This is a genomic window from Bacteroides zhangwenhongii (assembly GCF_009193325.2).
Lineage (GTDB): Bacteria > Bacteroidota > Bacteroidia > Bacteroidales > Bacteroidaceae > Bacteroides > Bacteroides zhangwenhongii.
In genome coordinates this window covers 4,782,371-4,840,041 of the sequence record NZ_CP059856.1, presented here as the reverse complement: position 1 = coordinate 4,840,041, position 57,671 = coordinate 4,782,371, and the positions used below count along the sequence as shown (strand labels likewise).

At 41.6% G+C, this 57,671-nt stretch carries 33 protein-coding genes and 1 pseudogene (2 of these 34 running past the window's edge); 26 read left to right on the top strand and 8 right to left on the bottom strand.

Translation table 11 applies throughout. From position 1 onward, the window contains the following. From GD630_RS19130 to GD630_RS19115, 4 genes are all read left to right on the top strand, one after another. Window positions 1-325, top strand: partial view of an MGMT family protein gene (locus GD630_RS19130; protein WP_143867969.1) — the 3' portion only. 14 nt of this gene lie to the left of the window's left edge; the window shows 325 of its 339 coding nt (coding positions 15-339); its start codon lies beyond the left edge, outside the window; it ends in the stop codon at window positions 323-325. A gap of 298 nt (window positions 326-623) precedes the next feature. Then, complete coding sequence (locus GD630_RS19125) at window positions 624-1,850, top strand: quaternary amine ABC transporter ATP-binding protein (protein ID WP_007758016.1); 1,227 nt, start codon at window positions 624-626, stop codon at window positions 1,848-1,850. Continuing rightward, window positions 1,847-2,674 (top strand): ABC transporter permease, encoded by an 828-nt coding sequence (locus GD630_RS19120; RefSeq protein WP_143867967.1) that lies wholly within the window; start codon window positions 1,847-1,849, stop codon window positions 2,672-2,674. The genes GD630_RS19125 and GD630_RS19120 overlap by 4 nt, the downstream gene beginning before the upstream one ends. A gap of 48 nt (window positions 2,675-2,722) precedes the next feature. Next, window positions 2,723-3,619: a glycine betaine ABC transporter substrate-binding protein gene (locus tag GD630_RS19115; RefSeq protein ID WP_143867965.1), complete on the top strand. Its 897-nt coding sequence runs from the start codon at window positions 2,723-2,725 to the stop codon at window positions 3,617-3,619. Window positions 3,620-3,813: 194 nt separating this feature from the next. Here the strand turns inward: GD630_RS19115 and nifJ are convergent, their stop codons facing one another. Together nifJ and GD630_RS19105 are read right to left on the bottom strand one after the other, a co-directional pair. Further along, window positions 3,814-7,362: a pyruvate:ferredoxin (flavodoxin) oxidoreductase gene (gene nifJ, locus GD630_RS19110; RefSeq protein WP_143867963.1), complete on the bottom strand. Its 3,549-nt coding sequence runs from the start codon at window positions 7,360-7,362 to the stop codon at window positions 3,814-3,816. Between the two features lie 32 nt (window positions 7,363-7,394). Next, window positions 7,395-8,573 carry an ATP-binding protein gene (locus GD630_RS19105; protein ID WP_143867961.1) on the bottom strand — a complete coding sequence of 393 codons (1,179 nt, stop codon included), beginning with the start codon at window positions 8,571-8,573 and terminating at the stop codon, window positions 7,395-7,397. 163 nt (window positions 8,574-8,736) lie between these two features. On the opposite strand from GD630_RS19105, the gene GD630_RS19100 reads away from it, so the two are divergent. The 11 genes and pseudogenes from GD630_RS19100 (at window position 8,737) to GD630_RS19050 (ending at window position 32,945) form a co-directional block, all read left to right on the top strand. After that, window positions 8,737-9,942: a hypothetical protein gene (locus GD630_RS19100; protein ID WP_143867959.1), complete on the top strand. Its 1,206-nt coding sequence runs from the start codon at window positions 8,737-8,739 to the stop codon at window positions 9,940-9,942. A 229-nt stretch (window positions 9,943-10,171) separates the two neighbouring features. After that, window positions 10,172-11,374, top strand: coding sequence for a glycoside hydrolase family protein (locus tag GD630_RS19095; protein ID WP_143867958.1), 1,203 nt, complete (start codon window positions 10,172-10,174; stop codon window positions 11,372-11,374). A gap of 123 nt (window positions 11,375-11,497) precedes the next feature. Next, window positions 11,498-15,583 carry a hybrid sensor histidine kinase/response regulator transcription factor gene (locus GD630_RS19090; protein ID WP_143867956.1) on the top strand — a complete coding sequence of 1,362 codons (4,086 nt, stop codon included), beginning with the start codon at window positions 11,498-11,500 and terminating at the stop codon, window positions 15,581-15,583. 159 nt (window positions 15,584-15,742) lie between these two features. Beyond that, window positions 15,743-17,164 carry an alpha-L-fucosidase gene (locus GD630_RS19085; protein ID WP_143867955.1) on the top strand — a complete coding sequence of 474 codons (1,422 nt, stop codon included), beginning with the start codon at window positions 15,743-15,745 and terminating at the stop codon, window positions 17,162-17,164. A gap of 34 nt (window positions 17,165-17,198) precedes the next feature. Continuing rightward, complete coding sequence (locus GD630_RS19080; RefSeq protein ID WP_143867953.1) at window positions 17,199-20,444, top strand: SusC/RagA family TonB-linked outer membrane protein; 3,246 nt, start codon at window positions 17,199-17,201, stop codon at window positions 20,442-20,444. A 10-nt stretch (window positions 20,445-20,454) separates the two neighbouring features. Further along, window positions 20,455-22,227 carry a RagB/SusD family nutrient uptake outer membrane protein gene (locus tag GD630_RS19075; protein ID WP_122137837.1) on the top strand — a complete coding sequence of 591 codons (1,773 nt, stop codon included), beginning with the start codon at window positions 20,455-20,457 and terminating at the stop codon, window positions 22,225-22,227. A gap of 24 nt (window positions 22,228-22,251) precedes the next feature. Next, window positions 22,252-25,233 (top strand): SusC/RagA family TonB-linked outer membrane protein, encoded by a 2,982-nt coding sequence (locus tag GD630_RS19070; protein ID WP_143867951.1) that lies wholly within the window; start codon window positions 22,252-22,254, stop codon window positions 25,231-25,233. 12 nt (window positions 25,234-25,245) lie between these two features. Continuing rightward, a complete protein-coding gene (locus GD630_RS19065; protein ID WP_143867949.1) occupies window positions 25,246-26,934 on the top strand; it encodes a RagB/SusD family nutrient uptake outer membrane protein in 1,689 nt (562 codons plus the stop codon). A gap of 16 nt (window positions 26,935-26,950) precedes the next feature. Beyond that, window positions 26,951-29,074 carry a heparin-sulfate lyase HepC gene (hepC, locus tag GD630_RS19060; protein ID WP_143867948.1) on the top strand — a complete coding sequence of 708 codons (2,124 nt, stop codon included), beginning with the start codon at window positions 26,951-26,953 and terminating at the stop codon, window positions 29,072-29,074. Between the two features lie 233 nt (window positions 29,075-29,307). Further along, a complete protein-coding gene (locus GD630_RS19055; protein WP_143867946.1) occupies window positions 29,308-31,644 on the top strand; it encodes a PDZ domain-containing protein in 2,337 nt (778 codons plus the stop codon). An 84-nt stretch (window positions 31,645-31,728) separates the two neighbouring features. After that, a pseudogene (locus GD630_RS19050) lies at window positions 31,729-32,945 on the top strand (IS256 family transposase). 124 nt (window positions 32,946-33,069) lie between these two features. Here GD630_RS19050 and GD630_RS19045 read toward each other — a convergent pair. Then, window positions 33,070-34,521: a glycoside hydrolase family 10 protein gene (locus GD630_RS19045; RefSeq protein WP_143866615.1), complete on the bottom strand. Its 1,452-nt coding sequence runs from the start codon at window positions 34,519-34,521 to the stop codon at window positions 33,070-33,072. Window positions 34,522-34,630: 109 nt separating this feature from the next. Between GD630_RS19045 and GD630_RS19040 the strand changes: the two genes are divergently transcribed. From GD630_RS19040 to GD630_RS19030, 3 genes are read left to right on the top strand one after another with little or no spacing between them, the layout of a single operon-like run. Further along, a complete protein-coding gene (locus GD630_RS19040; protein WP_143866617.1) occupies window positions 34,631-36,061 on the top strand; it encodes a carbon starvation CstA family protein in 1,431 nt (476 codons plus the stop codon). Continuing rightward, window positions 36,058-36,288, top strand: a complete 231-nt coding sequence (locus GD630_RS19035; protein ID WP_143866619.1) for a hypothetical protein — start codon at window positions 36,058-36,060, stop codon at window positions 36,286-36,288. Before GD630_RS19040 ends, GD630_RS19035 begins: the two co-directional genes overlap by 4 nt. 4 nt (window positions 36,289-36,292) lie before the next feature. Next, window positions 36,293-36,778 (top strand): outer membrane beta-barrel protein, encoded by a 486-nt coding sequence (locus GD630_RS19030; RefSeq protein ID WP_007758039.1) that lies wholly within the window; start codon window positions 36,293-36,295, stop codon window positions 36,776-36,778. A 416-nt stretch (window positions 36,779-37,194) separates the two neighbouring features. On the opposite strand, the gene uvrA is transcribed toward GD630_RS19030, so the two are convergent. Then, window positions 37,195-39,966: an excinuclease ABC subunit UvrA gene (gene uvrA / locus GD630_RS19025; protein ID WP_143866621.1), complete on the bottom strand. Its 2,772-nt coding sequence runs from the start codon at window positions 39,964-39,966 to the stop codon at window positions 37,195-37,197. Window positions 39,967-39,982: 16 nt separating this feature from the next. Between uvrA and GD630_RS19020 the strand changes: the two genes are divergently transcribed. Then, window positions 39,983-41,569: a glycoside hydrolase family 10 protein gene (locus tag GD630_RS19020; RefSeq protein WP_182505663.1), complete on the top strand. Its 1,587-nt coding sequence runs from the start codon at window positions 39,983-39,985 to the stop codon at window positions 41,567-41,569. Here GD630_RS19020 and GD630_RS19015 read toward each other — a convergent pair. The 4 genes from GD630_RS19015 to purL form a co-directional block, all read right to left on the bottom strand. Further along, a complete protein-coding gene (locus GD630_RS19015; RefSeq protein WP_007758052.1) occupies window positions 41,566-42,114 on the bottom strand; it encodes a chromate transporter in 549 nt (182 codons plus the stop codon). The two genes, GD630_RS19020 and GD630_RS19015, sit on opposite strands and share 4 nt — an antisense overlap. A 62-nt stretch (window positions 42,115-42,176) precedes the next feature. Beyond that, on the bottom strand, window positions 42,177-42,725 hold the full coding sequence (locus tag GD630_RS19010; protein WP_007758608.1) for a chromate transporter: 549 nt from the start codon (window positions 42,723-42,725) through the stop codon (window positions 42,177-42,179). Beyond that, window positions 42,722-46,744: a hybrid sensor histidine kinase/response regulator transcription factor gene (locus tag GD630_RS19005; RefSeq protein WP_143866623.1), complete on the bottom strand. Its 4,023-nt coding sequence runs from the start codon at window positions 46,742-46,744 to the stop codon at window positions 42,722-42,724. The genes GD630_RS19010 and GD630_RS19005 overlap by 4 nt, the downstream gene beginning before the upstream one ends. 288 nt (window positions 46,745-47,032) lie before the next feature. Continuing rightward, entirely contained in the window at window positions 47,033-50,737 is a 3,705-nt protein-coding gene (gene purL, locus GD630_RS19000; RefSeq protein WP_143866626.1) for a phosphoribosylformylglycinamidine synthase, read from the bottom strand. 363 nt (window positions 50,738-51,100) lie between these two features. Here purL and GD630_RS18995 point away from each other — a divergent pair, with 363 nt between their 5' ends. The 7 genes from GD630_RS18995 to GD630_RS18965 form a co-directional block, all read left to right on the top strand. Next, window positions 51,101-52,708 (top strand): IdeS/Mac family cysteine endopeptidase, encoded by a 1,608-nt coding sequence (locus GD630_RS18995; protein ID WP_143866627.1) that lies wholly within the window; start codon window positions 51,101-51,103, stop codon window positions 52,706-52,708. An 86-nt stretch (window positions 52,709-52,794) separates the two neighbouring features. After that, the gene (locus GD630_RS18990; protein WP_007758618.1) at window positions 52,795-53,448 is read left to right on the top strand and encodes a LysE family translocator; all 654 of its coding nucleotides are present in this window, start codon (window positions 52,795-52,797) and stop codon (window positions 53,446-53,448) included. A 10-nt stretch (window positions 53,449-53,458) separates the two neighbouring features. Then, the gene (locus GD630_RS18985; protein WP_055278960.1) at window positions 53,459-54,004 is read left to right on the top strand and encodes a DUF4924 family protein; all 546 of its coding nucleotides are present in this window, start codon (window positions 53,459-53,461) and stop codon (window positions 54,002-54,004) included. Beyond that, on the top strand, window positions 54,005-54,865 hold the full coding sequence (rfbD, locus tag GD630_RS18980; protein WP_143866630.1) for a dTDP-4-dehydrorhamnose reductase: 861 nt from the start codon (window positions 54,005-54,007) through the stop codon (window positions 54,863-54,865). Window positions 54,866-54,867: 2 nt separating this feature from the next. Continuing rightward, complete coding sequence (locus tag GD630_RS18975; protein ID WP_007758067.1) at window positions 54,868-56,442, top strand: peptide chain release factor 3; 1,575 nt, start codon at window positions 54,868-54,870, stop codon at window positions 56,440-56,442. A gap of 205 nt (window positions 56,443-56,647) precedes the next feature. Beyond that, window positions 56,648-56,908, top strand: a complete 261-nt coding sequence (locus GD630_RS18970; RefSeq protein WP_007758068.1) for an OadG family protein — start codon at window positions 56,648-56,650, stop codon at window positions 56,906-56,908. Between the two features lie 29 nt (window positions 56,909-56,937). After that, on the top strand, window positions 56,938-57,671 hold the 5' portion of the coding sequence (locus GD630_RS18965; protein WP_143866633.1) for a biotin/lipoyl-containing protein. It continues 1,099 nt past the right edge of the window; the window shows 734 of its 1,833 coding nt (coding positions 1-734); its start codon is at window positions 56,938-56,940; the stop codon falls past the right edge of the window.

Genomic DNA, 57,671 nt, shown 5'->3' with positions numbered 1-57,671 from the left:
AGTAGACAAGGCAAAGTTTTCTGCGTCTTTTTGTCAAGAGGTGCATCAGGTTGTTTGTGATATTCCGGTAGGAAAGGTTTCTACCTATGGAGAGATTGCCGCATTATTAGGAATGCCTCAATGTTCCCGTATGGTAGGGCGCGCTTTGAAACAAGTACCGGAGGGTATATCTGTTCCTTGCCATCGAGTAGTCAATGCATCGGGGCGCCTTGTACCCGGCTGGACAGAGCAAAAGCAACTCTTGCTGAAAGAAGGGATTTCTTTCAAACAAAATGGATGCGTAGACTTGAAAAAGCATCTTTGGAATTACTCTGCTTCTGAATAAAATTTGCATTTTTAATCTGTTTTCCTTATCTTTGTGCCAACAATATGCAAGAACAGACTGTTATTTATTTATGAAAATACTGTTTTTTACTGTTCATTGAGAGGATAATCTTATCAAATTCTATTCCTTTTAAACTACTCAGTCTGTTTTTTTAATCATTTAAAAAACTCATTGGATCGTCATGTTACCATGTAGCAGGACTGAACCATGCGGAGATTCAACTTGTTTATGTAAACAAGAATGAGAAACGCAGCAGTTGGAAACAAAACAAATATTATAATCTAAACCAATATATTATATGAGTAAAATAGAAATAAAGGATTTGTACCTTATCTTTGGTCATGAGAAGCAGAAAGCACTCAAGATGCTGAAAAAAGATAAGAGTAAAGCGGAAATTCTGAAAGATACCGGTTGTACGGTAGGAGTGAAGGATGCCAATCTTTCAATAAATGAAGGAGAGTTTTTTGTGATAATGGGCCTCTCGGGAAGTGGAAAATCGACATTACTGCGCTGTATCAATCGTTTGATACGTCCTACTGCCGGACAAGTCCTTGTAAATGGAGTCGATATATCTAAAATATCCGAAAAAGAACTATTACAGGTTCGCCGGAAAGAGCTGGCAATGGTTTTCCAAAATTTCGGTTTGTTGCCTCACCGCTCTGTATTGAGTAATATTGCGTTCGGCCTTGAACTTCAGGGAGTGAAGAAGGGAGAGCGTGAAAAGAAAGCGATGGAAAGTATGAAGCTTGTCGGACTGAAAGGATATGAGAATCAGATGGTAGGTGAACTTTCCGGTGGAATGCAACAGCGTGTCGGATTGGCACGTGCCTTGGCCAATAATCCCGAAGTTCTTTTAATGGATGAGGCTTTCTCAGCTCTCGATCCTCTGATTCGCGTACAGATGCAGGATGAGCTACTGGCCTTGCAATCAAAGATGAAAAAGACAATTGTCTTTATTACTCATGATTTAAGTGAAGCAATTAAACTAGGTGACCGTATCGCGATTATGAAAGACGGAGAAGTGGTGCAGGTAGGTACTTCGGAGGAAATTCTGACTGAACCGGCTAACGATTATGTAGCCCGTTTCGTTGAAAACGTGGACAGGAGCAAAATTATTACCGCCTCTTCTTTAATGATTGACAAACCGTTGGTGGCTCGTCTGAAGAAAGAAGGTCCCGAAGTTTTGATTCGTAAAATGCGTGCAAAGAATATAACTGTATTACCTGTAATAGATGCCGACGATAAACTGGTCGGGGAAGTGCGCCTGAACGATTTGCTTAAATTACGTAGCAGGCAGGAAAAATCCATTGAAACAGTTGTGCGTACAGAAGTACATTCTGTGTTGGAAGATACAGTGTTGGAGGATATGCTTCCTTTAATGACAAAGAGCAATTCACCGGTATGGGTGATAGATGAGACACGCGAGTTTTTAGGAACAATCCCACTTTCATCTTTAATCATCGAAGTGACCGGGAAAGATAAAGAAGAAATAAACGAAATAATTCAAAACGCAATAGATTTATGATAAATATAGGACAATATATAGAGGTGGCCATCAATTGGATGATGGTACATTTTTCCACTTTCTTTGATGCCGTGAATGCAGGCATCGGTAGTTTTATTATAGGATTCCAGCATATACTTTTCGGAATACCTTTTTATATAACCATCCTGGTGCTTGCTGCACTTGCATGGATGAAAGCAGGGCGTGGTACGGCAATTTTCACTGCATTAGGATTATTATTGATTTATGGAATGGGATTTTGGGAGGCTACAATGCAAACCCTGGCTCTCGTTTTGTCATCTACCTGTCTGGCTCTAATTGTTGGTGTACCTTTGGGAGTATGGACGGCAAACAGTCCGCGTGCAGAGAAAATACTCCGTCCTGTTCTCGACTTGATGCAGACGATGCCTGCTTTTGTTTATCTGATTCCTGCCGTTTTGTTTTTCGGATTGGGAGCAGTGCCTGGAGTGTTTGCCACTATTATCTTTGCTATGCCTCCTGTAGTCCGCCTTACCGGATTGGGAATCCGACAGGTTCCTAAAAATGTAGTGGAAGCTTCTCGTTCGTTCGGGGCTACCCGTTGGCAACTGCTATATAAAGTACAGCTTCCTTTGGCACTGCCTACCATCCTGACCGGTGTAAACCAGACAATAATGATGTCACTTTCTATGGTTGTAATCGCTGCAATGATTGCTGCCGGTGGTTTGGGGGAAATTGTATTGAAAGGTATCACCCAGATGAAGATCGGACTTGGGTTTGAAGGTGGTATAGCGGTAGTTATTTTAGCTATCATCTTAGACCGTATCACGCAAGGAATGGCAGGAAGAAAAAATAAGAAGGACTAAAAGAGAAAGAATTGAAACAAGAAAGAGTGAAAACTGAAAGGAATAAAAATGAGAATATATAAATTAGTAGGAATCGTACTGTCCGCTCTGCTTTTGCTGGCTTCCTGTGCAGATTCCGGCCCAAATAAGAAAAAAGTAAAAATAGCCTATGCCAATTGGTTGGAAGGAATAGCCATGAGCCATTTGGCAAAAGTGGTACTGGAAGAACAAGGATACGAGGTTGAACTACAGAATGCTGATCTTGCCCCTATCTTCGTATCCATATCCGGAAAGAATTCAGATGTCTTTCTAGATACCTGGTTACCGATAACGATGAAAGACTATATGGATCAGTATGGTGATAGCATCGAATTTTTAGGAGAAGTATATGGAGAAGCACGCGTTGGGTTAGTCGTACCTCAATATGTTGCCATTAATTCCATTGATGAATTGGCTGCCAATAAAGATCGTTTCTCTTCTGAAATAGTGGGAATTGATGCCGGAGCAGGAATTATGAAGACTACAGACAAGGCCATCTCTGCTTACGGCCTTGACGGCTATACCCTCATGACTTCAAGTAGCTCAACCATGTTGGCGTCTTTGAAAAAAGCGATGGATAAGGGAGAATGGATTGTCATTACAGGTTGGACACCACATTGGATGTTCGATCAGTTTGACCTGAAATTCTTGGATGATCCGAAGAAAGTATATGGAGATCTGGAAGAAATACATGCCATTGCCTGGAAAGGTTTCAGTAAAAAAGATCCATTTGCCGCTGAATTTTTCGGTAATATCAAATTAACGACAGAAGAACTTAGCTCTTTCATGACAGCTATGAAAGACGCTCGAATGGACGAAGAAGAGATTGCACGCAAATGGCGGGATGAACATCGGCAGTTGGTGGATAGCTGGATACCGAAGTCTGATAATTGTCAGACGAAAAAGAAACAATTGTCAGACGAATAAAACCATACATCATTAACCATAAGTCCATGAAGCATCAAAAATAAGTTTGCACAATCTCAAATTAGTTCATAACCGGCCTTATAAAAATCGGCCTTATATAAAACTGGCTTGGACATAAGAATTGGCTTAGACATAAAAAAGGGAGTCATGCGGTTGAGCAGACTCCCTTTTTATATTTATTTGAGTGTGATTAATTATTCAGCACCCCAGTTCTCTTTAGCCAGACGTTTGTAGCTGTTGTAACGCCATTTAGCGTTTGCTTCAGCAGCTTTAAACAGTTCTTCTGCTTCGTTAGGATATTGTTTCATTACAGAAGCGTAACGAACCTCACCCTTCAAGAAACCTTGGAAGTCTTCCCAATTCGGTTCTTTGCTATCCAATTGGAACGGATTCTTGCCTTCTTCTTCCAAAGCAGGGTTGTAACGCCACAAATGCCAGTAACCACACTTAACAGCCTTTTCTTCTTCTTCCTGGCTCTTACCCATACCGGCTTTCAGACCGTGGTTGATACACGGAGCATAAGCGATAATCAAAGATGGTCCCGGATATGCTTCTGCTTCGCGGATAGCTTTCAGAGTCTGAGCCTGGTCAGCACCCATAGCAATCTGAGCAACATATACATAACCGTAAGTAGTAGCCATCAGACCGAGGTCTTTCTTACGTACGCGCTTACCTGCAGCAGCGAACTTAGCGATAGCGCCTACCGGAGTAGCCTTAGAAGACTGACCACCAGTGTTGGAGTAAACTTCAGTATCCAGAACGAGGATGTTAACGTCCTTACCGGAAGCGATTACATGGTCAAGACCACCGTAACCGATATCGTAAGAAGCACCGTCACCACCGATAATCCACTGGCTGCGTTTTACAAGATATTGTTGCAGTTCAGCGATTTGCTTGCAGTGATTGCATTTATCCTTGTTAGCTTCAACCATCGGGATGATCTTAGCTGCCAATTCCTTAGTCTTGTCTGCATCCAACATATTGTTGATCCATTCAGCGAACAATTCTTTAGCCTCAGCAGGAGTACAGTCAGCAGCGATAGCTTCGTTCATCACTTTCACGATACGTGCACGCATCTTTTCGTTTGCCAATTCCATACCCAGACCGAATTCGCAGAAGTCTTCGAACAGTGAGTTAGCCCAAGCAGGACCGTGTCCGTTTTCGTTCTTTGTATAAGGTGTAGAAGGAACAGAACCAGAATAGATAGAAGAACATCCGGTAGCGTTAGCAACCATTTCACGGTCACCGAACAATTGAGAAATCAATTTCACGTACGGAGTTTCACCACAACCGGAGCAAGCACCTGAGAACTCAAACAGCGGAGTAGCGAACTGAGAGTTCTTCACGTTGGCTTTGATATCAACAAGATGTTGTTTAGTCTTCACGTTGTCAACGCAGTAAGTCCAGTTTTCAGCTTCAGCCAACTGACTTTCAAGGTGTTTCATTGTCAATGCCTTGCCACCCTTCTTCGGATTACCCGGACAGATGTCAGCACAGTTACCGCAACCCAGACAGTCGAGAACGTCAACTTGGATACGGAATGTCATACCGTCGAATACTTTACCTACGGCTTTCAGCTGTTCGAACTTAGCACCCTTCTGTTCTTCAGCGTCGAGTACGAACGGACGGATAGAAGCGTGAGGACAAACGTATGCACACTTATTACACTGTATACAGTTTTCAGGATTCCATTCAGGAACGAATGCGGCTACACCACGTTTTTCATATTTAGCAGTACCTTGATACCAAGTACCGTCTTCGATACCCTTGAATGCAGATACAGGCAACAAGTCACCGTCTTGAGCATTGATCGGACGAACTACTTCGTTGATGAATGCAGGATCGTTGTTTTCAGCTTTAGTGTCATCCGGCAGGTTAGCCCAAGCAGGATCAACAGTCAAAGTCTTGTATTCACCACCGCGGTCAACAGCAGCATAGTTCTTGTTAACAACATCTTCACCCTTCTTGCCGTAAGACTTAACGATGAATTTCTTCATCTGTTCAACAGCTTGTTCAACAGGAATAACGCCTGTGATACGGAAGAACGCAGATTGAAGGATAGTGTTGGTACGGTTACCCAAACCAATTTCCAATGCAATCTGAGTTGCGTTGATATAGTATACGGAAATATTGTTCTGTGCGAAATATTTCTTCACCTTGTTTGGCAGATTCTTAGCCAGTTCTTCACCTTCCCAGATAGTGTTCAGCAAGAAAGAACCATTCTTACGCAAACCGCGAGTTACGTCGTACATGTGCAGGTAAGCCTGAACGTGACAAGCAACGAAGTTCGGAGTGTTAACCAAATAAGTAGAACGGATCGGAGTATCACCGAAACGCAAGTGAGAACAAGTGAAACCACCTGACTTCTTAGAGTCGTATGAGAAGTAAGCCTGACAGTGTTTGTCAGTGTTATCACCGATAATTTTCACAGAGTTCTTGTTAGCACCTACCGTACCGTCAGCACCCAAACCGTAGAATTTAGCTTCGAACATACCTTCACCGCCCAATGCGATTTCTTCTTCTTGCGGAAGAGAAGTGAAAGTAACGTCATCTACGATACCGATAGTGAAGTGGTTCTTCGGCATTGGCATAGCCAAGTTTTTGAATACTGCGATGATCTGTGCAGGAGTAGTATCTTTTGAACCCAGACCGTAGCGACCACCAACGATAACAGGAGCGTTTTCAACACCATAGAAGCAGTCTTTAACGTCAAGATAAAGAGGTTCACCGTTAGCACCCGGTTCTTTAGTACGGTCAAGAACTGCGATAGTCTTGGCAGTCTTAGGTACAGCAGCCAGGAAGTGTTTAGCAGAGAACGGACGATACAAGTGTACGGCAACCAAACCTACTTTCTCACCGTTTGCTACCAAGTAGTCGATAGCTTCGCGGGCAGCTTCTGTTACAGAACCCATAGCGATAATTACGCGTTCTGCATCTTCAGCACCGTAGTAGTCGAACAAACCATATTTGCGGCCTGTAATCTTAGAAATTTCATTCATGTATTCTTCTACGATAGCAGGAACTGCTTCATAGTAGTTGTTGCATGATTCACGATGTTGGAAGAAGTGGTCAGGGTTTTCAGCCATACCACGAGCAACCGGATTCATCGGGTTCAGTGCGCGGGCACGGAACTCAGCCAAAGCTTCCTGGTCGATCAGCGGAGCAAGATCATCGTTTTCCAACATTTCAATCTTCTGGATTTCGTGAGAAGTACGGAAACCGTCGAAGAAGTTCATGAACGGAACGCGTGATTTGATAGTAGCCAAGTGAGCAACACCGGCCAAATCCATAACTTCCTGTACGGAACCTTCAGCCAACATAGCGAAGCCAGTCTGACGAGCTGACATTACGTCTTGGTGGTCACCGAAGATACACAATGCGTGAGAAGCCAATGTACGAGCAGATACATGGAATACGCAAGGCAAGAACTCACCGGCAATTTTGTACATATTAGGGATCATCAGGAGAAGACCCTGAGAAGCAGTGTAAGTAGTAGTTAACGCACCAGCCTGAAGAGAACCGTGAACTGCACCGGCAGCACCGCCTTCAGATTGCATTTCCTGTACCAATACTGTTTCGCCGAAGATATTTTTACGTCCTGCGGCAGCCCATTCGTCTACGTACTCAGCCATAGTCGAAGAAGGAGTGATGGGGTAGATAGCAGCTACTTCAGAGAACATATACGAGATATGTGCTGCAGCCTGGTTACCATCACAAGTGATGAATTTCTTCTGTTTAGTCATAACTAAATTAAATATTTAAGTAAATAAATCTTTTAATATAAAAAGCCGAACATCCAGAGAGGTATCTGATTGCCCCGACCTATTTCTGCCTTATGCAACGCATACGTCACATTCGGGTTATTCTTAATCTTTGCACCTTCCAGGCAAATCTTGAACGGCATCACTTCGTCTACGATAAAAGAGAAATTCTTGTCTCCTTTGTGTATCTTATGGTCCTTCCATAAAGAGTTTGCAAAGAAAGTGTCCAATACATCCTGTTCTTCTACTTTCACCGGGTAGATGGAATACATCAAGTTGGAGTTGTGCATCATTATCTTCGAAGGTTTTTTCGGAAATTCTTCCCCTTTCGGATAAACCAGATTAATGAGTCGTGCGTCCGCCAGATACTTGATGTAATTCATCACCGTAGCGCGGGATGTTTGTATGTCGCTTGCCAACTGGCTGACATTTGGAGCCTTCGGTCCGTCGACAGCGAGCAAATATAGTAATTTTTTTATCTTTGAAAGATATTTCAGTTCTATTTGTTTGAGAAGTAGGATATCCACTTCCACCATCATGTTCATTGTCTTTAGCAGATTCTCCGAAAAGTTGCGCTTTTCGAGGAAGAACGGATAGAATCCGTGATGTAGGTAATCCTGAAAATAATCCAACGGACGTACCTTGGAAAGCACTCCTTTGGCAATCTGTTCATGAGTACTTAGGATCTCTTCGAGACTGTAAGCCCGAAACTTCATACCGGTCTGCAAGTTCAAGAATTCACGGAAAGAAAATCCGCGCAGGTTATAGCTTTTTGCAATATCGCGCAATTCAAGGTTTTCTTCCTTCAGCCGCATCACGGACGAACCGGTAAAGACTATCTTCAGATTTGGAAAGCGGTCGTAACACATACGTAACTCCTTGCTCCATTCCGGGTGCTTGAACACTTGGTCGATGAGTAGTACTTTTCCACCGCGTTTTTGAAATTCGTTGGCAAAGTCCACAATGCTGTGTCCCGAGAAGTAGAAGTTGTTCATGTTGATGAACAGACAAGAGCGGTCGGTCCCGAATTTCTCTTTTGCGTATTGGAGCAGGAAAGTGGTTTTTCCTACGCCACGTGTCCCTTTGATACCAATCAAGCGGTCGCTCCAATCAATCTCATCCATAAGGTCACGGCGAACGGGGGCATTGGTGTGCTCAACAAGGTAGGCGTGTGTGCGATAGAATGCTTCCATTTCTGTTCTTTGTTTTACGGGTGGCAAATATAGTGCTTTTTTTAAGATTTGCAAAGTAGAGATGGCAAAATTGTGCTTTTAACTCTAACTTTCTTCTTATTATTAGGTATTGCTGACTATTTCCTGTATATATTTGCAGAATAAAGTTTTGAATTCGTTTGAGATGGCTAAAAAGACTCTTTATCTATTCAACCCGGAACATGACTTGGCGTTGGCTAGTGGTGAAATCAATTATATGCCACCGGCCTCCGCCCGGCAGATGGCGGCCGAGCTGGCCTTGCTGCCGGTGTGGTATGCTGAAGAGGGGAGTGCGGTATTGGCCCCTTCCGCTTATAATCTTGACTATATGAAAAGGATGCGGCAACTGTTGGGACTTTCAGTACATCTGATGACAGAACCGGAACTTGCTTCCGAACGAAACCTGGATATCCGTCCTTGGGGATGGGACATCGCCGTAAGAAAACGTCTCTTGGACTTAGGAATAGAGAAGCACGCATTACCCTCTATTGAACAATTAAATAAATTACGTTCTTGTTCACACCGTTCCTGTGCAGTAGAGTTGTTACCTCATCTGCAATTAGACAATTATTTTTGCGGTGAATCCTTCTACCTGACACTTCCCGAAGAATGGAAATCATTTGTTGAATCGCATGATACCTGTCTGCTGAAAGCACCTCTTTCGGGTAGCGGTAAGGGATTGAACTGGTGTAAAGGCATTTATACGCCTTCAATTTCCGGTTGGTGTTTGCGTATCGGAAGTCAGCAGGGTGGCGTAATCGGTGAACCTATATATAATAAGGTAGAAGATTTTGCTATGGAATTTCATTCTTTAGGTGACGGGCGGTTCAATTTCATCGGATACTCTCAATTTCGCACGGGTGGGAGTGGAGCGTATGAGGGCAATAGGTTGATTTCAAATGCTGCGATTGAACAGAATCTTTCGGAATATGTCCCTGTCGGGGAGCTTGATAAATTGCGTAATCGTCTTGAACGGGAATTATCTCTTCGCTTCGGAAGTGTTTACAATGGCTATTTGGGAGTCGATATGATGATCTGCCGCTTCCCGGAATCTCCGGCTTACCGTATTCATCCTTGTGTGGAAATAAACTTACGGATGAATATGGGAGTAGTAGCGCGTCACTTGTATGACCGTTATATATGCCCTTCCTCAACAGGAATTTTTCAGATAGACTATGCCCCTTCGGATGGAGCAGCATGGAACGCACACACAGCAATGGCAGAGACTTATCCATTGGAAATGGAGCAGGGAAGAATCCGCTCAGGTTATTTGCCATTAGTTCCGGTTTATAAAAAAAGTAAGTATCGGGCGTGGATTCTTGTATCAGAAAGTGTACATTGTGTAATATGAAACGGTAGTCGTTATTCCGAATTTTATTTTGTAATCAACAAAACCACTGCATCTATTTTTGTTTTCTTTCCGCAGGAGATAGTTGTCTGAAAACGGACAACTTTTGGACGAAATCAAACTTTACTGAAATAGAAACGGACATAAAAAGATAGTTTTGTAAAACCTATGTTTGGGAGTTAATCTAACTTTGTTGTTGATGAAATGTAATAAACAGAAATCGATTGAGACAATGAATAGCAAACTTTTTATGGTGGTAGCGGGAATTACTTTTCTGACTGCTTGTAATGTTCCGGGAGAAAATGAGATGAAGTGGTTTGACCGTGCGGTGAATACATCCGAACATCAATTGCTCTATATGGCAGAAAAATTGAAACACGAACCGGATACCCTCTGTTTTCCACGTTCTTTAAAAGATGGAGAATACCGGTTGGAAAAACCTTCCGATTGGACTTCCGGTTTTTTCCCGGGTTCTATGTGGCTGGCGTATGAACTTACAGCTAATGAGAAATTGGCGAAACAGGCACGTTTGTATACAGATCGTCTGGAAGCGATGCAATATTATACAAAAAACCATGATTTGGGTTTTATGATGTTTTGTAGTTACGGGCAGGGTATCCGTTTAAAGCCGGAACCTGCGGACAGTCTGATTCTCGTTCACTCTTCCGAAAGTCTTTGTACACGTTTTGAACCGAAAGTCGGATTGATTCGTTCCTGGGACTTTGGGAATTGGAGTTATCCTGTCATTATTGATAATATGATGAATTTGGAAATGCTTTTCTGGGCATCGGAACAGACAGGTAATTCGAAGTATAGGGAGATTGCCATAGCACATGCTGACAAAACATTGAAAAACCATTTTCGGAAAGATATGACATCTTATCATGTAGTCAGTTATTTGCCGGAAGATGGTACGGTCGAATCGAAAGGTACTTATCAGGGATATGATGATGAATCGTCTTGGGCACGTGGTCAGGCTTGGGGTGTATATGGATATACCATGTGTTATCGTTTCACGAAACAACATGTTTATTTGAAAGCGGCATATAAAATCGCAGAATTTATAATGAGTCATTGTCCGTCCGAAAAAGATTTTATTCCTTATTGGGATTATAATGCTCCAAACATACCCAACGAACCTCGAGACGCTTCGGCTGCTGCCATCACAGCTTCCGCATTGTTGGAGTTAAGCGGGTATGGAGACGAAAAACGAGGGCAGAAATACTTCCGTTATGCAGAGCAAATCTTGAAACAGCTTTCTTCAGAAACATATCTGGCAAGGGAAGGAGAGAACCATGGATTTATTCTTATGCATTCGGTCGGTAGTTTTCCACATAATAGTGAAGTCGATACTCCGCTGAATTATGCCGATTATTACTACTTGGAAGCTTTGAAACGATATAAAGAAGTCAAGTCTAACGGGTATATGCGATAAAATGAGGCGTTTATGGCAATTGTAGTTTGGTAATAGCTGGATTTTAACAAATGAGTTATTCTGGATTCTATTGGAAATACATATCTTTGCTTTAGTTAAAGTGTTATTGAATTGTGATTACTTATGAAAAACCGATATATACGCATTTGTTATTTGATTGTTTTATTCCTCTATTTCCAAATTGTTCCGATTGCTATTTTATGGGCAGATGAAACTTCGATTCATTTTAAACGTTTGTCCGTAGACGATGGGCTGTCGTATAATACGGTGCTTGCTTTAACCCAGGATCATAATAATAAGATATGGGTAGGTACTACTGAGGGATTGAATTGGCATGATGGCTTCCGGTTTGCATCCTTTTATAAATCTTTGGGTGATACAGCCAGTTTGGGGAATAACTATATCTATTCTCTTTATACTGACCGCAAGGGAACCGTATGGGCAGGGACGATGGTTGGACTTTCCCGGTATAATATTATAGGTAATGATTTTACAAATTACTCATTGCCGGGCAATCAGTCGGTTCAGGTGTTTGCAATAGAAGAGCCGTTAGACAGAGAGCAACTGTTGTTAGGTACTAATCGAGGATTGGTTCTTTTTGAGAAAGCAGATGGCAAGATGAATATTCTTCCCCAGTTGGAAGGAAAGAGCGTTTATGCCGTTCGTGCGATAGGGGACGGGGCATTACTTGGTACCTCAAAAGGTATTTATTTCTATTATTTCCGTAATGGTAATATTGTTCAATTACTTCCTGAACTGAAAAATGAAGTAATATCTGATATCATTTATGATGATAAAACCCGGAATTGTTGGTTAGCTTCTTTGACGAACGGGGTATATTTGATAGATGATAAATTTCAGGTTCGAGAACATTATAACCGGAAAAGTCATCCGAAACAGTTTATTTCTGATGCTGTCCGGGCCTTGCAGTTGGATGACCGGGGACGGTTATGGATTGGAACAGTAGAAGGGTTGCTGATTCTTCAACCGGATACGGAAAGTATTTCACCATATCGATTTTCTTATGATGATCCCTCTTCTTTGGGACATAATTCAGTACGTTCTCTTATGAGGGATCACCAGGGAGGAATGTGGGTAGGCACTTACCACGGAGGACTTAATTATTATCATGTATTGGCTCCCGACTTTCGTATCCTACAACATTCTGTCTGCCGCAATTCCTTGAGCGATAATACTATTAGTTGCATTGCGGAAGATCCTTTTAATAATAATCTTTGGATTGGTACAAATGACGGCGGGTTGAATCATTATGATAGGAGAACCGGGCATTTTACTTGTTATTCCGGTAAGGAAAACAAAACTAACTCCTTACGGTCGAATAACATTAAATGTGTGTTTCCTGAAAAAAGCGGTTCTGTTTATATAGGTACGCATAACGGAGGGATGAGCCATTTGGATGTGACGACCGGGCGTATAAGTAATTATGATATTCCCGGTGCCGCGTCGTTGGGAAATAGCTGCTATTCACTGTTGGATGGAGAAGACGGCACCCTTTGGGTGGGTTCGATGGCTGGTTTGTATCGTTTTAATTATCAAACAAAAGAAATGTCTTTGCATCCTTTGGCTTTAAGATATTCTCAATTGAAAGGAGTGCTGGTCTCTACTTTGTTTCGTGATTCAAAACAGCGTATCTGGATTGGAACGGAAGAAAGTTTGTATATGTGTGCTGATGGAGAACTACATGTGATGACTGATTCGGCAGAGGCTTATTCTCTTGGGCTGATACAAGCATTGTGCGTATATGAAGACAGCAGCCATGCCATTTGGGTAGGTACTTCTTCCGGGTTGTATCGTTATAAAGAGGGAACTTCTTTCTCGTGGGAGCGTTATTCTATGAGCGACGGTTTGCCTAATGATTGCATTAGTGGTATTTTGGAAGATAAAAAGGGGCGGTTGTGGCTTACAACGAGCAGAGGGCTTTCTTGTTTTGATTTGCAAAAAAGGAATTTCTGCAACTATATCAAACAAGATGGTCTGCCGCATAATCAGTTTATGCAATCGGCAGTATGCAGTTCAAGAGACGGCACTTTCTTTTTAGGTACTTTGAATGGAGTCGTTTTTTTCAATCCCGATCATTTCTCCGACAGTCCTTTTACCCCCAATGCGGTAATAACGGGATTGTCCATACAGAATCACCCCATAAGACAAGCAAAAGACGGAGATATTGATTTTTACCAAGCGGACAACGGAAAATTGCTGGGTGTCTCTTTTCCTTCAGAACTTAAAATGTTCAGAATCACTTTTTCTGTAATTAATTACCTGTCAAACAGCCGTAACAAATTTGCGTATAAGCTGGAAGGTTACGATTCGGACTGGATTTATGATGTATGGGCGGGGAGCCGTGGGGTGAACTATTGGAATTTGTCTCCGGGTAGATATATTTTTAAAGTGAAGGCTTGTAGTGACAGTGGACAGTGGTCTGAAACACCAGCAGAGTTTTTTATTGATATTCTTCCGATGTGGTATCAGACGTGGTGGGCTAAAACTCTGTTCTTTTTCTTCATTCTTAGTGTTTTAGTTTTTATATTTTATTTCTTTATTGTTCGTGCCAAGATGAGAATGCAGGTACAGATTGAGCATATCGAACGGAATAAAATTGAAGAAATCAGCCAAGAGAAAGTTCGTTTTTATATTAATATGTCTCATGAATTGCGGACACCTTTAAGCCTGATATTGGCTCCGTTGGAAGAATTGCTGGGAGAGAAGAACTCTTTTGAGCCTGGCATACAACAAAAACTATCTTATGTTTATAAGAATGGGCAGAGGTTACTACATATTGTCAACCAGTTACTTGACTTTAGGAAGGCGGAGTCGGGAACATTACCTATTAATATAGTTTCAGGACCCGTTGAGAGTATGTCAATGAATGTATTCAATTTGTTTAAAGAAAATGCAAGGAAACGAGACATTAATTTTCATTTCAGTTCGGATTTGAAAGATGAATTACTTCCTGTCGACAGGATGTATTTGGAAACGATATTGATGAATTTACTTTCCAATGCGTTTAAGTTTACTCCTGATGGTGGAGAAATTTCATTATCCTTGTGGAAAAAGGAAACTGCTTACGGATTTACGATACGTGATAATGGCATAGGGATTCCTATAGAGAAACTTTCCCGTATTTTTGAACGCTTTTATCAGGTGGATGATAATCAGAAAGGTTCTGGCATTGGTTTGTCTTTGGTAAAATTGTTGGTAGATAAGCATCGGGGTACAATAGAAGTGGTGAGTGAAACCGGGAAATTTACAGAATTCAAAGTGGCTTTGCCGGCGGATATTCAGGTGTTTCCGGCTGAAGAACAAAGACAAGATAAAGAAGCATCACTCTCTTTATCTGAACCGATACCATCTTTGGACGTTTCATATATGGAAGAGATTATGCTCCCTTCTGCTGATCTGGAGAAACAAGAAAGTGGGGAAGAGGAAGGGAGAGCGACTATCCTGCTGGTGGATGATAATAAGGAAATGGTTGATTATTTGAAGAATAATTTCAAATCGGAATACATCACATTGATAGCTGGAAGCGGGGAGGAAGCTTTGGAAATGATGAAGGAACAGAAAGTGGATTTAATTCTTTCTGATGTCATGATGCCGGGAATAGACGGTATTAAGTTATGTGAGATTGTGAAAAAGAACATGCAAACTTGCCATATTCCGGTTATTCTGTTGTCAGCGAAAGGTAGTCTTGAGGCGCAGACTGCCGGTATTCAGGCAGGTGCAGACGATTATATTCCCAAACCTTTCTCTATGTACCTCCTGAAAGGGAAGATTAATAATATCCTGAAGGCCAGGCAGCGTTTGAGATATTATTATTCCAGTACGATTGATATTGATGCGGCAAAAATGACTTCAAATAAACTGGACGAAGAATTTATTACCAAAGCTATTCAGACTGTGGAAGAAAACATCTCTGATGAGGACTTTACGGCTGATGATCTTGCGGAGAAACTCTTTATGAGCCGTTCGTCACTATACTACAAAATGAATTCTATATCGGGTGAACCACCGGCAAATTTTATTCGGCGAATACGTTTCAATATGGCTTGCAAATTATTGTTGGATGGTCATTACTCCATATCAGAAGTAAGCGCCATGGTCGGCTTTGCATCCCGGTCTTATTTCTCTACCAGTTTTAAAAAGTATATGGGATGCCTGCCTTCGGATTATGTGAAAAAGCAGAGAAAATAGTGTTCAGAAAGCTCTTCTGAATAAAATCTAAAAAACTTTGATAGTTTTTAGCACTCTTCTGGCAGTTATCGGACAAACAAAAAATGATACAAAACACTCTTTCATTCTAATCCTCATATCTTAGCGGAGGAATTTAAAACCTCTAAAACAACGATAAGTATGAGACAAATGAAAAACATGAAAGTAGTATTGGCTACCTTGTTCGGACTCTCTTTTTCCTGGAATGTATATGCACAGCAAAGTGATATTAAAGATCAAGGATATGTGCATAAATCATCAACTTCTTATGAATATCCGACAGACCCGGCAGTACAGCAGAAATTAGACCAATGGAGAGATTTGAAATTCGGTGTACTGTTCCATTGGGGGCTTTATTCCGTGCCCGGTACTTTCGAGTCATGGCTGTTGTGCTCGGAAGAGAAATTTATTCCTCGCCGTACCAAAATCTTCGGTGATATGCCTTATGACGATTTCAAAAAGTGGTATTGGGGATTAAGTGAGTCTTTCAACCCAACAAAGTTTGATCCGGAAGTATGGGCGGATATTATGAAAGATGCCGGCATGAAGTATATGGTTTTCACCACCAAGCATCACGACGGTTTTTGTATGTTTGATACGAAAGAGACTGATTTTTCAATAGCTAAAGGGCCTTTTAGAAACAATCCTTTAAAAGATGTGACTTATCATGTCTTTGATGCCTTCCGCCAGAAAGGATTTATGATAGGTGCTTACTTCTCCAAACCTGACTGGCACTGCAATGATTACTGGAGTAGAGACAGGGCAACACCAACCCGGAATGTGAATTATGACATCAAACTGAATCCGGACAAATGGAAACGGTTTCAGGAATATACGGCTAATCAAATTAATGAACTGATGACACGTTATGGTCGGGTAGATCTTCTTTGGTTAGACGGAGGCTGGGTAAGAGCTCCCAAAGAAGATATAAAAATGGACCAAATCATAGATAAGGCACGTGAAAGCCAGCCAGGGTTGATAGCAGTAGACCGGACTGTACCCGGGCGGAATGAAAATTATCAAACGCCGGAATTGACCATTCCTAAACAGCAATTGGATCATCCTTGGGAAAGTTGCATCACACTGACCAATCATTGGGGGTGGTGGAAAGACGCTCCATATAAATCTGCTGCCCAAGTAATCAACATTCTCGCGGAGATTGTAGCCAAAGGAGGTTCTTTGGTTTTGGGTGTAGGACCTACAGCAGAGGGTACTATCGAAGAAGAGGGGATACAGCGCTTGAAAGAGATAGGGCAATGGTTAAAAGTAAATGGTGAAGCCATCTATAATACACGTACTACTCCTGTCTATCAAAGTGGGAATATTTGGTTCACGGCCAATAAAGATGGAAAAACACTATATGCTATCTGTGCGCTGCCGGAGAATATGGAATTACCGCAAAAAATTGGTTGGGAGGGAAATGAACCTGCCGACAAAATGGTATTGCTTCAAACCGGTCGTAGCGTAAAATATCAGACCAAAGACGGCAAAGTGACAGTGACCCTGCCGAAAGGATTGAAGAAAGAATCGCTGGTTTTCAAATTTAAGCAGAAATCGTATTAGCACTTTTTGTTTAACTATTTAATATTATCAAAGTATGAAAAACATCTTAACAGGTTGTCGCATGCGGAAATTTTTATTTATTGCCGTATGTATCAGGTCGTCTTTGTGGGGGGAGGTTTGTTATTCCGCAGAGACGGGTCGGGTTTGGTCGGACAGTGACACCGGCAAAGAGTGGGTAAATTCCGCTTTGCAACAGAACAATAGTATAAAGGTAACAGGGATCATTACGAGTGAGAGTGGCGAACCTATTATTGGTGCTACTGTACAAGTGAAAGGAACTTCCACAGGAGTTATCACAGATATTGACGGTCGTTATACAATTACGGTACCTGATGGAAATTCTATTTTATCAGTTTCATTTATCGGTTATCAATCACAAGAAATAAAAGTAAACTCCCGAAGGGGAATTAATGTACGTTTGCAGGAAAATGTCCAAAGTCTGGATGAAGTAATGGTTGTTGCTTATGGTGTGCAGAAGAAGGCCACATTGACCGGTGCTATATCGAGTGTCGGTACAGAGGCTTTACTGAAATCGCCTAGTGCCAGTGTTACCAACTCTTTGGCAGGGCAGTTGCCCGGAGTTTCTTCTATGCAGGCAAGTGGACAACCGGGAGCTGACAATGCGAAAATATTTGTACGTGGTGTGGGGTCATTGACAGAAGGAGGAGCTTCTCCGCTTATTCTTGTGGATGGTGTAGAGCGTTCTTTCTATCAGATGGACCCTAATGAGATAGAATCTATTAATGTTTTAAAAGATGCTTCGGCTACAGCCGTATTCGGTGTACGTGGTGCAAACGGAGTTATATTGGTTACTACTCGCCGAGGGGAAGAAGGAAAAACTAAAATCTCGGTTAGTTCGAATGTCGGCATCCAGATGCCTACACGCATACTGGATGTGGCAGACAGTTATACAACCGCTTCTCTATTCAGAGAGGCTCAACGTAATGACGGAGTTGCCGATGACCAACTGGCTTTCTCGGAGTATGATATGGAACGTTTTCGTTTGGGAGATGAGCCTATTCTATATCCTAATGTGAACTGGTATGATTATTTGATGAATAAGGCTTCTGTTCAAACTCAACATAACGTCAGTATTTCGGGGGGAACAAAAGACATCCGTTATTTTGTATCGTTAGGCTTTTTGTATCAGAATGGTTTATTTAAACAATTGGACGGGCTTGATTATAACAACAATTACAGCTATACCCGTTATAATTATCGTGCCAATCTCGATGTAAACCTTACACGTACCACTACATTAAAATTTGGTATGGGCGGAATTGTTGGTAACCAGCGTGACCCGGGAGGTAGTGGCAATGTATGGAAACAACTTACATGGTCGTTGCCATTCTCGTCTCCAGGAGTTGTTGATGGAAAAAAAGTGGTGACACAGAGTACACGTTTTCCCGGAGTGACAATGGCAAATCAGGTTTTTGATAAGTTTTATGGGTATGGTTATGACCGCAAAGTCTCGAATAATATGACATTCGATTTGAATCTGTCTCAAAATCTGGATTTTATAACAAAGGGGCTTTCTATTGAAGTGAAAGGGGCGTATAATACAGATTATTCTTACATTAAAACCGTAAGGGGACATGTGGAAACGTATACTCCTTTTTATAAATCCGAAATAGACGGTTCAGGTCTTGATGTGAAAGATCCTGATTTTGATAAGAGTCTTGTGTATCGGATCACAGGAGAGAATATGATGAAAACGTATGGAACGGGAAATACGAGTCGTGCCCGTGACTGGTATGTGGAAGGAAGTATCCGTTATAATCATAAATTCGGGGAACATAATGTTGGAGCTCTCTTGCTATATAATCAAAGTAAAAAGTACTATCCTAATTATCCTAATAAGTTTTGGGATATTCCGACTGCTTATGTTGGTTTAGTAGGTCGTTTGACTTATGATTATAAATCAAAATATATAGCGGAATTTAATATTGGTTATAATGGTTCCGAGAATTTTGCGCCGGATAAACGTTTTGGTACATTTCCTGCAGGTTCTATCGGCTATGTAATAACGGAAGAGAAATTTATTCCCAAAAACGATTTCTTGACCTATCTGAAAGTACGTGCTTCTGTAGGGTTAGTTGGTAATGACAATATGTCTAGTAATCGTTTTCTTTATTTGCCGGACTCTTATTCTATAAATAATTCTGATTGGCTTCAGAAAAACTATCAGGATAAGAACGGGTATATCTTCGGCTTGACAAATATGGCCTATCAGACAGCAGCGAAAGAACTCATGCTGGGAAATTCGAATGTAACTTGGGAAACAGCTTTAAAACAGAATTATGGTATAGATGCTTATTTCTTCAGTGACCGTTTGAAGCTGACAGTAGATTATTTCCGGGAAAATCGTCGTGATATTCTGATACAGCGTAGTACTGTCCCTTCTTTGATTGCAATGAATGGTATATTGCCTGTGGTTAACTTGGGTGAAGTCAATAATCACGGCTACGAGGTGGATTTAAAATGGAATGACCATATTAGGGATTTTTCATATTATATAAATACAAATATCTCTTATTCCAAGAATAAAATTATTTATCAGGATGAAGTAGAACCGAACGAACCTTATATGTGGCGCACCGGGCATGAAGTGGGAGCCCGTTTCGGATATCTGGCACAGGGGTTCTATAATGAGGATGACTTTGATGCGGATGGTAATGTTCGTGCGGATTTGCCGCAACCGCAAGGGAAAAAATACCCCGGTGATATTAAGTTTGCAGATTTGAATGGTGATAATATAATTGATAATGACGACCAGACCAAAATAGGAAATCCCAAACGTCCGGCTTACACTTTCGGTTTAAATTTGGGTGGAGAATATAAAGGCTTTTTTGCTTCTATGAATTGGACTGGAGTGGCACAGTGTGATATCGAGATGGCGAATGCTTATAAGCGTCCTTTCTATGAGGGACAGGTACTCTATCAATATATGGCTGACGGGCGTTGGACACCCGAAACTGCAGCAACGGCTGTGTATCCACGTTTGTCCGTTACGAGTTCGGCCAATCAGGAGACATCAAGTGTATGGCTAAAAGATGCCTCATACATAAAGCTCAAAAATCTGACGATTGGATATAATATCACTCAGCAGAAAATTTTAAAAGCAATCGGTGCCTCTAAGTTGACCGTTCAATTTACCGGCTATAATCTTTTGACATTTGACAAATTAAAAGTTTTTGATCCCGAAGGAGAATTGACACGTGATACGAATACATATCCTATTATGAAAATCTTCAGTTTGGGAGTGAATGTAACTTTTTAAAATGATTATTATGAAAAACAAAAGTTTAATTATTTTAGGCGGGCTTCTGGCTAGTTTATTCATCGGATGTGAAGACCTGAAGTTCGGTGATAATTTTTTGGAGAAGCCTAATAGTGACGATGTATCTATTGATACCGTGTTTTCTTCCAAGAAATATGCGGATCAGGCCATGAACCAGTTTTATAAAAGTTTGTGGGATTTTATGCCTACTTTGAGGGGCTGTCATCCGGAGGGACTTATTTTGGACGGATATACCGATATAGGATATGCACAACCAATCTCATGGACACGGGGAGACTTTAATTCTTCTTCCAGTTGTATCAACTTTCCTTATTTCCCTTTTCACTCTCAGATTACTGAAGTAACAGGAAATCCTTCCTTTGGTATACGAAAAGCTTATATCTATATCGAAAATGTAGATAAAGTACCCGACATGACTGATGATGAAAAGCGTATCCGAAAAGCGGAAGCTAAAGTAGTCATTGCTTTTCACTACACTCAAATGATTCGTTTTTATGGTGGCATGCCTTGGATAGACCATGCGTATAAAGCAGATGAAATACTTCAATTTCCTCGTTTGACGTTGGAAGAAACAGTCAATAAAACAGTGGCGTTGCTGGATGAGGCGGCAACCGATTTACCTTGGTATACAACAGCAGAGGAATATGGACATATGACGGCGGCTGCCGCTAAAGCGTTGAAATTTCGTTTACTCTTGTTTGTTGCTAGTCCATTATTTAACAATAAGGCACCTTACTATGACGGACAAGCGGCTACTGAACTTTTAAGTTGGTATGGAAATCAGCAGGATAGTCGTTGGGAAGCTGCTTTGGAAGCAGGAAGGGAGTTTTTGCGTCTGAACAAAAAGAATAATGATTATTATCGGATTGAAAATACAGGGAATCCCAGAGAAGACTATGTAAACGGTTATTTTACCAAGGGCAATCAGGAAGTTGTGATGGCTTCTTTCCGTTGGGGAACCTATGATGGTGTAGATAAGCCGTTCCGTATGTATGAATCCGGCTATGGTATCCCGCGTGGAAATTATGCGGATATGTTTCAATGGAAAGATGGTTCTACGTTTGACTGGAATAATCAGACCCATCGTGCACATCCGTTTTTTGATGAAAAAGGGCAACCGAACCGTGATGTGCGTTTATATGAAAACTTGCTTGTAAATGGTGATAAATGGCAGGGACGGACAGCAGAAGTTTATAAAGGTGGACGTGAAGGATATGGTTCGGGAAGTTCTGTGCAGAAGAAAACTCAATTTGGTTATGGATTTCGTAAGTTTATTCGAGATAAGAAGAATGAGATGAAAGGTAAACCCTACTCATGTCCCTTAATTCGTATGCCTGAAATTTATTTGAGTATAGCCGAAGCTATGAATCAATTGGGAAAGGCTAATGTACCCGATGAATTTGAAAAGACCGCTTATGATTATCTGAATCTGGTATGTGAACGGGCAGGGTTACCGTCAGTAACTTCTGCTAAAGTGCCGCAAGGTGATGCGTTGCTGAACTACTTATTGGATGAACGTGCCCGTGAATTCGGACAGGAAGATATTCGCTACTTTGATATGATACGTCATAAGAAAGGAGCTGAATGGGCTACACGTCCTATGGAAATGTTGGAAACGACGAAGGTGGGAAGTGGCTTCGAGTATACAGTGAGTACGCGTGACGATATTAAATATTATTGGAATGAATATTGGTATTTATTGCCATTTCCTGTGACTGAAATCAATAAGAAATATGGATTGATTCAAAATCCCGGCTGGTAATAAGGTTAATTAAACGATTTGATTATGAATAAATTATTATTTACGATAGGCTTGTTATTCATCTCTTCGGTAAGCCTGATGGCGCAGGAGATGATGAATGGCATTGTGAAAGATGTCTCCGGTAAACCTCTTTCGGGTGTAAAGGTGTCAAAGGTAGGAGCATTCAGAAATAGCAATGTTACTAATGAAGACGGTTTGTTTTCACTCCTGTTGGAGGAAGGCGATTATATTGAACTAAATTATGCGGATATAGCTATCAAACGGATTAAGGTCACAGGAAATGCTTTGGATTTGGTGTTTGATATCAAGAAAGATGCCGTTGTTGACTTGGGATTCCTAAAACGGACAGAAGATACCCAAACCCAATCTGTGACTGCTATTTATGCAGACTTGTTAGAAAAGAATGCGACTTCTCCCGATCGGATGAATAATGCACTTTTCGGATTGATATCAGGGCTTCATCTGACTCAAACAGTTGGCTGGGGTGCTAATGCTGTCATGAATATACGTGGCCGTGGTGGTTTGGGTAACGGAGAACCCTTGGTATTGGTGGATGGATTTGAACGGGGATTGACTAATATGACAATAGAAGAAATAGAGTCCGTCCAAGTTTTGAAAGATGGTGCCGCTACGGCTTTGATGGGTGCCAGAGGAGCTAATGGGGTAATTTTGGTGAATACCAAAAGAGGTATGTATAATTCGTTTGATGTGGACGTGAACTATCGTCATGGTTTTGATTTCCCGATCAACCGGCCGGAAATGGCAGATGCTTATACCTATGCCATGGCACAGAACGAAGCACTGTATTATGATGGCTTGCCGTTGCAATATACGAAAAGAGATTTGGAACGATTTAAGGATGGAACAAGTCCGAATTATCATCCGAACGTCAACTGGTATGAAGAAGGTACGAGGAATTTCAGCGAAAATAACCAGTTTAATGTAATGATGCGGGGTGGTGGAAAAAGAGTACGCTATATGGCATTGTTGGATTATAAGAATAAGTTTGGTTTGTTGAATGAAGATTATACTCACTATTCAGACCGTTATAATTCTCAAATACGGACTTATGAGCTAGGGCTGCGTATGAATTTGGATGTGGATATTACTTCCAGTACCAAAATGAAGTTTGGTTTATATGGCATTATCGGAGAAGATAAGCGCCCGAATACGGATATTAATACAATCTTCCAGAATTTTTATAAAGTACCTGCCGCTGCGTTTCCGGTGAAGACTTTGAATAATAATTGGGGTAGTAATACTCTTTTTAAGATGAATCCGATTGCGGCTATTGCAGATGTGGGATATGTACAGGAAAATCGTCGTATGTTGGAAACTGATATGCGGATTACTCAAGATTTCTCTATGTTCCTGAAAGGGTTGAGTGCAGAAGTGGCTGTCGCCTATGATAATACTGCCACTTTTCAGGATATAGGAAGTAAGACTTATAAGTATGAAGTCGGTTATTTGTCGGAAGAGGGACTCCCTGTAAGTGAAATTTATGGTGCGGATAGTAAGGTACAAGTAAGTAAGTCGGCATTGTCTGCCCAATTGATACGTGCCAGCGTTGAGGCTAAATTAAATTATGATTATACATCAGGTAAGCATCAATTGTCGGCTTCGGCTGTCTATCGGCAGGATATGAAAGAACCGTTAGAAAATAACGCATCTTACTATCGGCAGAATGTGATGGGTTTTGTCGGTTATAATTATAACAACCGCTATATGGTAGATGTGGTCGGCAACTATTATGGTACAAGTGTTTTGTTGAAAGGAGATAAGTTCCGTTTTTATCCGGCTGTTTCTGCCGGTTGGAATCTGGCTAATGAAGATTTCCTGAAAGGGGCTTCCAATTTGGACTTGCTAAAGCTTCGGGCTTCCTGGGGACGTTCTGCGGTAGATGAACTAAGCTATGGATTGGGTAATTATTTCTGGACAGGAGGTACGGGATATCCTTTTGGGGATGGTATGACAACTGTTAATGGTCTGAAAGAACAAAGATTGCCTGTATATGGCTTGAATCTGGAGACTGCTGATAAATATAATGTGGGAGTAGACGTACGTTTGTGGAAGAATTTCACAGCAACGGCAGAGGTGTACTATGATCACCGTACTAATATTCTGGTCGCTAATAATAATGTGTCTGGTATTTTAGGCATCGAACCGTCGAAAGCTTGCATTGGTGAGGTAAAGAGCCGTGGTGTAGAATTAAGTTTAGGATGGAGTGGGCAACATAAAGACTTCAATTATTTTGTAAATGCAAATTGGGCATTGAATGATAGTGAGATTGTTGAAAACGGACAGGCCTATCAGCCTTACGACTATTTATATACACGCGGACATAAAGTCGGGCAACTGTTTGGATTGGAAGCTATTGGTTATTTCCGTGATGAAGAGGATATTGCCAAGAGTCCGGAACAAACATTTTCGGTGGTTCGCCCGGGAGATGTGAAATATAAAGACCAAAATGGAGATGGAAGAATAGATAGTGAAGACCGGGTAGCAATTGGTAAATCTACGACTGTGCCTGAAATGGTTTTCGGATTGAATCTTGGCTTTGAATACAAAGGGTTTGGGATAGATATGGTTTTCAATGGAGTAAGTGGGTTGACCAAACAATTAAATGTAGCCAATGTGCATCAACCATTGCGTAATGGCAATACTAATATTGCAACTTGGTATTTAAAAGATAAGATTCGTTGGACAGAAGCGATGAAAGATGTCGCCAACGTGCCCCGTCTTTCTACATTGTCAAATGAGAATAATTATCAGACTAGCACACAGTGGATTGAAGATGGTTCATTCTTGAAACTACGTAATCTGAATGTCTATTATAACCTGCCGCAGAAATGGGTGAAAAAGATAAAACTAGATAAACTTCAGATTTATGCTAAGGCGCAGAATGTATTTTCTATAGATAAGATTGATTATTTCAATTGTGAAGATCTGACATTGGGGTATCCGGATTTGTTCTCTGTATGTCTGGGTCTGAATATTAATTTTTAAATAAAGATAGTTATGCGAAATATAAAGAACTATGTAGTAGCGGCTTTCGCTCTGTTTTTATTGGACGGATGTGATTTTCTAGATTACGATGAAACTAGCGGAAAAACTAAGGAAGAAGCCTACAGCTATTTTAATAATATGAACTCATCAGTAGCTTATGTATATAGTTTCTTGCCGACTGATTTTGGCAGGGTGAATGATGCGATGATGGAATCTGCTACGGATAATGCTGTCTATACTTGGGAGAATAATAGTATTTATTATATAGCCAATGGGATATGGAGTCCGCTAAAGCGTGTTGATGATGGTTGGAGCTTTTGGAACGGAGTTCGTAGCGCCAATTTATTCCTTGAAAATTTTGATCCGAAAGTGCTTGAACGTTTTCAGTATAATGAAGATTATGATGAAATGATAGAAAAAGCTTCCAAATTCTCTTTGGAGGTACGTTTCTTACGTGCGTTTTATTTATTTGAATTGGCTAAGCGCTATGGAGATATTCCTTTGATAACACGTACTTATACGCAGGAAGATATTAATTCTGTACGCAAGACTTCGTTTGCGGAGGTAGTAGATTTCATAGCAAAAGAATGTACGGAGATTACCCGGGAAGGCGGGCTGCCGGAAGATGCTGTCAGGGGAGAGACAGGTCGGGTGACCAAAGGTGCGGCATTGGCTTTAAAATCAAGAGCTTTGCTGTATGCAGCGAGTGAATTACATAATCCCGGTCATGAATTGAAAAAGTGGGAAGCGGCAGCTAAAGCAGCTTATGAGGTTATTAACATGAATAAATATCAATTGCCTAAAATTGCAGCTGACCCTTTGTATTCGGATTTAGGTGGCAATGAGATTTTGAAATCTAAGCAGTTAATTTTTGAACGCCGTGCCACTGCGACTACCAGTGATTTTGAATCGAGAAATGAACCGATGGGATATGAAGGTGCAGAAGGTGGAAATACTCCTACGCAGAATTTAGTAGATGCTTATGAAATGAAGGATGGAACTCCATTCGATTGGAATAATTCGACCCATGTGGCGAATATGTATTATGATGCTGCCAATAAGCAGACCCGTGATCCCCGTTTGTATTTAAGTGTACTAACTAATGGTTCTATGTGGCAGAAACAAAAGGTGGAAACCTTTGAAGGTGGTAAAAACAAGGTATTGGACGGTTCCACGAAAACTGGTTATTATCTGCGTAAGTATATGAATCCGTCTGTATCACTTGATCCGGACAAACCGAATAAATTGCATCATCATTATGTTTTGTTCCGTTATGCTGAAATATTATTGAATTATGCAGAAGCTATGAATGAGTGGAAAGGTCCGGATGAAACAGCAGAAGGATGTCCATTGACGGCACGTCAAGTTTTGAATATGGTTCGTGATTGCGCTGATATGAAACACATAGATGCGAACGGAGCGGATTTTACAGCCAAGGTTCGCAATGAACGTCGCATTGAATTGGCTTTTGAGGGACATCGTTTTTATGATATTCGCCGTTGGAAGATAGCGGGTTTGGATGAAGTAAGAAATATTTATGGAGTAAAGATAACAAAGAACAGTACTTCTCTGTCTTATCAAAAGGTGCTGTTACAGCAAATGTACTGGGACGATAAGATGTATTTGTTCCCTTATCCTCAAAATGAAATTTATATGAATCCGGATTTGGGGCAAAACCCAGGATGGAATAATGGTAATTAATTCAAATAGAGATCGTATGAATTCAAAAATATTTAGTTTGTTTGTTTTGCTGGGGCTGTTAATGACCGCATGCAATGATGATAAGATTATTTTCTTTGAGAATCATGTAAAGGAAGAAAATAATGCTGGAGGTGATGCATTGGTTCCGAGACTTTTTGAAGTAATCAATCTTGATTATCCAGGTTTGGAAAAAGTGAAAGCATATTGTGAAAAGAAAGATTATAATTCGGCTACTTCTGAATTGTTGGAATACTATCGGAATAGGGAGGATGTTATCAATCCTAATATAAATCTGAATCAGACCTCTATTGGTGATTTCAATAAAAATATAGCTGATCAGGCTTTGGAATATCGTTTCTATATAAAAGATAAATATGAGTCTAAAGATGCAGCAGGGAAAGAAACGTATGTACTATTTAAACAGGATGATGAAATAAACTGGAATTATGTTCCTGACAAGTATAAGGGAGATGCTGAATTTGTTTATCAGTTGCATCGTCACCAGTGGATGATACATCAGGCTAATGCGTACGTGGTTACTCATGATGAGAAATATGTCAAATCATGGATAGAAGTGTATGGTGACTGGCTGAAAACGTTTCCTTGTCCTGAAGGGAAAGTGGATAAAAACAAAAATGTGGAGTGGTATGGGCTTCAACCTGCTCATAGAATACAAGCGCAGCTTGATATAATGTCTTATTTTATTCAATCGGAGAATTTTACTCCTGAATGGCTTTCTACATTTTTAGTTGCACTGTCGGATGGAGTGGAATGTATCCGTAAGAATTATTATAAAGAGACTAATATTCTTATTACCCAAGTGGAAAGTGTCGTTTCTGCCGGAATATTAATGCCGGAATTTAAGAAAGCAGGAGAATGGTTGAATGAAGGTACAGCGAAAATCACTGAACAGGTGGAATCACAATTCCTGGATGATGGAGTACATGTAGAATTAACTCCGGGCTATCATATAGAGGCTGTTTATGCTTGCAATAAGCTTTATAATATGGCACAAGTTAATAATAAAGTTGGGTATTTCCCGACCAATTATGTCAGCTTATTGAAGAAAGCCGCCCGTTTCGTAATGGATATTACGTATCCCGATTATTCCTTTGATAATTTTAATGATACTGGAGCCAGTTCGTGGACTAAAAGTGTATTGTTGGGTAATTTCCGTAGATATATGGCTATGTTCCCTGATGATAAAGAAATCGAATGGATGGCAACCGAAGGGAAACAGGGAGAGCAACCTAAGGAATTAATTCAGCTCTATAAAGATGGAGGTTATTATATGTTGCGCAGCAAGTGGGCACCAGATGCAATAATGATGGTTTTGAAAAATAACAATAATCCCAAGAACTATGTGCACTGTCAGCCGGATAACGGGACTTTCAGTCTATATCGTGACGGACGTAATTTCTTACCGGACGCAGGCTTCTTTACTTATGGAGGAGATGCTGCAAGTGATGCTTTGCGTAAATCATATCGGGCAACAACCATGCATAATACGATGACAAAAAACTCTGCTACTATAGCAGATGGTTATATGAACGGAAAATTTCTGATACAAGATAGCAAGGATGATATTGATGTGCTTGTTACGGAGAATAAGTCTTATGGTGACTTGACACATCGTCGTGCCGTATTCTTTGTGAACAAGACATTTTTTGTTTTGGTAGACGAGGGATATGATGCCGGCAAAACTACTCCTACGGTTGATTTGACTTTCAATTTGGGTGATGCGGGTAAAGTTGTTATTGACGACAACAGTGCAAACTTTCAGTATGGTGCTTATACAAAATTTGGAGATAATAACAATATGCAGTTTAAGACGTTTGTTGAAACAAATGTCGGATATACTCCTAAATGGAATACTAATTGGTCATCCAGTAAACAGAATGAAAAAACACTTCAACGCAAATGGTATCGGGTGAGTATAACTAAACCGATGGGAGGTGCGGCACGTTTTATTACTGTAATTCACCCGTTTACGAATGAGACTGATCGTGCAAGCTTGAATATTAGTGCCAAATTCACAGATAACACTAACGCAACTCCCGGCACATTTCATGCAGATGGTGCTTCTGTAGAAGTTTCCGTAGGTGGTAGGAAGTACGATTTATCTTATAAATTAAAGTAGATTTTCTTTATTTTGATAGTTGTATCATAGGTGAAAAGCTTGATATAGAGGTAAATTTATGAATTGACTCTTTTTTCAGGTAACTGGAATGGTATGGGATTGATTATTTTTGATATAAAACCCATACCATTTCTTTTATGATACGTAAAGTTATTAAAATTTCATTTTTTGTTAATTAAGTATTTCATTTAAGCTATCTTTGCTTATGCATATAGCCAAAATTATCATATCATATGAAAACACAAAGGGTAAAAACAGTGCTTCTTTTGCTATCAACAATACCATTTTTGAGTATTTATGCTCAATCAATATACTACGTTTCTCCTCACGCATCATCGGGTGGAGATGGCAGTAAGACCGCTCCTTTCCATTTAATTCATGAAGCTGTCGAAAAAGCTCGAACAGATAAGAATTGTACTACAATTTATTTAAGGGAAGGGAAATACATTTTAGATAAGCCTTTGGTGCTGACCTCTGATGATGGTAATGATGCGAAAGAATTAATAATAAAAAATTATCCCGGAGAGAAAGCTGTCATATCGAGTGGAGTTGGCTTGAATCTGAAATGGGAAAAATACAAAAATGGTATCATGCGGGCTGCTGTGAAAGGGAATCCGGCTATGGATATGCTTATCGTAAACGGAGATTTGAGGTCTATGGCACGTTACCCTAATTACGATGAAAATGCAGTTCGCTTTAATGGCACATCTGCTTTGGCAACAGATCCGGAACGAGTGAAGAAGTGGAAGCATCCGGAAGGAGGTTACCTTCATGCTATGCATAGTCATGATTGGGGTGATTTTCATTATCGTATTACAGGTAAGAATGAAAAGGGAGAGTTGCAATTGGAAGGTGGTTGGCAGAATAACAGACCAATGGGAATCCATCATGAAAACAGGATGGTAGAAAATATCTTTGAAGAACTAGATGCTCCGGGAGAGTGGTACTATGATAGAAAGGAAGGTTGGTTGTATTATTATCCTTTACCTGATGAAAAGATAACCGAATTGGCGTTTGAAACTCCGCAACTTAAAAACTTGATTGAATTTGCGGGAACTTCATCCAAGCCTGTGAAGAATATAACCATTGAAGGGATTGAACTAACGCAAACGGTACGGACATTTATGGAACATTACGAGCCTCTGCTTCGTTCGGACTGGACAATATACCGGGGAGGAGCCGTCGTTTTCAGGGGAACGGAGAAATGCAACCTGCATGATTGCTATATCCATAACGTAGGAGGAAATGGTGTGTTTTTTGATAAATATAATCGCTATTCGTCAGTGACAGGCTCTTACCTGACTTTTATTGGAGCCAGTGCAATTTGTTTTGTAGGGGATGTGGAAGGAGTTCGTTCACCGAGTTTTACGTACGGTGAGTTTGTTCCTTTGGATAAAATGGATTATGCAAAAGGTCCTCGGAATGACAATCATCCTGCTTATTGTGAGGTTTATGATAATCTGATATGCACTATTGGTTTGTTTGAAAAGCAGATAACTGGCGTGGAGCTTTCCATGTGTCGTAATATAACGATAAGCCATAACACTATTTATGATACTCCTCGTGCCGGAATTAATATCAGTGAAGGCACATGGGGAGGACATATTATCGAGCATAATGATATTTTTGATACTGTAAAAGAAACAGGTGATCATGGAACTATCAACTCTTGGGGACGTGACCGTTTTTGGCATCCGAAGTATAATGTAATGACGCAGATAACAGATGAAAACCCGGTATTGATTTTGGCAGATGTAGTCGAACCTATCATTATCCGCCATAATCGATTACGTTGTGATAGGGGATGGGATATAGATTTGGATGATGGCTCCAGTAATTACCAAATCTACAATAATCTTTGTTTGAATGGTGGTATTAAATTGCGTGAAGGTTTTTATCGGACTGTTGAAAATAATATTATCGTCAATAATACTCTACACCCACATTTGTGGTTTAAAAATAGCGGAGATGTCTTTTCACGTAATATTGTAATGACCAAGTATAAACCTATAAGAGTGTATGGCTGGGGGAGAGAGGTAGATTATAATATCTTTACAGACAGCTTGGCATATCTTGCGGCTCGCCAACTTGGTGGGGATGTTCATTCTATAGTAACTACAATCAGGTTTATGGATGCTATGAAAGGTAATTTTAATGTAGCAGATGATTCTGAAGTCATAATCAAAGGAGGATTCCGTAATTTCCCTATGAATAAATTCGGAGTGTTGTCTTCCCATCTGAAACAGTTAGCTGAAAGTCCTGTAATGCCTGTTCCGCTTGTGACGGATAATGATGCGGATACCAAAACTATGCTTTGGAAAGGGGTAACGCTTAAGAATCTGAATACATTGGAGGAACGTTCTGCTACGGGTATGGATACAGAACGTGGAGTTTATGTCATTTCCGTAGATGCCTTAGATAGTCCGGTCAGAGATTTTATAGCTCCGAATGATGTCATTCTTAGCATAAATGGAAAGTCGGTCAATAATTTATGTGACATGAAAGAGGCGCTGAGATATATAGATACACTTAAAAGGGTAGAGCTGGTTATTTTTAGAAAGGCACTATAAAATATTTTGTGTAAATGTAAAATACGGGATTCAGTACGAGTTTCGTATTTTTTTATTTAATAGATTTGCAAAATGAAAAAGATTATGAAAGAGAATCATGTAGTGCCTGATGAGGTTTTAACCAAGGAGTTCCTCAGCCATTTCAAAACTGAGGCAGACGTAAGCAAGTTCCTAAAGCAGCTCCACGCCCAAGTGCTGGAGAAGATGCTTGAAGGTGAGATGGATGCTCATTTGGGTTATGAGAAACATTCTGTTTCCGGCAATAACAGTGGTAATTCCCGTAACGGCAGTTACCCCAAGAAAATCCAGACCGAGCACGGCGAGGCTGTCATACCCATCCCTCGTGACCGCAACGGTCAGTTTGAACCCATAGTAGTCCCCAAGCATGAAAGCCGCGGGCTTTCCATAGAAAAGCTTGTTATCTCCTTATATGCCAAAGGAATGAGTGTGTCCGATATAGAAGAAGAGATGCGCGAGATCTATGAGATAGAACTCTCCACCTCTGCCATCTCCATCATCACAAACAAAGTAAACCAGGCTGCTCAAGAATGGCAGAACCGTCCTTTGGACCCGGTCTATCTCATCGTTTGGATGGACGGTATTGTCTTCAAGGTCCGTGACAACGGGAAGATTATCAACAAGACTGTCTATCTCTGTGTCGGCCTGAAACAAAACGGCTTGAAGGAAGTTCTTGGCATGTGGGTGGGTAAATCAGAGAGTTCCGCCTTCTGGATGGTGTTCTCACTCAAAGGAAGGCCCGTGGGGTACAAGATATACTGATAACCTGTACCGATAACCTGAACGGATTTACGGACACTATACGTACCGTATTCCCTCAGTCATCAACTCAGATTTGTGTTGTACATCAGATAAGAAACTCATGTAAATATGTCGTTTACAAGGACAAAAAAGAGTTCACGGCAGATATGAAGAATATCTATAATGCGCCAAACAAGGAAGTTGCTGCCGCGGAGCTTGATAATCTGGAAAAGAAATGGGGAGGGAAGTACCCTTATGCCATTCTTTCATGGAGGAACAACTGGGATGATCTGACTGTTTTCTTTCAGTTCCCATTGGAAATCAGAAAAATAATCTATACCACAAATCTCATTGAAAATCTGAATGGAAAAATCAGAAAGTACACTAAATCAAAGCTTTCATTCCCGTCGGATGACGCAGTGAAGAAGATGGTATACCTTTCCTTGATGGAGATTGAGAAGAAATGGACAATGCCGATTACTAACTGGGGATTGATTATGAACCAGTTTATGCTTATTTTTGAAAACAGAATCCAGATATAAGAGAACTTATAACTGAATCCCGTTTACATTTACACAATATTATGGACACTGCCTTTAGAAATCAGAAAGAAGATAAAATTGTTATTCCTCTTTGATTTCAGTACATATCTCAATCCTGTTAGTTTTACTTTTGCACCGCTTCACTTTCATTTCCGTAACGGTCAATGGCCGTAACAGCAAAATGTTTCTTTGTATTCCAGGGTAGGATAGGAGCATAGATATAACTTGTCTCCCGGATACCTTGTGCAACAATGTTTTCCGGCCGATTAATGTCTACCGGAAAATCATTCGATGCATAAATGACATACATTGGCTTATTGCGTGCATCATTGTCAGTAGCAGCCTGCCACTTTAATTCCGTATAGCATTTGTCAATATCGATTACTGTAAATTCGGACGGGGCCGTAGGCGGAACATTATCTAGCCAAGGCATGGGAGGTTGTAAAGCAGGATAAGCATAAAAGTTTTCGACCAACTCATCATAGATACCCTGTGTATTCTCCATAAGATATTTTACCCGGTAATGTCCCTCGCCTGCCATCTTATGATTGCGGATGAAGTTTATCTGGCGGTCTATCTCGTCACGCGTCCATTTCCCTTCATCGGGATGGAGGAAGTAAATGCCCAAGCCCGGAATCACCTGCCGTCCGTTACTCTGTTCCTGCCAATCGAGGGCAAAAGGATAAAAATTATTTCCCTGGAAATACATCATCGGATAAATCTGATCCATAATACCTTCTCCCATCCATCCTTGCGGATCTTGGTAAACGGTAAAGAAAGCATTCCAACCACGCGAAGGATAACGAGAAGTATCCCGATATTTGCCTACGGGGCTGGTACTTACTTTTACCCAAGGTTTTATTGCTTTTACACCTTTATATATATAACGTACAATCTCGGAAATATTATCCCGGCGCCATTGGTCGAGCGTACGTCCTTTGCCATATTTGCGGAAATCATATTTATCCGGGAAAAAAGGTGCATTCTCTGGATAACGTAAATAGTCGAAATGTACGCCGTCCACATCATAACCGCTTACGACTTCGCGTACCAGTTTCATCAAATACTCTTTCGTTGCCGGATGTCCCGGATTGAGGAAATATTCACTTTTGTAAGGGACGCAGATTTCTTTCATCCGCTTGGTGACGGACTTACTTCCGAGCGAAGCAACATGTTTCTTATTCCCCAGCGGAACGGTTACCATCCACGCATGACATTCCATTCCCCGCTTATGACATTCCTCAATGGCGAAAGCCAGTGGATCATAGCCGGGATTTCCTCCTGTCTTTCCGGTCAGGATTGAATTGAACGGTTCGATTGCTGAGGTATATAGTACGTCTCCTCGTGTACGGGTTTGGAATAAAACAGTATTGAAATTAGCCGCTTTCAATTTATCAAGGATATCTGTCAATTCTTCTTTCTGTTTGCGGATTGTCTGCGGAGTCGTTGCACGTGTGCGAGGCCAGTCCAAACCGTATACAGCCGTTACCCATGCTGCACGAACTTCGTGCTTGGGCTGCGCACTTGTCGGGAGGAAAGGAAACAAAAGTGAAAGAATGAAAATAAATAGGCGCATATCCTTTGTTTTTTGTTTTAAATCTCTGCAAAGTTAGTAAAAGTGTCGGTATTGTTGGGCTGTTTCATGAGATTATGTTACATTTGCCAAGTTAAAAAAACGACACACTATGATTACATTTACTCTATGCCTGCTTGCGTTGATAGTAGGCTATTTTACGTACGGACGCCTCATGGAACGCGTCTTTGGTCCTGATGACCGTAAAACACCGGCACTTACTAAGGCTGATGGAGTGGACTATATTCCATTGCCCACTTGGAAGATTTTCATGATTCAATTTCTTAATATTGCAGGACTAGGTCCAATTTTCGGTGCAATCATGGGAGCGAAGTTCGGAACTTCTTCTTATTTGTGGATTGTGCTGGGGAGTATTTTTGCGGGTGCTGTCCATGATTATTTTGCCGGAATGCTTTCTTTGCGCAATGGTGGTGAAAGTTTGCCCGAAATCATAGGCCGTTATTTAGGGATTACTACGAAGCAGGTAATGAGAGGATTCACCGTTATTTTGATGATTCTTGTCGGTGCGGTTTTTGTGGCCGGTCCTGCCGGACTGCTGGCGAAACTTACACCGGAACATTTGGATACTACGTTTTGGATTGTCGTTGTGTTTGCTTACTATATTCTGGCGACTTTGCTTCCGGTAGATAAGATTATCGGTAAAATTTATCCTCTGTTCGCAGTCGCACTGCTGTTTATGGCGGTAGGAATTTTAGTAATGCTTTATATCAATCATCCTGTTTTGCCGGAGTTGTGGGATGGTTTGCAAAATACAAATCCCGAAGCAAGCAAACTCCCTATTTTCCCGATTATGTTTGTGAGTATTGCTTGTGGCGCGATTTCCGGTTTTCATGCTACTCAAAGTCCTTTGATGGCGCGTTGTATGACTTCGGAACGTCATGGACGTCCGGTGTTCTATGGTGCGATGATTACTGAAGGTATTGTTGCTCTTATCTGGGCTGCTGCGGCTACTTACTTTTTCCATAAGAATGGGATGGAAGAAAGTAATGCTTCCGTTATTGTAGACGCCATCACGAAGGAGTGGCTGGGAGCAATCGGAGGGATACTTGCCATTCTGGGAGTGATTGCAGCTCCGATTACGTCGGGAGATACGGCTTTCCGTTCGGCACGTCTGATTGTGGCGGATTTCTTGGGAATGGAACAAAAAAGTATGCGTCACCGTTTATACATTTGTATCCCGATGTTTGTGGTAGCTATCGGTCTGCTCCTGTACAGTTTGCGTGATGCCAACGGGTTTAATATGATATGGCGTTATTTTGCTTGGGCTAACCAGACATTGGCTGTGTTCACTTTGTGGGCTATAACGGTATTTCTGGCTGTGTCCAAAAAACCTTACATCATCACTTTGATACCGGCGCTGTTTATGACAAGTGTATGCTCTACTTATATATGTATTGCTCCCGAAGGGTTAGGACTTTCACCTGTGGTTTCTTACAGCGTCGGCATAGCGTGTGTAGTGATTGCGGCTGTATGGTTCTATGTTTGGCTGGGTAAACAGAAAACAAGAAAATTATCAGAATGAAGAAAATAAAGAGATCAACAGGAGTTGCGTTAGCATTCCTTATTTATGTATCAGTAACTGCGGCTTATTTGTTGCCACGTAATACGGAAGTCAGCCAGACTGAGAAAATCCTGACAGTGGCAGGTTCTTATGTCATTGTCTTTCTCCTTTGGCTGGTGCTTCGTAAAAAGGAGCAAATGCGTGAACGCCGCAAAAAAGACGAACAATCTATTCACTTTAAAAAGTAAGTTTATGAAGAAATTAGCTTTAGCTTTTTGCCTATTGGCAGTCTCGTTCACTGCACAGGCTCAATTTGAAAAAGGTACTATGATTCTTAATCCTTCCGTCACAGGATTGGACTTTTCGTATAGCAAGAATGACGATGCGAAGTTTGGCTTGGGAGCACAGGTCGGTACATTCTTGGCGGATGGTTTTGCGCTGATGGTCAATGCGGGAGCAGACTGGTCGCAGCCTAAAGATACGTATACTCTTGGTACCGGAGTTCGTTGTTATTTCAATACTACAGGCATTTATATCGGTGGTGGTCTTGACTGGGAACGTATCCGTCTGAAAGGTGGTGAGCATAATAACGATTGGGGGGTAGGTATTGAAGCCGGATATGCTTATTTCCTTTCCCGGACAGTGACTATCGAACCTGCCGTTTATTACAAATGGCGTTTTGATGACTCCGACAACTCACGTTTCGGCATTAAGGTAGGATTCGGATTCTACTTTTAAAGATAATCTTCGTCACCTATCATCGTATGTGTGAATCCAATTGCCCATCGGTGTTTCTGAACGGTGATAGGTTGACCGTTGATATCTGACTACTTAACTATCTGCACTATTGGTTTCAAACTGGGATACAATTAGTTTCAGGCAGTAGAAACTTTAGTTTCAAGCCGAAGAAACTCTGGTTTCAAGCCGTTGAAACTAAAGTTCCAACGGTCGAAACACTAGTTCCCGCTGTTGGAAACTGTAAAGCATAAAGTGTGTGGGTATTGTATCTCTGCGTGACGGTATGATTGCCGTCACAGTCTTGTCACTTGCTGCCGTCACGTCATTATCATTTAATAATCAGATTATTAAGTGATAATCTGTGACAGGTGACAGCAAATCTTTCTTTTAATTTATTGTAGAGGAGACCGAATTCGTTAACTGAGCTTTTCTTTCAAGAACTGTCCCGTATAGCTGGCTCCACAAGCGGCTACCTCTTCGGGAGTCCCTACTGCTACGATATTTCCTCCCTTATCACCGCCCTCAGGGCCGAGATCAATTACATAATCAGCACATTTGATGACATCCATGTTATGCTCGATGATTACGATACTATGTCCGCGACGAATCAGTGCATCAAAGGCGTCCAATAGTTTCCGGATATCATGGAAATGTAGGCCTGTGGTCGGCTCGTCAAAGATAAACAGGGTAGGGTCCGCTTTTTCCTGGCTCAGATAGAAAGCCAGTTTCACGCGTTGGTTCTCACCGCCGGAAAGAGTGGATGAGGACTGTCCCAATTTGATATATCCCAATCCGACATCCTGTAATGGAAGCAACTTCTTTACTATTTTCTTCTGTCCGTGTTCGTTGAAAAACTCAATAGCTTGGTTTACGGTCATCTCCAATACATCATAGATACTTTTATCGTGGAACTTCACTTCCAGTGTGTCGGACTTGAAACGTTTTCCGTGACAGGATTCGCATTCCAACACTAAGTCTGCCATAAATTGCATTTCCACAGTGATGGTTCCATCCCCCTTGCACTCTTCGCAACGGCCACCCTCACTATTGAAACTGAAGAATCCGGCTGTGTAGCCCATTTGTTTGGCTAGCGGCTGCTCGGCCCAGAGCTTGCGGATTTCATCGTAAGCCTTGATATAAGTCACGGGGTTGGAACGGGAGGATTTGCCGATCGGATTCTGATCTACAAACTCTACATTCCGCAGGTCGCGCAAACTGCCCCCGATAGATGAGAACTCTCCCGGACGGTCACTGCATTCGTCTAATTCACGTTTCAGTGCCCGATAGAAAATATCCCGGACGAGCGTACTCTTACCGGAACCGGAAACTCCGGTGACTACCGTCATCACATTGAGCGGGAAACGTACGTTTACCCCTTTCAGGTTATTCTCGCGTGCTCCTTTCAATTCGATGTAGTTATTCCACGGACGGCGATGTGCAGGGACTGGGATTTCTTCTTCTCCCAAAAGGTAGCGTACCGTGTGGCTGTTGCTTCCTTTCTTTAGGTCTTTCATATCCCCTTGATAAACGACTTCGCCCCCCAAACGCCCGGCATTAGGACCGATGTCGATAATGTAGTCTGCGGCACGGATGATTTCTTCATCATGTTCGACGACCACTACCGTGTTGCCTAACTGTTGCAGCTGGCGCAGTACATAAATCAAACGGTCGGTGTCACGACTGTGTAATCCTATACTTGGCTCGTCGAGGATATAAAGGCTGCCTACCAGACTGCTGCCCAATGAAGTTGCCAGATTGATGCGCTGGCTTTCTCCTCCCGATAAAGAGTTGCTGAGACGATTCAAGGTAAGATATCCCAACCCTACGTCAATAAGAAAACGGATGCGGCTGTTGATTTCGACAAGGATTCGTCGTGCTACATTGCTGTCGTGCTCGCTAAGCTTTAAGTTATCAAAGAATTGCTTGAGTTCAGTGATGGGCAAATCCACCAATTCAGAAATGTTCTTTCCGCCTACCCGTACATAACCGGCTTCGGGCTTCAGGCGTGTGCCGTGACATTGCGGACAGAGCGTCTTGCCGCGATAACGTGCAAGCATTACCCGATATTGTATTTTGTACTGGTTTTCTTCCAGCATTTTGAAGAAATCATTAATGCCATGAAAGTATTGGTTACCTTCCCAAAGTATCCGGCGTTGCTCGTCCGTCAACTCATAATAAGGTGTGAAAATCGGAAAATCAAACTTATCCGCATTATGAATCAGTTCTTCTTTCCATTCGCCCATTTTCTCACCGCGCCAGCATACGATAGCTCCTTCATAAACTGATAAAGAGCGATCAGGCACGACCAAATGCTCGTCAATGCCGATGACTTTTCCGAATCCTTCGCAGGTGGGGCAAGCGCCGATAGGAGAGTTGAACGAGAACATTTGGTCGTTCGGCTCTTCAAAAGTGATGCCGTCTGCTTCGAATTTAGTACTGAAAGTATGTAGTTTCGTAGTTCCGTCTGCCGGATAAAAACGTAGCAGACAAGTTCCGTCGCCTTCGTACATTGCTGTTTCGGCGGAGTCTGTCAGTCGGCTGATGGAGTCTTTACTATTGCCTACTGTCATGCGGTCTACCAGCAGATAAACTTCGTCACCTGCCACAGGGGTATATTCATCTATACGTTTCATCTCACCGTTCACTTCGATACGGTTGAATCCCTGTTTCAGGTCTATTTCCAATTGTTGTTGCAAGGTACGGTCTTCACGCAGACGGATGGGTGTCAATACGGTGTATCTCGTCCCTTCCGGATACGTAAGCATACAGTTGACGATATCTTCTGTCGAATGTTTCTTCACCTCTTGTCCGCTAATGGGACTGAATGTCTTTCCTACGCGTGAATAGAGCAAGCGAAGATATTCGTAAATTTCGGTCGAAGTACCTACCGTAGAGCGTGGGTTGCGGCTGTTCACTTTCTGTTCGATGGCAATGGCGGGTGGAATGCCTTTGATAAAGTCGCATTCCGGTTTACTCATTCGTCCCAAGAACTGACGGGCATAGCTGCTCAGGCTTTCCACATAGCGGCGTTGTCCCTCTGCATAGAGAGTGTCAAAAGCGAGGGAAGATTTACCGGAACCCGATAATCCGGTGATTACAACAAGTTTGTTGCGGGGTATATCTACATCGATGTTTTTAAGGTTGTTGACTCGTGCACCTTTGATCGAAATATAGTTGTTTTCTGACATAAAATACTCCTTTTTTATGGTAGTCGGCAAAGTTAGCGAATTTATCGGGAGTTTGTATTATCTTTGCGTCACATTATTACGATTTAAGAATATTATGAAGCTGAAAAACTATCTTTTACTTTTCGCTCTTCTTCTGGTGGTAGGAGTGAGGGCACAAGTGCCATCCGGCAATAAATATCCCAAACGTGAATTTCGTGGAGCGTGGATACAAGCTGTCAACGGGCAGTTCAAAGGTATTCCTACCGGGAAGCTGAAACAAACGTTGATTGATCAATTGAATTCTCTTCAAGGGGCAGGTATCAATGCCATTATTTTCCAGGTGCGTCCCGAAGCGGATGCGTTGTATGCTTCGCAGCATGAACCGTGGAGCCGTTTCCTGACAGGGACGCAGGGGCAGATACCTTCTCCTATGTGGGACCCGATGCAATTTATGATTGAAGAGTGCCGGAAACGGAATATGGAGTTTCATGCCTGGATCAATCCTTACCGGGTGAAGACTTCGCTGAAAAATCAGTTGGCGCCGGAACATATTTATCATCAACATCCGGAATGGTTTGTTACGTATGGCGATCAGCTGTATTTCGATCCGGCACTTCCTGAAAGTCGGGACTATATTTGTAAAATCGTGACCGATATCGTGTCCCGTTATGATGTGGATGCTATCCACATGGACGATTATTTCTATCCTTATCCCGTGAAGGGAATGGACTTTCCGGATGACGCGAGCTTTGCCTGTTATGGCGGTGGTTTTACGAATAAGGCCGATTGGCGTCGTAGTAATGTCAATGTGCTGATTAAAAAGCTTCATGAGACAATCCGTGCCGTAAAGCCGTGGGTAAAGTTCGGTATCAGTCCTTTCGGCATTTACCGTAATCAGAAGAGTGATCCGTTGGGCAGTGATACCAATGGTTTGCAGAATTATGATGACCTGTATGCCGATGTGTTGCTTTGGGCGCGTGAAGGATGGATTGATTATAATATCCCACAGATTTATTGGGAAATAGGTCATAAGGCTGCCGACTATGAGACTTTAGTGAAATGGTGGGCTACGCATTCGGAGAACCGTCCGTTATTTATCGGTCAGTCGGTACCGAATACGATCCAACATGCTGATCCGAAGAATCCTTCCATCAATCAGCTCCCGCGAAAAATGGCCTTACAACGTGCTTATCAGACGATTGGCGGCAGTTGTCAATGGTATGCTTCAGCCGTTGTTGAAAATCAAGGCCGATACCGTGATGCTTTAGTGAGCGAGTATCATAAATATCCTGCTTTGATTCCCGTCTTCGATTTTATGGACGACAAGGCTCCGGGCAAAGTACGCAAAATGAAGAAAGTGTGGACAGAAGACGGCTATGTTCTTTTCTGGACTGCTCCGAAAGCGGAAACGGAAATGGATAAAGCGGTGCGGTATGTGGTTTACCGCTTCAGCGGAAAAGAGAAGGTGAACCTTGACGATCCTTCGCATATTGTAGCCATCACCAGTAATCCTTTCTACAAACTTCCATACGAGACAGGGAAAACAAAACATCGCTATGTGGTAACGGCTTTGGACCGTCTACATAATGAATCGAAGTCCGTAAGTAAAAAGGTAAAGCTTTAATAGAGCAGCAATCCTGCAATACCGCAAGCGATAATCATCAGAATCGGATTGGCCTTGTATTTTCTCGTTCCGATAAAAGCAATCAGGAAGATGATGATACTGATAACAAATGTATAGGTATCTTTTGTAGGTGAGCCAAAGTTTTCTACATTCATTAATACCAATGCGGCAGAGGCCAGTAGTCCTACGACTGCTGGTCGTAGTCCGTTGAAGATTGATTCCACTACCGGGTGTTTCTGATATTTCAGAAAAAATCTGCTGATAGTCAGCATTAAGATAAAGGAGGGAAGGACTACGGCGAAGGTTGCAATGATAGAACCCCAGATACTGCCTGTGGAAGTGAATCCCACATAAGTAGCAGCGTTAATTCCGATAGGTCCCGGTGTCATTTGGCTGATCGCGACAATATCTGTGAATTCTTGCGAACTTACCCATCCATAACGGGTAACGACTTCCCCTTGAATCATGGAAAGCATTGCATATCCTCCTCCGAAACCGAAGAGTCCAATCTTGAAAAACGTATAAAACAACTGAATATATATCATCTCTTTTTATTTAGAACAAATAATAAATAGTACATAGTACATGCCTCCCTCACTCTCACTTCTCAACTCTCACCTCTCAACTTCTTTAACTTTCCCCAAAGGAAGCCTCCTACACCTGCAGCTATGATAATCCAGATAGGCGAGAAGCCTAATAGCCAGATAAGTAGTGCCGATACAACCGGAATCCACAGATTGTAACGATTGATTTTTGCAGACCGTCCCATAGTAAACGTAGGTGCGGCGATAAGCGCCACTACTGCTGGGCGGATTCCTTTGAATATCCGTTCCACTATCGGATTATCTTTGAAGTTGTGGAAAAATAGGGCGATGGCCAATATGATAATGAAAGATGGCAGAATCGTTCCCAGTGCCGTAACAATACTTCCCCGTATACCGCGCAATTTGTATCCTATAAAGATGGATATGTTGACTGCCAAAATGCCGGGAGCGGATTGAGAGATGGCTAGCAGGTCGATGAAGTCGTCCTGTGCAATCCATTTCCGTTTGGTTACGATTTCATTTTCAATCAATGGCACCATTGCGTATCCTCCTCCGATGGTGAAGGCGCCTATTTTAAAAAAGATTCCAAATGATTCGAGATATATGTTCATTCTTCGTTTTCTCCTCCTTCCTTGTTGTCTTCTTTTTTCTCCTTAAAGTATTGGCTGGGACTCACGTTATAGTGTTTCTTGAATACTTCACGGAAATACTTGACATCATTGAATCCTGTCATTTCGGATATTTCAGTTATATTATGTACATTTTCTTTTAATAACTTTATGGCATGTTTCAGGCGAATCAGCCGGATGTAGTCACCCGGTGACTGGTCGGTAAGCGCTTTCAGCTTGTTATAAAAACTAGTACGGCTCATGCCCATCAGGCTGGCGAGTACATCTACTGTGAGCGCAGAGTTGTCAATGTTGTCTTTTATATTCTTTCTGACATCTGCTATGAACTGCCAGTCGATGTCCTGAGAGTAGTTGATGTATTCTTCTTCATCATCATTCTCTTCATCTTCCGGATTCAGGCTGGCATATTTGTTGCGTAGAAGTGCGCGATTAGCCAACAAGTTTGAGATGGTTGCTTTCAATATGCCGATATTGAATGGCTTTAACACATATTCATCTGCCCCGATCCGCAATCCGGAAAGAATATCTTTCTCATTATTCAGTGCGGTCAATAAGATAACGGGGATATGCGAGGTTTCGATATTGCTTTTGATAGCCTGACATAGCTCGTCACCTCGCATTTCCGGCATCATAATGTCCGAGATAACCAGATCCGGCTTATATTCGGGAATGACGGTCAATGCTTCTTTTCCGTTGGAACATACTTGAATGAGGTAGTCTTCGGATAATGTTTGTGACAGATAATTGCGTAATTCGTCATTATCTTCCACAATCAGAATACGTTGGCTTTTTTCTTTCTTTTCTTTCTTTTGTGGATTCTCGTAAATTTCAGGTGCCGGGAGTGGAATGTTGTTGCTGCTTTTTGTTTCCGGACGCTGTTTGTTTGGCGTTGCCAAGTGTGCTTTGCGGTAACGTTTGCTGTCTTTCGGGAAAGTTATCTTGATGATTGATCCCTGATTTTCGATACTTGACAAATTTATCTTTCCTTTATGCAACCGGACTAATTTCCAGACTAGCATAAGTCCGATACCACTGCCCGTCACTTTTGAGTTGATCGTGTTACTGCCACGGAAATGCAGTTTGAACAGTTTCTTTTGCTCATTGGCAGGAATTCCGATTCCCGTATCGCTAACTTCCACGCTCCACGAATCCTCAGCTTCTGAAACAAAGATTTGTACACTGCCATTTTCCGGTGTATACTTCAATGCGTTCGAAATGACGTTTTTGAGGATGGATTCCATCTTTTCCTTGTCGAACCACACATTCACGTATCTGAAATTACTCTCGTAGGTGAAGTTAATATGTTTGATATTGGCATATTGCTGGAATGCGCCATATATTTCGTTCATAAATGTATTTAGTTCATGCTCCGAAATATACAGCTCGGAAGAATATACATCTGCCCTTTCGAAATTGATAAGATTGGTCGTGAGGCGCAGTAGTGCATTCACATTACGCAAAGCCGTATTCATATTAGAAACTCCTTCTTTGCTTAGTTCTTCTTTTTCGCGGAGTTCTTCCAAAGGTGCTTTGATCAGTGTCAATGGAGTACGGATATCATGTGCCGTATTGATAAAGAAATGTATTTTTTCATCAGAGACCTTACGTTGTTTTCTTAAAATTATAATACGCAATAAGACGGAAGCTATGAGAAATAGGATACCTGCATAAAACAACATAGCCCAGAATGTTAACCAAAACGGCTGGTCAATAATAATATCGATGCTTCTTTCTTCAATAACGACGCGTTTGTCTTCATTAGAAATGGCACGTACCCTTAAGGTATATTCTCCGGGTGCGAGATTGGTATAGCGTATCGTGTTTTCGGCTCCGGGTTTGCTCCATTCTTCATAGAATCCGTCTAGCTTCCAGGAATATAGAATATTAGAAGGGTAGTCGTAGTTGATGGAAGAAACTTGTAAAGAGAAAATGTTCTGATTATATCCCAGTTCCAATGTTTTGATATCATTGATACTCTCTTTTAGCGGAGAGTGTTTGTCTCCCGGATAAATAGTCTGATAAAAGAGTTTGAAATCACTGAAAATTATTTTGGAAGAGTAATCTCTAGGCAATTTCATGTCTTTATGAAACTCGACAGCCCCTTCCGAGCTACCAAAAACAAAGTGGTTGTTTTTGCGTAAAACACCTGACAGCGCATTGAAATGCGTAGTCATTAATCCCATATCTTTTGTCCAATTATAAAACTTCTTCTGTTGTGGATAAAAACTCGTTAATCCGCTTTCTGTCCCCATCAGTATCTCTTTGTCCGCATCCGATAATATGGTGTAGATATTGTTGGATATCAGAGCGCAATTCTCCGAGTTGTAATGAGTGAATAACTTTTGGGCAAAGTCGTAGATTAACAACCCCGAACCACTCGTCCCGATATATAACGAACCGTTCTTGGCTTGATATAAAGAATAGATATAGGTAGATTCCACCGGAAGTTTGATATGCTCGAATTTTCCGGATTCTTTATCTAGAAGATATAGTCCTGTTGCACTACCTATCCACATACTATTGGCATCTTTCTCAGTAATGGCGGTAATGGAGTTCAGTCCTTGATAAAGCCGTACATTCTGCGTTTTCAGGTTGATACGTTTTAAGTTGTAGAATCCACCTGACCAGATATATCCTTGTGAGTCCATACGGATATCGCGGATATACTTGTCCGGTCGCATGACACCTTCGCTATATAGCGGTGGCATGAAATAGCTGATTTGTAGAGACTTCTTGTCTATTTGGTATACTCCGGAGGAATATCCTCCTGCCCAGATTGTGCCGGGAGATACTTCGCAGAGGGTAAGGAAGATGTGACTGTTGTTTGCCTGCGGTTTTTCAAAAGAGCTGAGAACCGAACTCCATTGTCCGGTCTTTGAATTGAAGAGGCTGATACCATTGTTTGTCGCGAACCACAAATCTCCGTCTCTGTCCTCAATGACTGCATTTACTTGGTCGTTGATTAAAGATTGTTTGTTGCCTATGGAATGCTTGATCCATTTGTAGCTGGGGTAACGGTTATTCCGTATTGTAATCCCAATAGGGTAGTTTGCCAGCCAGATGCGTTCTCCATCGTCTATATAAATGTCATTGATACTGTTGCCGTTCATGCCATTATTGCTATTGTAGTCTGTGATGATATAAGGCTCCAGCAGGTAGTTTTCAGTATTTATTTTATGAACTCCTCCTCCGTCCGTGGCTACTAGCAATTCTTTGTCATTCAGAGGCTTGAATTGCGTGATGCTGATATCTTTCAAATTGTGTTCCGGCTGTGTGACGGATTTGATACTCATGTCGTAAACGAGAATTCCCCGTTGGAAAGTTCCGATAAATAGTTTCCCGATTTTTCTATCAAAATAGAGATCGATGACTTGAACTTTTTGATTTTCCAATTTGTCACAGTCGATAAGTTCCAAAGTGTTGTTTTCCAGTTTGGCATAGTGAACGCCCCTTTCCGTGCCAATAAAGAAATGAGATTTATCTATTTGTTCGATATCTGTGATTTCTTCTTTTATTTTATTCTTTATGTGACCGATCTGGCCGGTAGCTGTGTTGTAGAGGAAGATTGTTTCTTCATTGCATAGCCAGATTTGTTTGTTTTCGTCAAGCCATGCAAAGCTGATAGGAGCAGGCAAATCGCGAAAGTTTTCTATCGGTAGCTTATAGACGAGTTCGAAGGTATCGTGAAGCTCATCGTATCGGAATATCTTTCCTTTTTTCCCGATTTCCCATAGTACTCCTTCTTGGTCGATGTATAGCCAGTTGAGGTTTAACAGAGAATTTACTTCTATGTCACCATCCATCAGTTTATATTGTTTGAACTCTTTGCCGTTATAACGGTCGATTCCTTCGTGAGTGAGGAACCACATATAACCGATCCTGTCTTTCTGAATGCAGTAAACTCGCCGATTGCTTAACCCATCTTCCACTCCAAGATATTGATACGTCTGAGCGACACAGGTTAGAGGAAACAATAATAATAGAAAAATCCATTTTTTCATATGAATAGGACTTTTAAGGGTTATTGAATCTTATTATAGAGGGGAAAAGTTTGACAAAATTAGGAAGAATTTTCGATATAACAAAATTTTGGATGAAGATAACGTGGATCCCAAATAACTGGCGGATCAGTTATTCTATCGCTGTTTGTATATGTTGTTTATTTCAGGAATTTAAGTTGCAGAAAACAGGAATTAGGTTAGATAGGGGAAGCAGGAAGAGAAAAAGACAAAGAGAGTGTATCATAAAATGACACACTCTCTTTGTGGAATAAAATCTTAAAGGATTGTTTATTTCATTTTTGTCTCAATCCACTTACGGGCATTGACAAATGCTTCTATCCACGGAGTTACCTGATCGCTGTTTTTGCGGTCGGTAGGATAACAACCGTTTTGCCACGGGAAGATAGAACGTTCCAAGTGGGGCATGATAGCCAGGTGACGGCCGTCTGCACTAGCCAATGCTGCGACAGAATAGTCGGAACCGTTCGGGTTAGCCGGATATTCATCATAGCTATACTTCGCTACTACATTATATTTATCCTCATCGTATGGCAAAGAGAACTTTCCTTCACCATGGGCCACCCAAATACCTAGTTTGCTACCACTTAGAGAACCGAACATTACACTGCGGTTTGTCGGTATGGTAAGGCCGAGGAAGCGTGACTCAAATTTATGTGAATTGTTGTGCAACATCTTGCCTTTTTTCTCCAGTTCAGGATTGATAAGGTTGAGCTCCATCATCAACTGACAACCGTTGCAAACACCCAATGATAAGGTATCTTCACGTGCATAATATTTATCCAATGCTTCTTTTGCTTTAGGATTGAACAAGAATGCACCCGCCCATCCTTTGGCAGAACCAAGCACATCAGAGTTGGAGAAACCACCACAGTAAACAATCATGTTTACATCTTCCAGTGTTTCACGTCCACTGATAAGGTCGGTCATTGTAACGTCTTTCACATCGAAGCCTGCCAAGTAGAGTGAATAAGCCATTTCACGTTCGCCATTTGTACCCTTTTCACGGATGATGGCGGCACGGATACCGCTTGGAGTACGACGGTCCGGAGTAATGCCATATTGAGAAAACTTACCTTTGAACTCTGGCATAAATGCGAATTCTACAGGTTGCATCTTGTAGTTCTCGAAACGTTTCTTGGCGCAACCGTTCATAGACTGTTTGCGGTCGAGCAGGTAAGAGGAAGAATACCAGACATCACGCATATAATCGATGCCGAATTGGTAGGTAGCATCGTCCTTGGATACCAGAATGTGACGTTCGTCAGTCGGTTTACCCAATTTCACGAAACCTATACCTGCATCTTCCAGAATCTTCTTCACTTCATTCTTATGCTTGTCGCTGATCTGGATAACGATACCCGGATTTTCTGCAAACAGAATCTTAACGATATCCTGTTCCTTCATATTGTCAAGGCTGATTTCCATACCGCCTTCTACGTTAGAGAAACACATTTCGAGCAATGTGGTAATCAAACCACCGGCAGATATATCGTGTCCTGCAAGAATCAGTCCTTTGTTGACAAGTTCCTGTACGGCAAGGAATGCATCGCGGAAATATTCAGCGTCCTGTACGCAAGGTACATCATCGCCTACCTTACCCAGAGATTGGGCGAAAGCCGAACCACCCAGTTTCAGTTCGTCGAAGCTGAAGTCGATATGATAAAGTGTAGTCTTTTCATTGTTAACCAATACCGGAGATACAACTTTCTTCACGTCGGAAACTTCGCCGCCTGCAGAAACAATCACTGTTCCCGGAGAAATAACTTTCTCACCGTTAGGATATTTCTGTGTCATAGACAGAGAGTCTTTTCCGGTAGGAACATTGATCTGCAGCGCACAGCAGAAGTCGCTCAATGCTTTAACAGCTGTGTAAAGGCGGGCATCCTCACCTTCTTGAGAGCGGCAAGGCCACATCCAGTTGGCAGACAGAGAAATGCTGTCCATGCCTTCCGCCATCGGAGCCCAAACAAGGTTGGTCAATGCTTCGGATACGGAAAGGATAGAGCCGGCAGCCGGATCGGCTAATGCGGCTTGCGGAGCATGACCGATAGAGGTAGCGATACCTTTCTCGCCACGGTAGTCGAGTGCTACGACACCACAGTCGCTCAACGGTAACTGAAGTTCACCCTGACATTGCTGACGAGCTACTTTACCTGTTACCGAACGGTCTACTTTATTCGTCAACCAGTCTTTGCAAGCTACAGCTTCAAGCTGCAATACATTCGTCAGATATTCATGAAGTTTAGACAATTCATATTTCGGCATTTCATAATGACGTTCCACTGTTTTGTCTATCATGTATGTCTTGGGAGAAGAACCGAACATCTGTTCTACGGCAAGGTCGAACGGACGCACGCCGTCAGCTTGTTGGAAAGCGAAACGATGATCACCGGTTGTTTCACCGACTACGTACATCGGAGCACGTTCACGTTCGGCAATCTTACGTACGTGTTCGATTGCTTCTTCTTTTATCAACAGCCCCATACGTTCCTGACTTTCATTAGCGATGATTTCTTTGGCTGATAATGTCTTGTCGCCGATAGGCAATTTGCTCATGTCGATCAATCCACCGCATTCTTCTACCAATTCGGACAGGCAGTTGACGTGTCCGGCCGAACCGTGGTCGTGGATAGAAACTACCGGATTCACGTCTTCTTCGCAAAGAGCGCGTACTACGTTATTGGCACGTTTTTGCATTTCGGCGTTGGCGCGTTGTACTGCATTCAACTCGATGCCACTGCTGTAACGGCCTGTATCGACAGAAGAAACAGAACCGCCACCCAGTCCGATACGATAGTTATCACCACCGATGACCACAACTTTATTTCCTGCTTCGGGAGCTCCCTTCAAGCAGTCGCGTTGTGTACCGTAGCCTACACCACCGGCAAGCATGATTACTTTGTCGTAACCATAAACTTCCTTATTTTCTGTGTGCTCGAAAGTCAGCACCGAACCGCAGATTAACGGTTGACCGAACTTGTTGCCAAAGTCGGAAGCACCATTGGAAGCCTTGATAAGAATCTGTTCGGGAGTCTGGTACAGCCATTTGCGTACCGGAAGGATTTCTTCCCATTCGCGTCCTTCTTCCGTGCGCGGGTAAGAAGTCATGTAGACAGCAGTACCTGCAATCGGCCAAGAGCCTTTACCACCACCCATACGGTCGCGGATTTCACCTCCTGTACCGGTAGATGCGCCATTGAACGGTTCTACGGTTGTCGGGAAATTATGTGTTTCCGCTTTCAGTGAGATAACGCTTTTGATATCCTTTATTTGGAAATAATCAGGTTTGGAGTGATCTGCCGGAGCAAACTGTTCCACAACCGGACCTTCAGCGAAGGCTACATTATCTTTATAAGCGGAGATGATTTTGTTCGGATTTTCCTGTGTGGTCTTTTTGATCATCTGGAACAGGGAAGATTCTTGTTCTACACCGTCGATGATGAACGTTCCGCCGAAAATTTTGTGGCGGCAGTGTTCGGAGTTGATTTGTGCAAAACCGAAAACTTCAGAGTCGGTTAATTTACGGCCGAGATCGTTTTCTACTTTCTTCAGGTAGTCCATTTCTTCTTTAGAAAGTGCCAGGCCTTCTTTTTCGTTATACACTTCGAGATCTTCGATGTAAATGATCGGCTCCGGCTGACGGTTGGTTGTGAATACGTTCTGGTCGAGTCCTTTGTACATACGTTGGAGCATCGGGTCATGATCGGCATTTTCGTCCTTAACAGGGAAGTATTCCTCGATGCGGCTGATGCCTTCAATCCCCATATTTTGGGTGATTTCTACAGCGTTTGTACTCCAAGGAGTGATCATTTCGCGGCGCGGACCAACGAAACAGCCTTTCAGGTTTTCTTCACTTTCCATCACGGCTTCGCCAAAAAGCCAGCAGAGTTTATTACTTTCGTCAGGGGTGAGCTGATGGTTGCTCTCTACGGCAATCACGCTCTTGGAAGGGGTTCTGAAAAAAAGAATCATGTCTTATATATATGATTTTATGATTTGCTATTTTTTTCTGTGGTGCAAAGATAAGGAATTTCATTGGTGGTGAAAAAAAAAAGGAAGATAAATCGGGGTACTTACAAGATTTTAGATGTTTTCTTTCGATGTTGAATATAAAAAGGTATAGTAAAATGGGTTATTCGGGATGGTAGAACAATTATATTCCGGATTTTTATAATATTATTATGCATTTGTATAGTGCTTATTCCCAATAAATGTTTTATCTTTGTTTCTACAACAAGCAGTCTGCTTTTTACAACTAATGTAAAACACAACACACTAGCTTTAAGAGTATCTTAAAATGTAAAACAATTTAGTTGAATTTAAAATATAATTAAAATGGAAAGCAGACTACTATCATTATTCACCTTATTTCTCTTGTCCGGAATCTTATATTCTTGTGCAAAAGAAGATGACGACAAAGTGTCAAGCAGTGGCGAACGGAATTTAGAGTTTAAAATCAATGTGAGTGATTTTCAAGAAAGCATTGGGGGAAGCCAGACGGAACAGGAAGCGGCAGTCAAAAGTCTCTTTCTTTTTTTATTCGATACCAACGAAAAAGAAGTATTGCAAGAAAGTCGTCAACACACGTTTGACGGAGGTGTTTTTTCTATTACTCTTCCTGAAGATGTCATAACTAATGGGGTGCGGGCCTATTTGGTTGCAAATGAAGAAATACAGACGAAACCTATTACCGAGACAGAACTATTGCGATATAGAACTACCCGACAACCGAAAGATTTTATAAATAAAGGCTTTCCTATGTCTACTGCAAGAATAGATATTCCTATTGCTGTATCTCAACTTCCGGTGACTGCTACTCTTCGACGGATTCCTTCGGCCCTTTATGTTCAAGTTGAGAAGATGGAAGGTATTGAAGATTTATATAATAATAGTTACCAAATTGAAATTGAGGACTTGCAGACCACTGAAGGTGCTTTGTTTTCTGATGCTATTTCTGGAAATGCGGTTCAGGAAAAGACTGATTATAGTTCGAAACTGACTGCTGTCAATACTCCCGAGAATATAGCCTATTTTTATCAGAGTAAAGATATTAAAATCCATATTACTCCTCGTCGACCAGATTTGGGAAAAGTGAAGGACATAGTAATTGATAATACTAATACGATTAATCGTCGTAATAAAAAATATTTGCTCACTATTAAGCCGATAAAGACAGCTACTCGTTCAATGGATTTTTCTCTACAAGTAACCGAATGGGATACGGAAGTCATTGTGGCGGAAATACCTCTTGCTCCTGACGGGCCGCAGGAAGATGGAGTACTTTTCGCAAAGAACGTTACTATGTCTAGTGGGTGGTATGATCAGAATAAAGCTTATGGTAAGGAAGGTTTTTCTTATGATTCAAATCTTTGCTGGGCGTGTGCCTTCACTAATATGATTCAGTGGTGGCAAAATCTTTATATAGCAGGTGGAGGTGTTTTACCGGTTAATACACCTAATGGTTATATACCCGGACGTGAAACGGCTAGCTATCGTCAATTGGCAGTCTTTGAAGAATTCGCTAAAAAATATCCTAATGATACAGGTTATGTACTTACTGCTACATCATGGTATTTTAAAACTTTTTTACCGGACGTTTTCCCTAATCATGACTTCTCGGAAGATGATAATACTGTTTTTGCGGAATTTTATCCTTCAACTATAAAAGACTTTTCAAATATCCTTATTGCAGGGTTCGAAGCTGGTGGTGTTTTTGGTATGAATTCCTATCCACCAAGTCATGTGCGTACACTTTGGGGGTGTAGATATGATACGGAAACAAAGATTGTTAAAGAGATATTTATCACGGATTCAGATGATAAATTTGTCGGGATCTGGAAGGATATGCCTGTAAAGGTTTCTCCTGAAGGGGAACCAATGGCTAATACGGCAATAATAGACCGTCTTTCTCTTTTATATCCGCCTAGCAACGTGCACAAATAGGGATAGAGGGACATTTTGATTATTCTTGTGTGGAAAAAACGTTAATATACTATCCCCATATCATAAAAAAGTGCGATATTTGCGACATGATTCAGATAGAGACAATATTCGATATAATAGTTAAAGGCTTTATTATTGGCGTTGTTGTGTCCGCACCTCTTGGTCCGGTGGGCGTGCTGTGCATTCAAAGGACCTTGAATAAAGGACGCTGGTATGGCTTTGTAACAGGGCTGGGAGCTTCTTTGAGCGATATAGCATACGCTTTGCTTACCGGTTATGGTATGAGTTTTGTATTTGATTATATCAATAAGAATATTTTCTATTTGCAGCTGTTGGGGAGTATTATGCTACTCCTTTTTGGTATATATACCTTTCGGAGCAATCCGGTACAATCCATTCGTCCGGCTTCGTCGAATAAAGGTTCCTATTTTCATAATTTCATTACCGCTTTTTTTGTAACACTTTCCAACCCATTAATTATATTCCTGTTTATCGGACTTTTTGCCCGTTTTGCATTTGTGCAGCCGGGTGTATTGGTGTTCGAAGAGATAACAGGATATTTTGCCATAGCTATGGGTGCTTTAACGTGGTGGCTCGGAATCACTTATTTTGTGAATAAGGTACGTACAAAATTCAATTTGCGCGGTATCTGGATACTAAACCGGGTTATTGGCAGTATTGTGATGCTGGTGTCTGTAGCCGGACTGGTTTATACATTGCTGGGAGAGTCACTTTATTAAGAAATAGCTTATGAATCAGATAGCACAACAACTGAAAGAAAAGAATATTGCCGAATACCTTATATATATGTGGCAGGAGGAAGATCTGGTCCGCGCCAATCATTGTGAACCGGAGGAAATCGAAGCGAATGTGATTGCCCGCTATCCGGAAGACCAACGGCCTGCCATGAGAGAATGGTATGGAAATCTGATAACGATGATGGGTGAGGAAGGTGTTCGTGAAAAAGGACATCTGCAGATTAATAAAAATGTAATTATCAATTTGACTGAATTGCATAATGCATTGACTTCTTCTCCTAAATTTCCTTTTTATAGTGCCGCTTATTTCAAGGCATTACCATTTATCGTAGAATTGCGAAATAAGAACGGTAAGAAAGAAGAGCCCGAATTGGAAACTTGCTTTGAGGCATTGTATGGTGTGTTTTTGCTTCGTCTTCAGAAAAAAACGATTAGCGAAGGCACTGCAAAAGCAGTGGAAGCTATCACTAGTTTCTTGTCTATGTTGGCGAACTATTATGATAAAGACCGCAAAGGTGAATTAAAATTGGACGAATAAATGAGAATTTTAGTAACGGGTGCCAACGGTCAGCTTGGCAATGAGATGCAGATGCTTGCGAAAGAGAACCCGCAACATTTGTATTATTTTACGGATGTTCAGGAACTTGATATATGTGATAAAGAAGCCGTTTGGTCATACATTTCTGAAAAACAGATTGATGTGATTGTAAATTGTGCAGCTTATACGGCAGTAGACAAGGCGGAAGATGATCGGGAATTGGCTCATAAACTTAATAGTGTAGCTCCGGGTATTCTGGCACGTGCCGCGCAAGCCAATAATGCTGCTATGATTCAAGTGTCTACGGACTATGTCTTTGATGGGACTGCTCATACTCCTTATACGGAAGAATGCAAGCCTTGTCCGGACTCAATTTACGGTTCTACCAAGCTGGAAGGTGAACAGGAAGTGATGGACCATTGTGAGAAAGCGGTGGTTATCCGTACCGCATGGCTTTATTCCATTTATGGAAATAATTTCGTGAAAACGATGATTCGTCTCGGAAAGGAACGGGATGGTTTGGGAGTTGTTTTTGACCAGATAGGAACTCCTACTTATGCCAATGATCTGGTGCGGGCTATTTACACAATTATCAATAAGGGGATAGTTCGTGGTATTTATCATTTCAGCAATGAAGGCGTATGTTCCTGGTATGACTTTACGGTAGCTATTCATCGTTTGGCGGGAATAACTTCTTGTAAAGTGAGACCTTTGCACACTGCGGAATATCCGGCAAAGGCAAACCGTCCCGCTTATTCCGTGTTGGACAAGACAAAGATAAAAACAACGTTTGGCATCGAGATTCCTCATTGGGAAGAGAGTCTTGAACGATGCATTGGTAAAATGAAGAATGATGAATAAATATGGCAGATAATACAGAAATTTTGAGACGGCGAACGTTCGCCATTATTGCGCATCCGGATGCGGGTAAGACATCTTTGACGGAAAAATTATTGCTTTTTGGTGGACAGATTCAGGTAGCGGGTGCGGTAAAGAGTAATAAGATTAAGAAAACGGCTACGTCCGACTGGATGGAGATTGAGAAGCAACGTGGTATTTCGGTGACGACTTCCGTGATGGAGTTTGATTATCGGGACTACAAGATTAATATCCTCGATACTCCCGGACACCAGGATTTTGCCGAAGATACATACCGTACGTTGACTGCAGTGGATAGTGTGATTATTGTAGTGGACGGTGCAAAAGGTGTGGAAACACAGACGCGCAAGTTGATGGAAGTTTGCCGTATGCGAAAGACTCCGGTAATTATTTTTGTTAATAAGATGGACCGTGAGGGAAAAGACCCGTTCGATTTGCTGGATGAATTGGAAGAGGAGTTGATGATTCAAGTTCGTCCCTTGTCATGGCCGATTGAACAGGGACCTCGTTTTAAGGGGGTATATAATATTTATGAACAGAAACTGGATTTGTATCAGCCGTCTAAACAGATGGTGACGGAAAAGGTTGCCGTCGATATTCATACGGAAGAGTTGGATAAGCAGATTGGCAAAACGCTGGCGGATAAGCTGCGTGGTGATCTGGAGCTGATTGAAGGGGTTTATCCGGAGTTTGATGTTGAATCTTATTTAGCGGGTGACTGTGCACCGGTATTCTTTGGATCGGCTTTGAATAACTTCGGTGTTCAGGAGTTGCTGAACTGTTTCGTGGAAATCGCTCCGAGTCCTCGTCCTGTACAGGCTGAAGAAAGAGAAGTGAAACCGGAAGAACCTAAATTCACCGGATTTATCTTTAAGATTACCGCTAATATCGACCCGAATCACCGTTCTTGTGTTGCATTTTGTAAGATCTGTTCCGGAAAATTTGTACGAAATGCTCCTTATCAGCATGTACGTCATGGAAAAACAATGCGTTTTTCATCGCCTACCCAGTTTATGGCACAGCGCAAGACAACGATTGATGAGGCATACGCTGGAGATATTATCGGTTTGCCGGATAATGGTACTTTCAAGATTGGCGACACGCTGACAGAAGGTGAAATGCTTCACTTCCGCGGCTTGCCGAGTTTCTCGCCGGAAATGTTCAAGTATATTGAGAATGCCGATCCGATGAAGCAGAAACAACTGGCTAAAGGTATTGATCAGTTGATGGACGAAGGTGTGGCTCAGTTGTTTGTCAATCAATTCAACGGTCGTAAGATTATCGGTACGGTGGGGCAGTTGCAGTTTGAGGTTATCCAATATCGTCTGTTGAATGAGTACAACGCGTCTTGCCGATGGGAGCCGGTGAGTCTTTATAAGGCTTGTTGGGTAGAAAGTGACGATCCGGCAGAATTGGAAGCTTTCAAAAAACGCAAATATCAGTATATGGCAAAGGATAGGGAAGGACGTGATGTATTCCTGGCAGATTCCGGTTATGTACTTCAGATGGCTCAAATGGATTTCAAGCATATTAAATTCCATTTTACAAGCGAGTTTTAAAGTATATTCCATACTTTGGAAATTTTGGAGAGTGTGAAAGAAAGTTCCTTTGAGCTTTCTTTCACACTTGTTTTATATGTCTGCGAGCAAGAAACTTTGTGGTTTTATACTTTATTATCCCTCCCTTAATTAATTTTATAATAAATATTTGGTATTTTCGAACGCTTTTTGAATAAACGACTGAAATTACTAATAATTTAATTATATGGAAAATATCGAAACAGCGATCCTGCTGATGGTAGTCGGAATGGCTACAGTATTTGTTATTCTGCTGATTGTGATTTATTTAGGAAAATTTTTAATTACTCTGGTCAACAAATATGCTCCTGAAGAAGTGCTTCCTGCGAAGAAGGAAACACAGAAAGGTCCTGCGCCTATTCCGGGAAATATTCTGGCCGCTATCAGTGCTGCTGTGAATGTGGTGACATTAGGTAAGGGAAAAGTCACTAAAGTGGAAAAATTATAAATCTATAAAAAGTTATATCATTGAAAGACATGAAAAGAGAAGTAAAGTTTAGTTTGGTTTTCCGAGATATGTGGCAATCTGCCGGAAAATATGTACCTCGTGTAGATCAACTCGTAAAGGTAGCTCCTGCTATTGTTGAAATGGGCTGTTTTGCCCGCGTAGAAACCAATGGCGGAGGTTTTGAACAGGTAAATTTATTGTTTGGTGAGAATCCGAATAAGGCTGTACGTGAATGGACTAAGCCGTTCCACGAAGCCGGTATTCAAACTCATATGCTCGACCGTGCGCTGAACGGACTCCGTATGAGTCCTGTTCCGGCAGATGTCCGCAAACTGTTCTATAAAGTAAAGAAAGCACAAGGCACAGATATTACCCGTACATTCTGCGGATTGAACGATGTCCGCAATATTGCTCCTTCCATTACGTATGCAAAGGAAGCAGGGATGATTTCGCAATGTTCGCTTTGTATCACTCATTCGCCTATTCATACTGTGGAGTACTACACCAATATGGCGTTGGAGCTTATCAAACTGGGAGCCGATGAAATCTGCATCAAAGATATGGCAGGTATTGGACGCCCTGTTTCTTTGGGTAAAATTGTAGCGAATATCAAGGCTGCTCATCCCGATATTCCTGTGCAATATCACAGCCATGCCGGTCCCGGATTTAATATGGCAAGTATTCTTGAGGTATGCGAGGCAGGATGTGATTATATCGACGTAGGTATGGAGCCATTGTCATGGGGTACAGGTCATGCCGATTT

Bases quoted from the DNA above. Each gene is read 5' to 3' on its own strand.
- GD630_RS19070 (WP_143867951.1), top strand. From the start codon at position 22,252: ATGAATAAATTATTATTTACGATAGGCTTGTTATTCATCTCTTCGGTA.
- GD630_RS19020 (WP_182505663.1), top strand. From the start codon at position 39,983: ATGGTAGTCGGCAAAGTTAGCGAATTTATCGGGAGTTTGTATTATCTT.
- uvrA (WP_143866621.1), bottom strand. From the start codon at position 39,966: ATGTCAGAAAACAACTATATTTCGATCAAAGGTGCACGAGTCAACAAC.
- hepC (WP_143867948.1), top strand. From the start codon at position 26,951: ATGAATTCAAAAATATTTAGTTTGTTTGTTTTGCTGGGGCTGTTAATG.
- GD630_RS19090 (WP_143867956.1), top strand. From the start codon at position 11,498: ATGAAAAACCGATATATACGCATTTGTTATTTGATTGTTTTATTCCTC.
- GD630_RS19120 (WP_143867967.1), top strand. From the start codon at position 1,847: ATGATAAATATAGGACAATATATAGAGGTGGCCATCAATTGGATGATG.
- GD630_RS18985 (WP_055278960.1), top strand. From the start codon at position 53,459: ATGAATCAGATAGCACAACAACTGAAAGAAAAGAATATTGCCGAATAC.
- GD630_RS19125 (WP_007758016.1), top strand. From the start codon at position 624: ATGAGTAAAATAGAAATAAAGGATTTGTACCTTATCTTTGGTCATGAG.
- GD630_RS19030 (WP_007758039.1), top strand. From the start codon at position 36,293: ATGAAGAAATTAGCTTTAGCTTTTTGCCTATTGGCAGTCTCGTTCACT.
- GD630_RS19080 (WP_143867953.1), top strand. From the start codon at position 17,199: ATGAAAAACATCTTAACAGGTTGTCGCATGCGGAAATTTTTATTTATT.
- GD630_RS19095 (WP_143867958.1), top strand. From the start codon at position 10,172: ATGAATAGCAAACTTTTTATGGTGGTAGCGGGAATTACTTTTCTGACT.
- GD630_RS19105 (WP_143867961.1), bottom strand. From the start codon at position 8,573: ATGGAAGCATTCTATCGCACACACGCCTACCTTGTTGAGCACACCAAT.
- GD630_RS18970 (WP_007758068.1), top strand. From the start codon at position 56,648: ATGGAAAATATCGAAACAGCGATCCTGCTGATGGTAGTCGGAATGGCT.
- GD630_RS18990 (WP_007758618.1), top strand. From the start codon at position 52,795: ATGATTCAGATAGAGACAATATTCGATATAATAGTTAAAGGCTTTATT.
- GD630_RS19010 (WP_007758608.1), bottom strand. From the start codon at position 42,725: ATGAACATATATCTCGAATCATTTGGAATCTTTTTTAAAATAGGCGCC.
- GD630_RS18995 (WP_143866627.1), top strand. From the start codon at position 51,101: ATGGAAAGCAGACTACTATCATTATTCACCTTATTTCTCTTGTCCGGA.
- rfbD (WP_143866630.1), top strand. From the start codon at position 54,005: ATGAGAATTTTAGTAACGGGTGCCAACGGTCAGCTTGGCAATGAGATG.
- GD630_RS19035 (WP_143866619.1), top strand. From the start codon at position 36,058: ATGAAGAAAATAAAGAGATCAACAGGAGTTGCGTTAGCATTCCTTATT.
- GD630_RS19065 (WP_143867949.1), top strand. From the start codon at position 25,246: ATGCGAAATATAAAGAACTATGTAGTAGCGGCTTTCGCTCTGTTTTTA.
- GD630_RS19075 (WP_122137837.1), top strand. From the start codon at position 20,455: ATGAAAAACAAAAGTTTAATTATTTTAGGCGGGCTTCTGGCTAGTTTA.
- purL (WP_143866626.1), bottom strand. From the start codon at position 50,737: ATGATTCTTTTTTTCAGAACCCCTTCCAAGAGCGTGATTGCCGTAGAG.
- nifJ (WP_143867963.1), bottom strand. From the start codon at position 7,362: ATGACTAAACAGAAGAAATTCATCACTTGTGATGGTAACCAGGCTGCA.
- GD630_RS19005 (WP_143866623.1), bottom strand. From the start codon at position 46,744: ATGAAAAAATGGATTTTTCTATTATTATTGTTTCCTCTAACCTGTGTC.
- GD630_RS19085 (WP_143867955.1), top strand. From the start codon at position 15,743: ATGAGACAAATGAAAAACATGAAAGTAGTATTGGCTACCTTGTTCGGA.
- GD630_RS19115 (WP_143867965.1), top strand. From the start codon at position 2,723: ATGAGAATATATAAATTAGTAGGAATCGTACTGTCCGCTCTGCTTTTG.
- GD630_RS18975 (WP_007758067.1), top strand. From the start codon at position 54,868: ATGGCAGATAATACAGAAATTTTGAGACGGCGAACGTTCGCCATTATT.
- GD630_RS19015 (WP_007758052.1), bottom strand. From the start codon at position 42,114: ATGATATATATTCAGTTGTTTTATACGTTTTTCAAGATTGGACTCTTC.
- GD630_RS19040 (WP_143866617.1), top strand. From the start codon at position 34,631: ATGATTACATTTACTCTATGCCTGCTTGCGTTGATAGTAGGCTATTTT.
- GD630_RS19100 (WP_143867959.1), top strand. From the start codon at position 8,737: ATGGCTAAAAAGACTCTTTATCTATTCAACCCGGAACATGACTTGGCG.
- GD630_RS19055 (WP_143867946.1), top strand. From the start codon at position 29,308: ATGAAAACACAAAGGGTAAAAACAGTGCTTCTTTTGCTATCAACAATA.
- GD630_RS19045 (WP_143866615.1), bottom strand. From the start codon at position 34,521: ATGCGCCTATTTATTTTCATTCTTTCACTTTTGTTTCCTTTCCTCCCG.